This window comes from Paenibacillus sp. FSL L8-0638 (genome assembly GCF_038593075.1).
Classification (GTDB): domain Bacteria; phylum Bacillota; class Bacilli; order Paenibacillales; family Paenibacillaceae; genus Paenibacillus; species Paenibacillus polymyxa_D.
In genome coordinates, this window is record NZ_CP151960.1 from 4,326,721 (window position 1) to 4,384,391 (window position 57,671).

Consider the following 57,671-nt stretch of genomic DNA (forward strand, 5'->3'; position numbering starts at 1 on the left):
CCTGTTCCATATGCCCCAACCGAAATACCGGAAATAAGTCCTTTTTTCTCAGGAAACCATTTAATCAGATTCGAAAGTGATGTAATATATGCCGTTCCATCCGCAAAACCTACGACAATACCCGCCAAAATGTAAAGCAGGGACAGCGATGTTACCTGCGAACTGAGCATGAGACCTGCTCCTAACACGACACCTGCACACAAAATCAAACGACGTAGTCCCCATTTATCCTGTAGTTTGCCTGCGAATAACGTAGCAAACGCCAGTGCAAAACTGGTAATTGAAAATGTAATGGCAACCGAACTGAGGTTCCAGCCAAAGCGGTCCACCAACGGTTGATTAAATAAACTCCATGTGTAAATGGTTCCTAATCCCATCTGGACAATTATTGTTCCAAGTACGACAAGCCAACGATTTCCGCTGTTTGTTTTCATTTCAATCTCCTCTTTTCATTCCGGCTCTACAGCGTCAATTTGTTATTATGATAACCGGGAATCCAGTACGCTTTGCGCCTGTGGAGGAGCAAGTCTGTAAGGATTCTCTCTACACGGATTATTATAACCCTGCATGTTAGCCAGAAATCGTTTGAGGAATGAAATGCACATATAGCGGAATGAAATGCCTTTAAAGTCGCATAATTTGCCGAAATTCCTTGGCCTTGCTACGGCTTACCGGAATTTCAGCTTCTAGTCCACGCAAACGCAAGAGATACGTATGATTAAACCAAGGTACAATTTCACGGATCTGCGACAGATTCACCGTGTACGATCGGTGACAGCGGAAAAAGTCCTGCTGTGGTAGCCTGGCATGAAATTCCGAAATGCTCATCGGCATCGTATATTCTTCGTGCCTTGTAAAGACACGGGTCACCTTTTCCTGCGCACACGCATAGTAAATATCGTTCGCATCCGTTACAATAATTTTGTCATTTTTCAGCAGATTTATTCGACCCGGCGCAGCAACCGTACTGGCTTCAGCAGCTCGGGGTTGCGCCGTCTGGACAGGTTCCTGTATTGGAACGTTCTGCTGCTCATAAGCATTTTCCAGCTTACGCAGCATAGATGCCATCCGTTTTTCATCATAGGGTTTGAGGATGTAGTCGAACGCCTCCAGTTCAAAAGCCTGCGCCGCATGTTCTTTATAGGCGGTCGTAAAAATAATATAGGGCTTTTTGGCAAATTTGCTAATGTTCTGTGCCAGCAGCATCCCGTCCAATGAAGGAATATTAATGTCCAGAAAGATCGCATCCGTCTCCTGATCTTGCAGAAACCGAAACACATCTAGCCCATCCTCGAAACTATCGGTCACCTCAATGTTGCTATGAGTCTGAATAAGATACTCCAGCTCTTCACGCGCCGGAAGTTCGTCTTCTACAATTATGGCCTTCATAACTTCTCCTTTGGTATGTCAAAATAAACTTCGGTGCCCGGCTCATGCTTCAGAATAATAACTCCTTCGCCGTACATAAGCTTGAGTCGTCTATGCACATTGTACAAGCCGATCTGTTTAGCCGGAACCCGATCATGATACAGGTTATCCACAACATCATCGCGTATACCTACCCCGGTATCTGCCACAGAAATACGCACCTTTTCTCCACGATCCTTTACAGAAATAGTAACTGTACCTGACCCCTTTTTCTTGAGGATTCCGTGATTAATCGCATTCTCAACCAGGGGCTGGATAATAAGACTTGGAATACGCACAGACACCTCATCCATTACATACTCTACCTGAAGCCGGTTGCCGAAGCGTGCTTTTTCGATTTCCACGTAATCAGACACCTGCTGAAGCTCTTTATGAATTTCGATCAAATCATCATTCAGCTCCAAATTATAGCGCAGATAGCCCGATAAATTAATGATCAGCTCTCGTGCCTTATCCGGCTTGGTACGTGTCGTAGAGGCAATGGCGTTCAGCGCGTTAAACAGAAAATGGGGATTAATTTTCGTTTGGAGCGCCTTTAGCTCGGCTTTATTCGCCGCTTCCTTAATTTGCTCCACACGCGACACTTCCATTAACGTGGAAATGATTTGAGACAAGCCAATCGCCATCGTCTGCAACGGATACGTGATTTTATAAGCTTTGCGATAGTAAATCTTCAAGGTGCCAGTTACTTCTCCCCGCTCCTCTAACGGGATAATGAGCAGAGACTGGATTTGGGGTGTTTTATCATCTGCAATATGGTTGCGAATCGTGATTTTACCGCTGCGAATCGTCGATTTAGTCACATCGCTAATGATCTCATCTCCGATGTGATAACGCTCTTCGCCAAAACCGACATAGGCCAGCACATCTCTGGTATCGGTAATCGCTACCGCGTCTGCCTTGATATCTTCTTTTATGATCGAGCAAATGGTATGCAAGGATTCCGCATTAATGGAGCGAAAATAAGGCAACGTCTTATTGGCAATATCCAGTGCCAGCTTGGCCTGTCTGGCCGCGATATTCTCCTTTTCCCCCTCCACACTCTGGATCAACAGAACGATTAAACCGATACTGACTTCTCCGATAATCATCGGTAGACCAATCTTGGAAACGATGTCCACTCCAAGGCTATGGGGTTGTGCCATCACCATAATGAGCAGCATCGTCAACGCTTCGCAGACCATACCTGCGGCGATACCGACCAGCCATCTCTTGGAACGATTGACCCGGCGGCCGATGTATCCTGACACCACACCTGCCAGAATACTCGTAATCAGACACGGAATCGAGGTCACTCCCCCGATATCAATCAGATAACGATGGATACCCGATATAATACCTGTAACGATCCCAACCCAGGGTCCAAACAAAATACCGCCTGCCATAATTGCTATGATTCGAACGTTAACAAGCGAACCTTCAACTTCAATCCCGGTGTAGGTGCCAAACAGTGCAAACATGCAAAAAATCAATGTTAGTATGGCCAGCTCTGCCGGAGAATGACTGTTTTTTTGCAAGGTTTCCTTAAATCGGGGGATACGTGTAATAAAAAATAAACAAATCAGCAACAACGCTGCGCGCTCAAATAGCTGCATCAGCATTTCCAACAAGGCATTCACATGCGTTCCTCCCAAATAAAAACGGATATGCCTACATAGTTGTTATCGTGTACGTCGTTCATACACACCATACCCAAGTATCATCAAGCCACATACAAATAAAATAATAACAAATATATTGTCAGCAAAACCCGGCATATCAGGTTCCAGCATAGACATGCCAGAACCTTTCAATTTAACAGGGACGGAATCCGCAGCCCAATAAACGACGGACATAAAGCGCTCCATTGTATATATCACTCCACTACCTATTAGGCTCAACACGCCGACTAACAAATATTTAAGCTCCATAAGAATTTATCCCCCCTTAATTACAAAGCATTTAAACTGCCACAAATTATACCATCAACTTCCATCTAATTATAGCTTCTAGAAATACGATCTCCATCTCCCCTCCTTCATACATAGTAAAAGAACCGGGTATACCGCTTGATAGCGATAATCCCCGGATCTCTAGTCCGATGGTGAAGCTTGTCGGTTATTTGCTTTTGCTGATTTCGGTAGGACTGTTGTACTCCTTCTGATCATGTACCAGTTCTTTTAATTGGATAATCAACGCCTCCAGCTCACTAAACCCGGTCACCATATTGGAGGTTATATTTCGTTGTTCCTCTACTCCAGCCAAAATTTGTTCTGATGCTGCACTCGCCTGTTCCGTTACACTTGAAAATTCCGTCATCTCTTGAACAACCTGAGATGAGTAATGCTGCATGCTATTCGTGCTGTTTTCCACATCCACGGCCTGCATCAGCACTTTATTGGCATTTTGCAGGATATCCTCCAGTACAATTTCGGTTGAATGTGCCGATTCCATACTTTGCTGTAGCCTGTGCTGTCCCATGTCAAATTGGCTTACGACAGAATCCATCTGAGTTCTCAGTTGAGTCAAAATAGCTTCCATCGCCACCGAGGTGTTCCCTACCATTTCAGCCAAATTACGCACTTCGCCAGCTACGATGGCAAATCCTTTTCCATGCTCTCCCGCTCTGGCGGCCTCAATGGATGCATTTAAGGACAGCAAATTAGTTTGTTTCGAGATTTGAGTAATATCTTTAAGCATGGCAGACATGTTATCACTTTGTACTCTAAACTCGTCCAGTTCTTCTTTGGTACGACTCATGACCTGACCCAAATCCTTAATTTGAGACGTCAATGCAAGCAGTTGACTGCTCCCTCTGTCCCCGACATTTTTCGTATCTTCGGAAAGCTGCTTCAGTTCTCGGGAATGATCAGCTACCTCTCGCACGTGCTGGTCAGATTGGGCCAAGTTATCCGTAACCTCGGTGATATTCGAAGCTTGCATTTCTACCCCTTTGGCTACCTCCTGAAATCCGATAGCGACTTCATTTGTCACGCTGCCCGTCGCATCTACTTGATTTCTGAATCGTTCTGTAAAACTATGCAATCCAGCCACTGCTTGTCTAACTTGCTCAAACAGAAATTCAATTCGTTGCCTTGTAGCATCGATATCTTTATTTTGCTCTTCACTTTTCTTAAACTGCTTTTGATTTAACACCGATACCACTAACAGTAGTAAACCAATGAGTAAAACAATAATAAACTCATGCACATAGCGCAAAGAACCGGTAGCCGGGGGAATTGGGGGCGTACCGATTGTTATTTGCACAAATATATTACAGAGATTTAAGGTCATAGCTACCAGAAAATACCGGTAAGACGGATACAGCAAAAACAAAGAGCAAATTAATATGGTGGTCCCTACCTCGACGTTAGATAAGTTCAAAAATATACACATTAATACGCTAAAAAACGTAGTAATCCACGGAATAAGGCGGATTCCTTTCTTTTTCACATTCAGGATCGTTAAAACTGCCGCGACTACAAATCCTACACCATTAGATACCCACATCGAGGGATTAGATAATGCCGGGACGATGCCGCTCAAGGCCATAATCCAAAAAATAATGATCACCAATTTGTTTCTTTGCCACAACAATTCACTCGTTCTGTCCATGATTGTGTACGCGCTCCTTAGAATATATATTAGGTATTTATAAAATAAAAATGTAAATACCATACTTTATATATCGTCATATCAGAACACGTAGTGAATGAAAATCATGCAAACACTCCACATTCCCTTTAATCGTCAAATTACAACAGGACAACTCTTAAAGGGAAAGAGTATGTAATTGTAAATAAATGAATGCAAAGAATCGCCCCCCTGACAGGGAGCGATTTTGAATTCATTTTTGATGATCTTTGCAATTGGAAAAGGTTCATGTACCACTGATAATATTAGGATTCCTTGTTTTCAGAAGCCTCTTCAGCGCCTTTGGTTGCCGCTGCATCACCTTCCACAGCAGCATTTTCTACTTCAACTGCACGTGGAACGATAATAGAAGCAAGCAGTTCTTCTTCAGGGACGTGCAGTGTTACTCCTTTAGGGAGTTTCAAGTCGCTAGCGCTCAGCTTGTCGCCAACATCCAGCGCGGATACATCCACCTCAATGGTAGATGGCAAATCAGCCGGAAGACCTTCGACCTCAACTTCCGTTTCCTGAACTTGCAGAATACCGCCTGTTTTTGTACCTGCAGGTGTACCCTGATAATCAATAGAAACACGCACGCGAAGCGGTTTGTTTTTGGAGATTTTCAGAAAGTCGGCATGCAACCATTGGTTATCACGCTGTTGATAATCTTTAATAATAACTGGAATGGTTTCTCCACCCTCTACTGTGAGGTTAAACACCTCTGAACGTCCGGTTTTGACTACTTTATTAAATTCCTTGGCATCGACATGTACAGGGGTTCCTTCAAGCTCAGAGCCGTAAACCACAGCTGGAATCCGTCCTTTTAACCTCAATCCACGAATGGCCGAACCCTTCTTCTCTGTTCTCGGCTGGGCGGTCAGTTGAATACTTCCTCCATTAGAACTCATGATATACAACCTCCTTCAGGTTACCTTACAAATGATTTTCCTCCAAGAATCTTGCCTGTTTACCAGTCGTACTACAGGATGTAAGCCAGCTAGCTGGCAAAACTAAACAAGTCCATAATTCTATTTTACCCCTTTTTTCTGAAACTGACACACGTTTGCATAAAAAAATAGCATTTTTCGAAATGATCGAAAAATGCTATTTTTGTGTATATACAGCGACCAAGCACGCAAGTCTAACCGGCCCGATTATCATTTACCAGTAACAAATATTCTTCTCTGCCACTATGAATCAGTACCTGCATCACAGACTGGTTCTGGTCTATATCAATATATCGATCTGCCTCAACATCCTTGGCATCCCAGTGATTAAGCCGGACAATGTAGCCAATTCGCTGTATATCAGGAGCCACCTGAATACGCGCTACTGCACGACCATCATCTAAATCACGGAATTCAACATGTCCGTCGCGGTGCCCTGTTCCCCATACCCACACGTTCCAGCCAGTGTATTGTCGATCTGCACGCTCGTAGATCAGTTCAATCGTGCGAAATGGAGCGACTTCACTACCGTTTCCAAGCTGCACATCTGTCAACGTCATAGCCGTACCTGCAATTTCTTGATCTGTTCCCTCATCCAAGTCTTCTAATTCGTTCTCCGCCTGACGATTAGCCTGATCTTGTTCAGTCACAAAAGAGACTCGCGCAGGTTCTTCCTGATCATATAACACCATCATCGACCAGCGCGATACGGTCACACGATGTCCTACCACTTCATAACGTATCTCATTACCAGCCCCATGTGCGTCTACGACCACATGCCAACGATCCGATTCCGCAGGCAATACTATCGTCTGCTCCGTATCCGAGCCGTTATAAATCACCACAATATGATTCCAGGCATCGCCGTTAGCATGGTGCCTCAAAGCAAAGGCCACCACATGCCCACTGCTTTGCAGCACTTCCATGTGCTGCTCCACCAGCTCACGTTGGTCCATTCGGAATGCTGGGTGGCTGCGTCGCAAAGCAATTAAGCCTTGGTAGTAATCAAACACGGGGCGAAACCTCGCCTTGTTATCCCAATGAATGGCATTGACCACATCTGAGCTCCGGTAACTATTGTGGTCTCCATATTTGGAGCGCAACAGTTCATCCCCTGCATGAATAAAAGGAATACCTTGAGATGTGAGTACCATGCCGTTGGCCAACAGGGACTTGCGCACGGTTTCGTCCTCTAGCAGGTTATTTTCATCCAGTTCCCCATACGGATCTGCTTCGGCAACAGCATGTTCAGGTGTCCTCCCATCCTGTGGCTTCCCCTGCTCCCATTGTGGAAAACGACAGTGCTCCCGCAAATGTCTTACCGTCAAAATTTTATCCCACAGATTGAGATTATCGTGGGCAGTTACATAATTGACGGTCTCCGATGGCTGAGCTGTGAAATCATGAATAGCCCCAAAGGCACCTTTGAGCACCTGCTCCTCCTGATGTTCTGCCCCCGTGGCAAACCCGCTTCCAGTACCGTCGCTATCCCCCTTAATAGCAGAACGGTAGTTGTCGTTAAAAACAGCAAAGCCTTTGTCCCGTTGTGTTCCTTTTAGCGTAAGCAAGGGTTGCGGAGATTCTCCTCCCGTCCAAGGCTCACCATAGATCAGCAGATCCGGACGCACTTCAGAGCGAAGTTCTTGCGTAAGTTGCACCACGGTTGGTGTATCAATCAGACCCATCAGATCAAATCGAAAGCCGTCTATATGATATTCCTCTGCCCAATAGCGTAGTGAATCCTTGATATACTTGCGCACCATCGGACGTTCGGTTGCCACCTCATTGCCTACACCTGATCCATTGGTGAGCTGCCCTTGTTCATCCGTGCGGTAATAATATCCAGGTACAACAGGCTCAAATGGCCCCTGTTCCACCGAATACGTATGGTTGTATACAACGTCCATAATGACACCGATGCCGGCAGAATGCAAAGACTGTACCAGCAGTTTCAGCTCTCGTATACGTGCCTCCGGATCAGCCGGATTGGAAGAATAAGACCCCTCCGGCACATTATAATGCTGGGGATCATAGCCCCAGTTATATTCAGTATCTAATTCCGCAAAGTCATTCACCGTATGAAAATCAGCTACTGGAAGCAAATGAACATGTGTAATGCCCAATTCCAGCAGATGATCCAGCCCGATACTGTTCCCCTCAGGATCCTTCAATCCCGTATACGTAAAGGCCTCAAACCGTCCCTGAGCAGCAGATAAGCCTTTTTTCCCTGTATTAAAATGGGTATCCATCGAAAAATCACGCACATGAACCTCATAGAGAATGGCATCCGTCGGCCGCTTAAGGGTAGGCCCCGCATCCAATTCCCATCCATCCGGGTTGGTTTGAGCCAAATCAATGATCGCTGTACGTTGCCCGTTGGCTGATACCGCTGTGGCATATGGATCGGCAGCATAATGAACAGTGTTGTCCGCCCACTCCAGCCTGTACATGTAATAATATTTGTTCCAGTCACCTTCCAGCTCTATAGACCATACCCCTTGATCATCACGGATCATGAGAAATTCCTGACCCCCGCCGTGCTCCTGAACGTTCCCCTCCTGATCGTACGCCCCCGCATCGCTATACAACGCTATATGGACCTGCTTCGCAGTCGGGGCCCATACCTTGAACTTGCTGCCCGCAGGCGTATAAGTAAGACCCAAATCATAGCCTTTATATATGGGGTATTTTGTGTGCTCAAGCTCCTTAAGCTGATTGAAATCTGACATTTCTGTTCACCACCCATTTCTGTACATCGGCTTACAGCCTCTGTTCATCCATCATTTATGATGTTTATGACTTGTCAATATACCTTAGGATTTTATAAAATCTTCACCTAATAGGCTAACAAAATAAGACAAGCTTGAAAAGCTGGATGATTTAAATAAGGATGACGCTTCCATTTCAACACACACTCCATTTTATGACAATACCATGAACAGGCTACAACTTTTGCCCTCAAGGTATAACAATAATTTCCTAGATTTCATCACTTATCGCTAAAAAAAGTACGTTAAAAAACGTTAGAAAAGTCAGGACAGTCTTCGATTATCCATTTGAAAAATATCATCAGCAATCCGCATGGTAGAACTTCGGTGCGAAACAAGGACAATCGTTTTATCTTGCTGCTGTTCCTTTAACGATTTTAAAATAATGGCCTCGTTCAGGCTGTCCAAATTGCTGGTAGGCTCGTCGAGCAGTAAGAGAGGCGCATCATGGACAAAGGCTCTGGCCAGCCCCAAGCGTTGACGTTCTCCACCAGACAGCCTGTCCCCTAATTCTCCAACTCGGCTGTCATACCCTTGAGGCAAGGTCATAATAAAATCGTGCACGGATGCCTTACGTGCTGCTTCCACCACCTGCTCATGTGTAGCATCAGGCTTTCCGATTTTGATATTAGCTGCAATGGAATCATCAAACAGGAACGTATGCTGGTCTACATAGCTCTGTAAGCCTCTCAAATGTCGGGTCCCAATTTCCTTCAAATCGTGTCCGGATAGCAAAATTTCACCTTGCTGCGGGTCCCTAAATCGCATCAGCAACTTTAGCAGTGTAGACTTGCCAGAGCCGCTTTTACCCTGAATGCCTAAAATCCGCTTATGCGGTATCATGAGACTTACATCATTCAGCACCGTTTGACCATCGTATGCAAAAGTCACCTTGTCTACTCGTGCCCCAGTAAAGGCGACACTCATCCCGTCGATATTTTCCTCTACCTCCGGGGTTTCCTCCAATAGACTCAACACTCGTTCCCCGCTCGCCAGCGTTTGAAGCAAATTGTTAGACAGATTGCTCAGTGCGATGACCGGACCAAATGAACTAAACAGGGCAATGACAGAAATCAGCATACCTGTAAAGTCAACCTGACCATTAGACATACCGTACAATCCAGCCAGCAGCATCAAGAATGAGAATCCAACTACAGCCACATCTGTGATGGCTCTTGTGATGCCTTCATGATGCTTCAAGTCCTTCTGCTTGGCATCCAATTGATCCGTACGACGGTTAATCTCATTCAAACGTTGTTCTCCTTGTCCATATTGCACAATTTCCTTCATCCCCCGTAAGCTGTCCAAAAAATAACTGCTCAGCTTGCCAAAGCTGCTTCGGTATTCCATCCCCTGACGCTTGCCCATACGTGACGTGAGTAGAGGAATAAATAAACCGACAGTTAGGTAAGCAAGCGCAGCAAGCCAGCCTAGCAGAGGCTCATAAGAACCGATAAAAAACACCATGAGCAGTGAGGTGATGATGCCAATCATAACAGGAGCTATCGTATGTGCATAAAATACTTCCAGCAACTCAATATCACTTGTAATGAGTGAGATCAGATTTCCCTTGTCCTTGCCTTCCAATTTGGCTGGAGCGAGTCTTCGCAGGGCTTGAAGCACCTTGTCACGTAGTACAGCCAGCAGCTTGAAAGCGAGATAGTGACCACTCATTTGCTCGCCATAACGGAATACGCCGCGCAGTACGGCGCAAACCACGATCGTCGTCAGCAAAAACGATAGGGTGTAGCCTATCGTGATGCCCGTTGCTGTAAGCAGAGCCAGGGCTCCAAACACTATAATGCCAATAGCACAAACAAAACCAAGCACTCCTGTAACAATCGTGATGAGCAGCACAGGTAAAAGAGGTCCCGCCAATACCAATAATTGGCCCATGATCCGTAATCCGTGTCTACGCATATAGAGCCCCTCCTTTTACAAACTGCTCTACCCGGTGTTGACTGAGATACATCTCCGCATAATGCCCCTGCTGGCTCAACAGCTCATGGTGCGTTCCGAACTCTGCTACCAAACCGTTTTGCAGCACATAGATACAGTCGGATTGGACTACGTTTTCCAGTCTGTGAGAGATAAGAATCACTGTTTTTTGACCTGCCAGCGCATGTATTACCTCCATAATGCCTTCCTCACTTTCACTGTCAATGTTAGAGGTGGCCTCGTCAAAAATGTACACACGACTATCATGTAGCAATGCTCTGGCTAGTGCTAGCCGTTGGCGCTGTCCTCCTGACAGATTTGCTCCCTGCTCTTCCAGTTCTGCTTCCAGACCTCCTTCTGAGAGGATAAAATCATACAGCTTCACTTGTCGCAAAGCTTCCAGCATGTGTTGCTCATCCGCGTGCTCATTGCCCATTTTTAAATTTGCTTCCACGGTGCCTTTAAAAATATAGCTGTTAAAACCGATCCAGGTCATATGACGCATGCGGCTTTCTTCCGAAATATCGGTAAGCTCGGTTCCTCCAATCGTCAGGCTTCCTCGATACCCCTCGTGATGCCCAACAATCAATCCGGCTACCGTACTTTTACCAGAGCCTGATTCCCCAACAATGGATACAAAGCTGCCCTGGGGAATATCCATGGATATATTTCGTAAGGTATCTCTTTCGTCGTAGGCGAAACTCACCTGTTCCAGTCGAATATCTGTGGTTTCTATGCTTTTTTGTCCTTGGATAAGGTCCTCTGTACTCAACATTTGAAATATTTTGTCGCTTGCTGCCATTCCGTTCATGGCGATATGAAAGTAAGAACCCAGAAGACGCAGAGGAATGAAAAATTCTGCCGACAGCAAAACAATGATGATTGCTCCTGCCAAGCCAATTCGTCCAGAAGAATATTCGCTTACCGCGACCAGTACACCCGCAGCGGCACCACCAAATGCGATAAGATCCATAATGGCCACGGAGTTAAGCTGCATAGTCAGCACTTTCATCGTCATTTTGCGAAAATCTTCAGCTGCTGTGTTCATTTCCTGATGTTTATCCTGGTCTGTTCCGTACATTTTGAGTGTAGTCAGACCTTGTACATTCTCCAAAAAGCTGTGGCCCAAATTGACGTAACTACCCCAATATTTCCGAAAAAGCTTCTTAGCCATCCTCATAATGACAATGATCGACACTGGAATTAAGGGAACGCAGATCAATAGTATAATGGCTGCTTTGAAGCTGACAAAAGAGAGGGTAATGAATAACGTTACGGGGGCAAGCAGACTGTAAAATAGCTGAGGCATATATCTACCGAAATAGGTTTCAAGCTGCTCTACCCCTTCTACAGCAACCTGAATAACCCCCGAGGTGGAGGTATGATCTGTATATGCGGGTCCTATCTTCAGCAATTTGCTGTAAATTTGCGAGCGCAGCGTTTTTTTAGCATTTACCGAGGCACGATAGGATAACATACTGGCTGCATAATTGCTCAGGCAGCGAACTGCAATAGCAGCAATAACAATGACCGTCATAGATAGAATCAGCTTGCGAGTCACTTGTCCTTCCCATGCCTGCTGCATAACAAAGGCCATAGACAACACAGCGGCTATACTCCCCAAAAGACCGATCCACTGCACAAGCACACCCCATACGATATATTTTCGAGAATGTTCCACTAGACCGAGCAGACGGCTGTCGACCATTTTAGACTTTTTTTTTGGAGTAGGTGCAGGTGAAGATGAGGGCGTTATTTCTGCTGCAGCGTTTCTCACTGTTCCGATTCGGAATATAAAGTAATAATATTTAAAAAGGATGACCAAGACGATGAGCGTTTTGCCCCACACATTAGGGGTGAAAATAAAGCCTATAATCAGCATCGTTGACGCTAAGCCCAATGTCGTGATTTTCGTAGACAGCTTCAACGACCTTGTTTGAACAAAACTCTCTAGATGCTTTTGGTACAGAGAGGTATTCGAAAACCACTGGTGAATCCTTTCGGACCCCCGCATAAAGAAAAAGGTCGCTAGCAGCAGAAACGGTGTAGTCGGTAGCAACGGTAGCACTACACCAATAACTCCAAGCGCCAAAAATAAAAACCCTAAGGTAATATAGATCGGTTTCACTATAATCCTCCCTAATAGTTATAATAGTAATGATTTCATTTTGTAGATAATGATAATCATTATCAATATAAACAATTTAAGCAGATTGTTATGTGATGTAAATCACGCATATAAAAATCCTCTTGAAGCACATCTCTACAGAACACGCTAGTGTTGATGTGGATGCTTTGTCTTCAAGAGGATTATCGAAATTTAATGTTAGTAATACGTTGTTTTATGAATTTATAATATCATATTGCTCCAATATCTGCCGATGTAACGGGTGGTCTGCGGTTATGGAAGTATAACGCGTCAGCGCCACACCCAGCCCTTCGTTGCGGATCACCTGCTGAAGCTCGACTGCCTCGGGGTCTTCCGTAATATCAAATTTACAGGCAGCAGCCATTCCTAACGCCAGATGATCCGTCGGAATGCCATACTCCTGCGCTTGGAGCGCGGGACGTACAAGACGGTCATTGGGAGACAGCTTGCGTAATGGTGAACGTCCGACCCGAGTAACATCGTCTATTAGATTAGGGTTGCGGAAGCGATCCAAAATTTTAGAGATGTACTTCCTATGCTCCTCTTGATCCAAACCGAAGCGCTTCACAAGCACCGCTCCCGTTTCCTCCAGTGACCCTTGTATCGAATCCACCACCTTGCTATCCTTCATGGCCTCCTGAATGGTAGCATAACCTGCGGTATAACCAAGATAGGCTGCCACGCAATGTCCCGTATTTACCGTGAATAGCTTTCGTTCAATGTAAGGCTCTAGATCCTGCACGTACAGGATACCTTCGATTTCTTCATGCTCAGATGCCATTTGCGAACGATCCACCACCCACTCGTAAAAAGGCTCTACCTGCACATGTAACGGGTCCTCGTGTTGCTGGATCGGCACAATCCGGTCTACGGCAGCATTTGGAAAATACACCGAAGCCTCAGCCTTGGTACGGGTCGCCTCATCCAATAGCGCAAAAACATGCTCTTTCAGTTGGGCGCTGCCTCCGATTGCATTTTCACAGGCAATCACATGCAGCGGCCTTGCTCCTCGCTCTACCCGCCGCTTGATGCCCTCCGCAATGCCTGCTGCAATGTGCTTGAGGATGCTGACACCTACTGCGGTCGTTACCAGATCAGCATGGTCTACCGCATCGGCTACAGCCACTGCATCCTTGCCGTCAATCGCCGTCACATTCGTGACCAGCTCCGTATCCTTTGTATCATTGGCTAACTCTACGGTGTATTGTTTACGACGGCGTAACTCGGATACAAGGGTGTCGTTGACATCTGAAAAGACAACCTCATAGCCTGCACGCGATAGAATCAATCCGATAAAGCCGCGACCGATATTTCCTGCTCCAAAGTGGACGGCTCTCATAGCTCCAGCTCACTTTCGAACAGATCTATAATTTCCTGTGGGGTCACCGCGTTGCGAAGTTTCTCCATGTTTTCTTCCTCTGCACACACCACAGCAATACTCGTCAAAATCTCCATATGATCGCCGCCTTGTGCTGCAATGCCGATTACCATGTATGCTTTTTCTTCCCCAAAATCTACGCCTTGCGGAAACTGGACGATGGAAATGCCTGTGGATTGAATAAGCGTCTTGGATTCCTTGGTGCCATGTGGAATAGCCAGCCCGTTCCCGATATAGGTGGACACGATCTCCTCGCGTTCCAGCATCTTGTCAATGTACTCACTTGAAATATGTCCTGCATCCAGCAGGATTTGTCCAGCCATACGAATCGCCTCATATTTGTCTTTGGCGGTTGCATTCATTTTTACTTTGTCTATCGTCATAATACTCACGGTAGGTTCCTCCCTGTCCCTAATTTACTGTGGAAAAATTCAGCTAGCTCACTCGATATATAATTGACAATATGATCCCTGCTACCGTGTTCCAGTAGCGTAACCATGTCTTCCTGCAAGAGTAATGCACTAATCTCGCTCAATACCTCCAAGCTTTCTCTCGGCAGCTCACGAGGTCCCAACATGAGCAGCACGCATTCTACCTGTTCGCCTGTATCCGCCAACAGCGGCCCTGCCAGCTTATACAAGGTAAGCGAAGGCTTGCGAATATAGTGGCTACGCGTATGAACTAAAGCAATGGAGGTATCAGAGATCACCTGACTACCTTGGCGCTCTCTTTCCATGAGTTGTGCAGCAACCGCAGAAGGCTCTGTAACATTCCCCCGCCCCGCCTCCAACATGCATATAGCCTCTACGGTCGCCGCCATATCCATCTCCTGATTTTCCAGCGGGTACACTTGAAATTGCTGTACAATGTGTACAATTTCATCGAGACTTTTCCGCAGACCGGTAAGCCACTCCATGTCCTGACCGGGCTGAACGACCTGTTCCTGCTGATGGTCATCGGGATGATTGAGTGTAATATGCTGGATAAATTGACGCAGGCGATCACTCTCCTCCTGCGTCAGCAGCGGGCTGATCTTAAGATAGCGATCTGGTTCAAGCGGTAGCTCTACTGTCGAAATGATCAGATCATAATCCTCCTTGGGGATCCGCGCCGCCTCGTACCATGAGGCCCTATCCACAATTTTGATCTGTGGCAGCTCTTTGGCGAGCCTTGTTGCCAGAAGTCTGGATGAACCAATGCCGCTCGTGCAGACTACGATGGCCCGCACCTCCCGCCGCAATTGTCGCAGCCGCTCCAGCGAAGCGCCGAAATGCATGACGAGAAATCCGATCTCTTCATCAGGGACTTTCATTTCTGTCATGTCCGCCGCAGCCTTTTTCACTGAGTCGAATAAGCTGCTGTAATCCTTGCGGATTTGCTGAAGGAGGGGATTACGAATCGACTTGCCTTCCTTCAAACGTTTGAATACCGGAGCCATATGGGCAATCAGACCTTCACGCAGAACACGGTCCTCTTCCAATGGCGTGCCTGTTTCTTCCTCCACACGACGAATCAACTCATGAACCGACTCCAGCAGTACAAGATCATCGAGCGGCAGCAGCCGGGTAGAATGATCCTCGGCATCACGGAACAGCAGCCTGAAATAAGATCGTTCCGGGTCCGGAAAGTTAATATCCAGCGCCGCTGACAATTCTGCGCATATGCGTTCTACCATAGCTGTGCGCAGCATGATATTCTCATCCGAATCTGTTTTTAAATAGGAGAGAAGAGGATCCATAACATACCCGAGTCGTAGACGTGCCAGCGAAACGCAAATCTGAATCAGCAACTCCATATATTTGCTTTCCACCATGTTTTCCAGCCACTTTTCATGGGGCTGCCAGAGGGCCTTTTCCACGATCAGCAAGTTCCCTCTGCCAATCATCTCCAGCAATTTGTCGGAGACACGGGTCACAGAACGAACCGCTCCCTGGCTGGAAAACAGATCAGATTCATCCAAATGTTCGAGGGCCAGCTCGGAAATCGCCCGTCTTTTGTCTATCTCCCGTCCGGTAATCTCGACACCGTATCCCCGTCTGCGGACAAGCACGAGCCCTCGATCTCCGATCCAGTCTTGTAATTCGTCCAGATCATGACTGACCGTAGTTACCGTGACTTTCAGATCTGAAGCCAGCGCCAGCAGCTTGATCGGCTCCCGTGTATCCAGCAGCATGCAGAGAACCACGATCTTTCTCTCCTCAGCCGAATATTCGTCTGGATTCGTATGCAGCAATTGCTTTCGCAGGCATACAAGCTGAGCTGGGTCTGCATCTATACAGATACCAATCCCTGACTTTTTCTCCAGCTTCACCTCATGAGCTGCCAGCCAATGCTCGACTGCGCCCAGTTCCCGATGAACCGTCCTTGTGCTGACATTGATCTTCGTGGCAATTTCTCCGGCTGTAACCTCTTTGGACTGCTCCAGAAGATATTCCACGATGTCACGTTGTCGTTTCGTAATATTCATAAGCGCATACCGTTCCTTCCCAAGCTCATCCCTCCAGCAGGAGACGTACACTGCATACAGTCAGCCTGACTAAGACGGGGATTAAGAATCGGATTTCAGACGTTCAACCAGCGCTTCGTATTCAGGACTCTTCAAAAAATTGTCAATGGAAATGTGCTCAGCTTTCGGAGCTACTGTTTTAGCCCGGTCTGTCAACGTTTTTTGCGTAATGACAATATCCGCATCCTGTGGAATTTCACTGATTGCCGTATTCGTAACTGTTACGCCTACGCCCGCCTGCTTCATTTTTTTGCGTAAAATCGAGGCACCCATCGCGCTTGAACCCATACCTGCATCACAGGAAAAGACAATCTTGTTCACTTCGGATTTATCCTTGAGCGTTCGATCTGCGACAATCTCGGCAGCACGATCAGATTCGTGGTTATCTTCCATTACAGTGGCGTTAGCACTGGCACTCTTGCTTTGATTTTTCATATCTTTCAGGCGAGATGCAGCTTCCTCCAGCCCCTCTTCTTGTTGCTTACCTGTCTTGAGTAACACTGCTGCAACAGCAAAGGATACGACCGCAGCAGCGATCACCCCGCTCAGCATTGGCAAATATCCACCTTTTGGCGTCATTAGAAAATAGGCGATGATACTACCCGGTGAAGGGGCAGCAACCAGTCCGGCACCTGTCAACATGAAACAGAAGGTTCCCACAACACCGCCAGCTATAGCTGCAAGAATCAGAATCGGCTTCATCAAAATATAAGGGAAATAAATTTCATGAATCCCGCCGAAAAAATGAATGATGACTGCGCCAGGAGCTGACGACTTCGCAGAGCCTTTACCGAACAGACAGTAGGCCAGCAAAATACCAAGCCCCGGCCCAGGGTTGGATTCCAGCATGAACAGTACGGATTTGCCTGTTCTTGCAGCTTCCTCCAACGCAATCGGACTCAATACTCCGTGATTCAGCGCGTTGTTTAAAAATAATACTTTTCCGGGCTCAATAATGAGGTTGACAAGCGGCAATAGCCCCGCGTTCACGAGGAACTGTACCCCTGCCGACAACACTTGACTGATCATTTGTACAACCGGGCCGATCGCCACATGGGCAAGCAGTGCTAGAATGGCACCGATAATCCCGGCCGAAAAATTATTGACCAGCATTTCAAAGCCTGATCTGACTTTGCCTTCAATGGCCTTGTCGAACTTCTTCAATATCCACGCAGCCAGCGGACCAGCTACCATCGCGCCCAGGAACATCGGGATATCGGCTCCTACTATGACACCCATCGTCATGATGGCACCGATCACACCTCCACGCTGTCCGTGAATCATCGTGCCCCCTGTATAACCGATCAGCAGCGGCAACAAATAATTTTTCATCGGATCAACCAACTGTGCAAAACCTTCGTTCGGGAACCATCCGGTCGGAATAAAGAGTGCCGTAATCAACCCCCACGCAATAAAGGCTCCCATATTGGGCATAACCATACCGCTAAGAAAACGGCCAAAACGCTGTACGGCGACACGAGTGCCTCCTTTTGAACTTGGCTTTGCGTCCAATGTACTCATATTCAAATCCTCCTTGTAGGTAAGCATCACTACCTTTTCTTAAAATTCATACTAAATGACAGCGCTATCTTCATCAACGAAATGAAAACGTACTTTCGTCATGAACGTTGATGACAACATTTAAATTTAAATTATCCGGGAAGATATTATACCTGCATAATTCTTCTTAATATGACCTGTAGCTATAGAAATTAGTCGAAAAACCGCGCTGGATTATGTATGATTCCTATATGGGGACAACCCTCTATATCAGAACAACACACGTAATTACGTTTGCAAAAAAAAGACAAAAAAATAGCCGCTACGTCAAATCATAGCGACTATTTTATACAAAAATCGAGCAAACTAACGATGCTCTTATTCAATTAAAAATCAATATAAAATTCCGAATAACACGCTATTATTTCATGCTGCATTGCTCTATTTATTACTCCGAAATCAACTGCTCATACTGATCCGCCGACAGTAGTTTGCCCAATGCTTCCTCCACATCTTTATCCATCTCTACTTCGACCATCCAACCTTTGTCATAAGGAGATTCATTCACTAGCTCAGGTGTACCTTCCAGCGCTTCATTCACTTTTAATATGGTTCCCGTCACCGGAGCAAAAAGGTCGGATACCGTCTTCACCGATTCAATCGTACCGATCTCCGCTCCCTGCTCAATCGTTACTCCCGCCTCAGGTAATTCTACAAAAACAATATCACCCAGTTGATGCTGTGCAAAGTCTGTAATACCAATCCGCACCGTTCCATTCTCTGTCCGCTGAACCCACTCATGTTCGTCTGTATACCAAAGTTGCTGCTTCACTTCACCCATTCTGTTCCCCTCACTTCCATATGAATAAAATCACATTTGCTCACCTGTATTAGACAGGTTAAGATTATGACAATAAGAACACTCATGTCAATAATACTAACAAAAATACTTCATATCACCTCCTATAGCGCTCTATATAAAAATATAATAATTTATAACAAACGCTTACATATCCTTATTTATATATTAAATGTTTGTTCTATTGTTTTTGATGACATTTTTATTGACATTTTGAATGAATTTGCGTATTAATGGGTTATAGCAAATACTTTGGGAAACACCCCGACAACTGCAAACGCGGATGAACGCAGAGGGAGAGACTGCCAAAAAGATTCGCATAGCTGTTGCCGCTTGTGAGACAGTTGTGCACGCGAATCGGATCAAGTTGTTATCTGCAAAGCCAGGTAATATACTGCTGATCCCGAAGGTAGCGCCGAAGGAGTAAGCCTGCATTGCAGGTGAATCTCTCAGGCAAAAGGACCTCTGCCGGACGCATCTCTGGAGAGCATTCGCTATTGGAGCGGATCACCCAAGAGGAAACCCGGTACATACCGGGGTAACTTTCTGGTATCAAGGACAGAGCTGAAAAAAGAGTATAGACTGCTGTCTATACGTTTTTTTCGGCCTGTCTTTTTTGTTTAGCCGATTAAACCGGATAGGAGTGGAAACATGACTAATTTGCGAAAAACACCGCTATATTCGTCCTACGAGACGCAGTCTGGGGTTCGTTGTATTGACTTTGGAGGCTGGGAGCTCCCCGTTCAGTTTAGCGGCATTCAAAAGGAGCATGAGGCCGTCCGGCAACGTGCGGGTTTATTCGATGTATCGCATATGGGTGAGTTTTTGGTTGAAGGCAAAGAGGCCGAAGCTTTTCTACAAAGGGTGACCACGAATGATGTCAGCCAGTTGGAACCAGGTCAGGCACAATATTCACTCCTGTGTTACCCCGATGGAGGTGTAGTAGACGACCTGCTTGTTTACTGCAAAGGACCGGAGCGCTACATGCTCGTTGTGAACGCCTCCAACATTGATAAGGATTGGGATTGGTTACTTCGTCATGTGCCTGCATCCGTTCACATGGAGAATGTGTCTGATGCAATAGCATTGCTGGCATTGCAGGGACCGGAAGCAGCACGTATTGCCGCAGCCGTGGCAGATACGGATATTACGAATCTGGCATCTTTCCACTTTCATGAGAACGTGCCATTGTTCGGAGCAAAAGCACTCGTCTCACGAACCGGATATACGGGCGAAGACGGTTTTGAATTTTACGTACCTGCCGCGGAAGCACCCGCCGTATGGGAGGGTTTGCTTCGTTCCGGTGAGTCGTATGGGCTGATTCCCGCTGGACTTGGTGCTCGGGATACACTACGCTTTGAGGCACGGTTGCCGCTATACGGGCAGGAGTTATCTGCCACGATTTCACCACTCGAAGCCGGTCTAGGATTCTTCGTCAAGCTGAATAAAGGAGATTTTATCGGTAGAGAAGCACTTCAGCGTCAAAAAGAACAAGGGGTTCCTCGTAAATTGATCGGGCTAGAAATGATGGACCGCGGTATCCCACGCGCCCATTATCCGGTATTCGCAGAAGGACAACACATCGGTGAGGTCACAACGGGGACTCAGTCGCCCTCCTTGAAGCGTAATCTGGGCCTCGCCTTGGTGGACAGTCGTTTTAGCGCCCTCTCCACACCGCTGGAGGTTGAGATTCGTGGCAAACGCCTGCGTGCCGAGGTGGTGGCAGCCCCCTTTTATAAGCGCCCACGCTGATCTTAAACTCTTTTCATTTCTATAAAGCAAACATGTCAGATATGAACTTCCGGGTTTCTCATCTCACACTTTTTTATTAGCTCATTTACGGATTTAAAATTTTGCTTTTCGAAAGGAGTCAGAACCTATGAAGCAGCATCGTTATCTCCCTATGACTGAACAGGATCAAACCGAAATGCTGCGTGTGGTCGGTGTATCATCCATTGATGATTTGTTCAGTGACATTCCAGAGGCCATTCGATATCAAGGGGAACTCCCTCTTTCTTCTCGACTCGATGAGAAAGCCTTGACCCGCCACTTGGCCGATCTGGCCGGACACAACGCCAATACAGACACACATGCCAGCTTCCTTGGCGCAGGAATTTATGATCATCATATTCCGTCCGTCATCCAGCACATCATTTCACGCTCGGAATTCTATACAGCCTACACCCCCTATCAGCCGGAAGTAAGCCAAGGCGAGCTACAAGCCATTTTCGAATTTCAGTCGTATATTTGCGAATTGACGGGCATGGCTGTAGCTAATGCCAGCATGTACGACGGAGCGACTGCACTGGCGGAAGCAGGCTCACTGTCCGCCGCAGCTACCCGCCGTAAACAGCTTATCGTATCAAGGTCCGTCCATCCGGAGGCACGTCAGGTATTGGCAGCCTATGCACGCGGATTGGATTTGGACATCGTGGAGATCGGCTGTTCGGACGGCGTAACGGATGCTGATGCGTTAGCGGCGGCCGTATCGGAACAGACCGCGGCTGTTTTGGTCCAAAGCCCCAACTTTTTCGGAGCCGTGGAAAACCTGAAGCCGATGGCTGATCTCATCCATGCGTACAAAGGTCTTTTGGTCGTCAGTGCCAACCCACTGGCACTTGGCTTGCTGGAGACACCCGGCAAACAGGGCGCGGATATTGTGGTAGGAGACGCGCAGCCACTTGGCATCTCCTCTTCTCTCGGCGGTCCGACCTGTGGATACTTTGCCGTTTCTCAGGCACATATGCGCCGTATCCCCGGCCGTATTGTGGGTCAGACCACTGATCGCAATGGTAAACGCGGCTTCGTGCTGACCTTGCAAGCGCGGGAACAGCATATCCGCCGCGAAAAGGCCACGTCAAACATTTGTTCCAATCAAGCATTGCTAGCTTTATCTGCATCTGTATACTTATCTGTTATGGGTAGACAGGGGATCAAGGAAGTAGCCGAGCTAAATTTGCATAAAAGCCGGTATGCCTTAGAGCAATTGCTGAGCTTGAAGGGCGTAACTGCCTCGTTTAACGCACCAACCTTTAACGAGTTTGCCCTTAGACTGCCTGAGGGTACAGATATGAGCAGACTCCAGACCGAGCTGCTAGCTGCTGGATTTATCGCTGGCTACGATTTGGGCCGGGACTATGAGGAACTTGCTGGTCACATGTTGATTGCCGTGACGGAGCAAAGAACCAAAGAAGAGATTGACCAATTTGTGCACACCTTGGGGGGATTGCTATGACACATACCGGACAGGATCAGAAACAAGAGCTGTTAAAGGAACACGATCAAGCGCTCATTTTTGAATTGAGCCGTCCGGGTCGCATCGCCTATTCCCTTCCCGAGTGCGACGTTCCCCGTCGCCCGGTGGCAGAGCTTTTGCCAGACTATGCGCTGCGCAGCGAACCTGCAGCATTACCCGAGGTATACGAAGTAGACGTTATTCGGCATTATACCGCCTTGTCCCGGCGCAATTTTGGCGTGGACAATGGATTTTATCCGCTCGGCTCCTGTACGATGAAATACAATCCGAAGGTGAATGAGGATGTCGCCCGATATACAGGCTTCGCCAAAATCCATCCATATCAGCCCGAGGAGAGCATCCAGGGTGCCATGGAGTTGCTGCATACGCTCCAAAATGATTTGGCTGCGTTAACTGGCATGGATGCCGTCACGCTTCAGCCCGCCGCGGGCGCCCATGGCGAATGGACCGGGCTGATGATGATTCGCTCATACCACGAAGCACGTAGTGAGCGACGTACCAAGGTGCTCGTGCCGGATTCGTCGCACGGAACGAACCCCGCCAGTGCAACCGTCGCAGGCTTCGAAACAGTCACCCTTCCTTCCACCCCTGAGGGGCTAGTGGATCTGGATGCGCTGCGTCAAGCCGTAGGCAACGATACCGCTGCACTCATGCTGACCAACCCGAACACGCTTGGGCTGTTCGAGAAGCAAATCACTGACATTGCTGCCATCGTGCATGACGCGGGGGGTCTGCTCTACTATGACGGGGCGAACTCCAACGCCATCATGGGGATTACCCGTCCCGGAGATATGGGCTTCGATGTAGTGCATCTCAATTTGCACAAAACGATGAGTACCCCGCACGGTGGCGGTGGCCCCGGCGCTGGGCCTGTCGGCGTAATGCAACGGCTCATCCCTTATTTGCCCAAGCCGCTTGTCGTACGGGATCCACAGGGGGTGTACCACTGGGACCGGGAACTGGGAGATTCTATTGGACGGGTTAAAGCCTTTTACGGGAACTTCGGTATTCTCGTCCGTGCCTATGCCTATATCCGTAGCTACGGTCCTGATGGCTTAAAGCGTGTATCGGAATGCGCTGTACTCAATGCCAATTATATGATGCATCGGCTCGCTCCACATTTTGACCTGCCCTACCCTGGACATTGCAAACACGAATTCGTAATGTCGGGGCGAGGCTTGAAAAAATTTGGAGTGCGCACGCTTGATGTAGCCAAACGGCTGCTTGATTTCGGCTACCATCCACCTACAATTTACTTTCCGCTGAATGTAGAGGAGTGCATCATGATCGAGCCCACGGAAACGGAAAGTAAGGAAACACTTGATGCTTTTGTCGACACTATGATTCATATTGCGCGGGAAGCAGAAGAGAACCCTGAGCTGGTGCTCAATGCACCATATACTACTCCAGTCACACGATTGGACGAAACTACCGCAGCCCGCAAACCTGTACTGAATTGCTCATGCAGTTAAAACAAATTCTACTTAAAGCATGCAAAAAAGCCGGTATCTAATTAGATACCGGCTGCTGTATGTACACAGCAATTTTTTGTTGGAAAAAGATATAACCTTTGAAATGTAATACCCTTCCTTAGCCTTCGATGCTTTGAACCAATTCAACAACCTGTTCTGCTGTTTGCATGTCCAGAGCTTTTGTAGCCAGTTTTTCCATGTCCGCACGGGACAACTTGGAAATTTGACTACGTGCTGGCAGAATGGAAGTAGCGCTCATACTGAACTCATCAAGTCCGAGACCCAGCAGCAACGGAATTGCTGTTGTATCTCCTGCCATTTCGCCACACATACCAACCCAACGTCCTTCACGGTGAGCGGCATCAATAACCATTTTCACCAGGCGCAGAATGGATGGATTGTATGGTTGATACAGGTAAGAAACCCGCTCGTTCATGCGATCCGCTGCCATTGTGTATTGAATCAGATCGTTTGTACCGATACTGAAGAAATCTACTTCTTTTGCGAATTGGTCAGCCAATACCGCTGTAGAAGGAATTTCTACCATGATGCCCAGTTGAATTTCTTCGGATACGGATACACCCTCAGCTACCAACTTTTCCTTTTCTTCCAACAAAACAGCTTTAGCTTCACGGAATTCGTTCAGCGTAGCAATCATTGGGAACATGATGCGCAAGTTACCATGCACACTCGCACGCAACAAAGCACGCAATTGAGTGCGGAAAATATCCTGGCGATCCAGACACAGGCGAATAGCACGGAATCCGAGGAACGGATTCATTTCTTTCGGCAGGTCCAGATAAGGAAGTTCTTTGTCACCACCGATATCCAAAGTACGGACTACAACCGGTTTACCTTCCATTCTTTCCAGAACGGTTTTGTACGCTGTATACTGTACTTCTTCGGATGGAAGCTTATCGCGTCCCATGTACAAGAACTCCGTACGGTACAAGCCAACGCCTTCACCACCGTTGTCCAGGACACCAGCTACATCATTAGGCGTACCAATATTGGCTGCCAGTTCGACATGGACACCATCGACAGAAACCGTAGCTTCGCCGCGCAGCTTGCGCCACTCTTCGCGTTGCTTGTCGTATGCCACTTGTTTAGCACGGTATTCTGCAACAATCTCTTCGGTAGGGTTCACGAATACGTGACCATCCAAACCATCAACGATAATCAAATCGCCGCTTTTAGCTTGAGACAATATATTTTTCGTTCCCACAACTGCAGGAATTTCAAGTGAGCGAGCCATAATAGCCGAATGCGAAGTACGTCCGCCGATATTCGTTGCAAAACCTTTAACAAATTCACGGTTCAGCTGAGCTGTGTCGGAAGGTGTCAAATCTTCTGCAAGCACAATCGTTTCTTCGGCAATTTCTGCAGGACTAACAAAATGAACACCAAGCAGGTGATTCAGGATCCGCTTGGTTACATCACGCATGTCCGATGCGCGTTCTTGCAAATAGGCACTTTTCATGTTTTCAAACATGGAGATGAACTGTGTAGCTACTTCATTCAAAGCATAGTCAGCATTAAGCTGCTCGTCTCTGATTTTAGCTTTAACCGGATCGATCAATTCAGGATCATTCAAAATGAGCAGGTGAGATGCAAAAATTTCTGCTTTTTTCTCTCCCAGCTCCTTAAGTGTTTTCTCCTTAATCGATTCCAATTCGGTTTGAGATTGTGCCAAAGCCGCATCCAATCTTGCGATTTCAGCTTCAACATCACCAACCGCGCGTCTCTCTACAGCGTAATTCGGATGCTCCAAGATAAACGCCCGGGCAATGGCTATGCCTGCCGAAGCGGCAATCCCGGAAATCTTAAGCATGAACTTCGCCCAGCCCTTCGTTGACGATTACATTTTCAAGAGCTTTCAGTGCTTCGGCAGCTTCAGCGCCTTCGCAGATAATGTTAATAGTATCGCCTTGTTCCAGACCCAGAGACAATACACCCAGAATGGATTTCAAAGTTACTTTTTTACCGTTAGCTTCGGCAAAAGATTCAGCACCGCTGAATTTGTTAGCTGTATTTACCAGCGCAGTTGCAGGACGTGCATGGATACCGTCTTCATCCGTAATTCTAAAAGTTGTTTGCATAATTTGTTCCTCCCACTTTCCTAAAGATAATATTTGTTTACACGCAGTATACCGAATAATTGATCAGACGGCCTAAGCCGCCTAATCAACTAATCCGAAACACATAGAGTTTATTTTATCGTAATTATACCATCTTCGCCAGCCTTCAATACTCCAGTTTTGTTTAAAGTTACCGAAGAACCTTCAGGAAGGTTAGTAAAAATGACAGGTGAGATGATGGATTTAGCGTTTGCCTTCACGTATTCCAGGTCTACTTTCATAATAGGCTGGCCAGCTGACACAAGATCGCCTTCGTTCACCAAAACGTCAAATCCTTGACCTTTAAGCTTCACTGTATTCACCCCGATATGAACAAGCACTTCTTTACCGCCATCGGATTGGATACCAACCGCATGCTTGCTCGGGAATACATTGAATACTTTGCCGTAAACAGGGGACACAATCGTTCCATCATTCGGCACGACCGCAAAGCCGTCACCTGTCATACGTTCTGCAAATACCGGATCGGGAACCGTCGAGATATCAACCAATTCGCCGTTAACAGGCATTACAATATCTTCTACAATAATGGTTTGTTGTTCTTCTCCAGCTTCCTTCTCCTCTTGTGGAGCAGGTTGCGCCGGAGCTGGTGCAGGTGTACGTCCAGCCATGATATCAGCCATTTGAGTTTTAATGGTGTCGGAACGTGTACCGAAAATTGCCTGTACGTTGTTACCGACTTCAAGGACACCCGATGCGCCAAGTTGTTTCAGACGAGCTTTGTCAACGTTCGATTTCTCATTAACCTCGATCCGAAGACGTGTGATACAAGCATCCAGATGCTTGATATTCGATGAACCGCCGAAAGCTGCCAAAATGTTGTGTGGGAGCTCGTCACTACTACCAGTTGCTGCGCCATCCACATTTTCTGTGGCTTCTTCACGCCCTGGTGTTTTCAAGTTGAATTTCCGTATGATGAATCGGAATCCGAAGTAGTAAATAACTGCCAAAATCAGACCGACGATGATTACATACCACCAAGGCGTACGGGTTGGAATAATCCCGAAAATCAGGAAGTCAATAAATCCGCCTGAGAAGGTCATACCGATTTTGACATGTAAAATTTGCATGGTCATAAATGACAGACCTGCGAATATACAGTGTACTGCAAACAGCAGTGGAGCTACGAACAGGAAGGAAAATTCCAGTGGCTCCGTAATACCTGTCAAGAACGAAGTCAATGCTGCTGAACCCATAATACCTGCTACATATTTTTTGTGTTCTGGTCTTGCTTCATGGTACATCGCAAGCGCTGCTGCTGGCAAACCGAACATCATGAATGGGAATTTACCCACTTGGAACGTACTTGCTGTCAAAGCCACTCCGTCGCGAAGCTGGCTGAAGAAGATCTGCTGGTCACCGTGAACGGTTTGACCTGCTTTGTTAACATATTCACCAAACTCAAACCAGAACGGTGAATACCAAATGTGATGCAAACCAAATGGAATCAGCGCGCGTTCGATAACCCCGAACAGGAACGCCGACAAAGTCGGGTTGGAATACACCATAAAGTGAGATACTGCGTTAAGTCCTTGTTGAACTGGAGGCCAGATCAGAACCAGTGCTAGTCCGACAATAAGTGAGGATACCGCCGTTGCAATTGGAACGAAACGCTTACCCGCGAAAAAGCCCAGATACGAAGGAAGCTCAATTTTGAAAAAGCGGTTGTACATGGCTGCGGCCAGTATACCGATGATTATCCCGCCGAACACCCCGGTTTGAAGCGTTGGAATTCCCAACACGTTCGCATAACCCGGTATTTTTTGAGCAATCAGACCAGGTGTGACACCCACGGCTGTACCCAGAGTAATGTTCATAACGAGGTAACCGATGATGGCAGCCAAACCTGCTACACCTTCACCGCCCGCTAGACCGACGGCTACGCCGACTGCGAACAACAGTGCCAGATTATCAAAAACGATTTGTCCGGCATTCATCATGATCGTCGCAACCGATTGAACCCAGCCCGCATTTAATGCCGGAATGTACTGGAGAAAATCAGGATTGACCAGCATGTTACCGATACCCAATAAAAGCCCCGCAGCTGGCAAAATCGCTACAGGAAGCATTAATGCTTTACCGACACGCTGTAAAACGCCGAAAAGCTTTTTAAACATACCTTCCACATCCTTCTCTGAAATTTAGAACAGAGGCAAAACAACAAAAAAGGCATGAGCCGATTTAAGTATGTTTGAAAACAACCTTGGGATATAGCTTACCCCAGTAGGCTGTAAACAATCATAACTTAAAACAACTCATGCCTGATCGAATCAGTAACACGTTAAATGTTCAGTTGTTGTCTTCCTCATTGCAGAATTGATTATAGCACCCCGCTAAATGCGAGGCAATACTTTTTTATTCCGGTTTTATCACTTTTTGTTGCTACCCCTGCTCTTTGCGTTGAGACAACCGTTGCAGATGCATTGTCAAATAACTAACCTCAGCCGGATAAACAGGTTTACGTAGCCTTTTCTCCATAATCTTCGTCAGTTTCCAGGACAGCATATACATTTCTGGATATTCTTCATTCAAAAGCTTGTCCAATCGATAAATTTCCTGCACAATCTCTCCCCGGCGCACACGTTCAATCGCAAACCTCAGATGAGTCAGCAGTCGAGAATAATCAAGGGATTGGAGAGGAATTCGATAATCCAGTGTCGTCTCGACAACCTGAACCATATCAGCAATCAGACGAGAATCCTTCCTAACCTCGGAAATATGCTGGTTTGTCATGGCGCTATAAATATGCAGGGCCACGAATCCGATTTCATCTTCTCCCAGATCTACATTCATCTTATCCCTGATTAAAGCAACAGCCTGCTCAGCCATCTTGTATTCCTGAGGATATATTTCCCTAGTCTCATACAAAAACGGATTATGAATCGTAATTCCCTGTTTATGACGGTTGATGGAAAAAGCGATATGGTCAGTTAAAGCAATCAGAATGTGCTCATTTAGAGGCTTCTTTGCTTGAAGCTGAACAAGATGAAGCACCTCACCGATGACCTCGATGAGCTTTTCATCCAGCTCAGGAAGCAACCGTTTGTATTGCTCCTGTTCTTCATGGCTTTTTAATATAAATAATTTTTCAACTGAATCCAACGGCATAAGATCGCCGGGTCTGCGATTGAAACCGATTCCTTTTCCAATCACGACAACCTCATCATGCTCGGGGTGCATTCCTATAATCACATTGTTATTCAGCGCTTTGGCCACTTTTAGGCTGCTCACATCCGCACCTCTTTTATCAGAACCTTGATCCTAAGAATTATAGCATGAAGCTCAGAGGAATCCACGTTAAAGTACCAAATATTCGGCTAAAGGTCAATAAAAAGAAAACGCTTTTCATCACATTGCCGGAAAATGCTGTGATGAAAAGCGGTCTTTTGGTTAGGGATAGAAGCTCCCAAAGACTTATCGTTATTCTTTATCTGTTAGTGCTGCCTCCACCGAGGCTGGAAGAGGCTGCTTGTTCGCTTCACCGGAGGACGGCACGGAATGAAGGCCTTTTTTCCCAGTGGTCAGCCCCTTGATTAACTGTTCCACATCAATACCGGATACACTCTTCAGCATCTCGGGCGCCGTAGCCATCAGTTCGGTGACATAATTGCTGACACGCGCTGCTCCTTCTCCTTTTCCTGTATCAACTACGGTGAGTTTATCGATGGACGCAATCGGTTCGGCAATACGTCCAGCCAGCTCAGGCAGCATTTTTACGATAATATCGAGCACGGCAGCCTCTCCAAACTTCTGGAACGCCTCCGCCAGTTTTTCCTTGGCCTCCGCTTCTGCAAGTCCACGCAAACGGATGACATCTGCGTCTGCCGTACCTTTGGCGCGTTCGGCATCCGCTTCTGCTTGCCCGTTTAGACGTTTTTGTTCAGCTGACGCTTTAGCCTGTGTCTCAATCGAGTATTGCAGTGATTCAGCCTCACGCATTTTACGCGATTTATCTGCTTCCGCCGCTTGTTCGACCGCATACCGATCGGCTTCTGCCTTCTTTTTCACTTCCGCATCATATTGCTTTTCACGTACCTGTATTTCCTTGGATTGAAGGTCAATTTCCCGTTCTTTGCGCACCAGCTCGACCTTCATCTGCTCCTCGACGGCAGTCTGCTTGGCACGGGCCTCCTGGATGTGATAAGCCTGATCGGCTTCTGCCTTCGCTGTATCCTGTTCTTTTTTAAACGAAGCCACTTTCAGTTCTTTCTCTTTGGCTGCCTCGGCAATGTTGGTATCTCGCAGCAGTTCGGCCTTCTGGCCTTCCTGTTCCGCACGCGCCTTCTGAATCCGGGCATCCCGCACAGCTTCGGCTTCCGCAATCTCAGCATCCCGTTTCACAGCGGCAATTCTCGGCTTACCAAGCGCATCCAGATATCCGTGCTTATCACGCACATCTTTGATGGTGAATGAAACGATTTGCAAGCCCATTTTTTTTAGATCACGAGCAGCCACGCCCTGTACTTCCTGCGCAAACCGATCCCGATTACGATATACTTCCTCCACTGTCATCGAGCCGAGGATTGCGCGTAAATGCCCTTCCAGCACTTCCTGAGCCTCTCCCCTAAGAGCCTCCAGTGGCTTCCCGATGAACTGCTCGGCTGCTGTAGCCACATCTTCAATAGAACTGCCGACCTTGATGATCGCCACACCATCCGCAATCACGGGAACTCCTTGCTCCGTATACACTTCCGGTGTGGTTACGTCCAGTTTATGGGACAACAGAGAGATGAATTCGGACTGCTGGAAAATAGGCCAAATGAAGGCCCCCCCGCCGCGTACAATTTTAATTTTACGTCCAGAGTCATCCTCGGAAATATTTTTATTTCCCAGAAAAGAACCCGTCACGATCATCCCTTCATCCGGCCCTACTGTTTTGTAGCGGGCCCAAAAAGCGATCCCTAATATGACGATAACGATAACAACAATCCCAGGGACCAACACAATATCTTGCAAATTTGACACTCCCGATCACGCTCCCTTCAAGTTAAGCGAATGCGCCGTCTAGGTGTCCAGGTACGCTACGCGGACGACGCCCTCTGCGACCTCAACCACGACGATACGGGTTCCCGCAGCAAGCGGTTTGTGATCGAAGCTCGATGCTGTATGTATGGTGTTGCCTGCACCCAAGCGGATCATAACCTCCCCGTAACCAACCTCAGGTACAGGAATGGTAACCTCACCAATCCGGCCAGTCAGCTCACGCATGGAGAAGCCGCTGGATACCTCCGAATTCGCCATGGGTTTGATAAACGCAAAGAACACGAGTATTCCGATGACAAACGAAATCCCTAAAGCAAGCGCGACGACCCATCCCGTGCTCAGCCCGGTATACTTTGTCAGCAGTACTCCAGCTCCGCCAAAAGCGGTCATGGCTCCAAGTAAAACGACAGGTCTGAACCAATCAAGGCCCGGCAGCTCCAATGCACCATCCAGCCAACTACCGAGTACATCCCCGATCAGCACACTGACCACGGTAAAGATAGCGCCTCCTGCCAATAGCCACCAAAATATGGTTTCCATGCGACTCCTCCTTCCATGTACCTTTTCAGTCTGGTTTCCAGTCTATAACTATGTTTACGTATTCAACCTAAAAAAGTTTCAAAATTTTCCTCCATATCCCAAATCAAACCCAAAAAAGCACGTTCGTACGTCTAATGACGCACAAACGTGCTTTAAATGATACAAATGTCGTTTTACAGGGATGCTTTGTAAATTTCGACTACATCTTCGCGATTGAGCTTGTTAAAGCCACCAAAAGATCCGAATTTCACAGCTTTATCAGCCATAACATCGATTTTGGACGCATCAATCTCGTAATCAGCCAGACGGCTTGGTGCACCAATCGAGTTCCAGAAATCACGCAACGCCTGAATACCTTCCAGCGCCACTTCTTCATCACTCTTGCCTTCTGGGTTTACATGGAACACATTGACCGCCAGTTGTTTGAAGCGTTCAGGCTTCACATGCAGATTGTGTTTCATCCAGTTCGGGAACAGAATAGCCAGTCCTCCACCATGTGGAATATCATAAACAGCAGACACAGCATGTTCGATATTATGAGTAGCCCAGTCGCCTGTTAGCCCCATGTTCAGGAAGCCGTTCAGCGCCATCGTACCACAATACATAATTGTTTCACGCAGCTCGTAGTTTTCCAGATCGTTGACCAGACCTGGAGCCGCATCCATGACCGTACGCAAAATCGTTTCGCACCAGCCAAGTTGGACCGGAGTATTGGATTCCAGATGGAAATAATGCTCCAGCGTATGTGACATCATATCTACGATTCCGTAAACCGTTTGATTTTGCGGCAGTGAGTATGTGTTCACTGGATCAAGAATAGAAAACGCAGGGAACGCAAATACGCTGCCCCAGCCCAATTTTTCCTGTGTTTTTTCATTTGTAATAACAGAACCCGCATTCATTTCAGAACCAGTGGCTGCCATAGTTAAAACCGTACCTAATGGCAATGCTGCCTGTGGTGCCGCTTTACGCTCTGCAAAATCCCACATGTCGCCATCATATTTTGCACCAACAGCAATGGCTTTGGAACAATCCAGCACACTACCGCCTCCTACAGCCAGAACGAGGTCGATTTGATGTGTTTTACACAATTCCACGCCTTTATGTACTGTAGATAAGCGAGGATTCGGTTCCACACCAGCCAGTTCCGTTACCTCTGCACCGATTTCACCAAGCAAACCTATTACATTATCATACAAGCCGCTGCGCTTAATGCTGCCGCCGCCATATACAAGCAGTACACGTTTACCATATTTAGGAACTTCACGCTTGAGAGCCTCCAATTGTCCTTTACCGAAGATCAATTGTGTAGGATTATAAAATTCGAATGCTTTCATCGCAAACGCTCGCCTCCAATAGTTCTAAAGTTTAATATTAAGAAACTACTCTATTATAACCTTTTCGGTTACAGGAAACAAATCTGCTTTGTTTTCAGAAAAAAACCACACTCCTTGAGGAGCATGGTTCCATGTCATATCTTGGGAGGGTTCTCGTAGTATAGTATGTGCTTCGCAAGCAATTTTATTCTCCCAAAGTATATCCCAATTGTTTCATAAAACGACCAAAGGCCTGCTGTCCGGACGGATTCCGTTTATACACTCCTGCATGCTCTAAAATTTCACTGAATTTCAGTCCAACCTCATTTTGTATGGTACGAACAGCCGTCTCCTTGTCAGGCAAACGACCGAACCGAGTGTTTAACTGGTAAATCCAGTCTGCATGCTTAAACAGCGGATGTCCTTCTTGCTGTACAGCCACAGCCAGTTTGTCATCCCCACACAAAATATCTGCAATTCCATCCAGTTCATCCTTGAGCCGCCCCGGTAATATGGCAAGTCCCATAACTTCGATCAGACCGATATTTTCCTTCTTGATGTGATGCATCTCGCGGTGAGGATGGAAAATACCTTCCGGGTATTCTTCACTCGTTCGGTTGTTGCGCAGTACGAGATCCATCTGATACCTGCCTTCGGAATCACGGCGCACAATCGGCGTCACAGTATTATGCGGAATCGTTTCCCCCTCTTGCTCTGTATGAGAGAGGACATCAGCTACAGGATCACTATAAGCTTTCCAGGCTTCAAAAGCAGCATTTCCCGCTTCCAACAGCGCCTCGGCATCTGTTGACGTAAAACGGATGACCGACATCGGCCAATTTACAATCCCTGCTGTAACCTGCGGGAACGCTTCATTATGGTATACGCCGTCCACACCCGCTTTTTCAATTGGGAATGTATGACGACCACCCTGAAAATGATCATGGGTCAGAATCGATCCGCCGACAATCGGCAGATCCGCATTGGAGCCAATAAAATAATGCGGAAACGCTTTCGTAAAGGCCAGTAATCGGCGCAGTGTATCCTTCGTGAGCTTCATCGGTACATGATTATGATGGAACACGATGCAATGCTCGTTGTAATACACATAGGGTGAATATTGAAAAAACCACGGTTCCCCATTCAATTCCACCGGAATGATACGCAAATTTTGACGGGACGGATGATTTACTCTTCCTGCATATCCGACGTTTTCACGGCATAATTGACACTTGGGATAAACAGGCGGCGGCAAAAGCTTCGCCATCGCAATTTCCTTGGGACTTTTTTCTGGCTTGGACAAATTAATCGTAATTTCCATATCTCCGTAAGATGTCGACTGATTCCAGTACACATTGCTGGCAACCCGATCCATTCGGATGTAGTTCGAATCGATAGATAATTGATAAAAAGCATCAGTCGCCGCCTCTATGCCACGTTCAGCCTCCGTTTGATGAAAGTCACGGATGACTTCAGATGGTCTCGCCATCAGTAGTCCCATAATTTTGGAATCCAGCAAATCACGATACGTATCTGTGTTTTCGGGGATAAGGCCTATGGCAAAACCATAATCTATCAATACATTAAGCACAGGCTGGAGGGCTTCAGGGGCCATAATGCCCCCTACATCCCTACCTGAATAAGGCTCGGAAAAACCAAACTGATCCAATAACAAATTACGGCTGTAATCTGTGTCTTGCGGACCGATCAAGCCCTTATTTTGTGCGAATGCAACCAGTTGCTCCACCGCATATAGAGCCGACTGCTGTACAGTTTCGTCGATGTCATGGGCCAGATGCCGGGAATGTTCCCGGCCTTGGCCTTTATCTGCAGATTGGCGCTCGCTCATATGTCATCGTCTCCCGTCTATTCGTCGCCGTAGCCGTGAGGGTGCGACTGATGCCATCCCCATGCTCCGCTAATAATATCCTCCAGTTGGGTACGCGCTGGACTCCAGCCCAACACCGAACGAGCCTTGTCAGAAGATGCAACCAATATCGCTGGATCGCCTGCGCGGCGAGGTTCTGTCACAACTGGAATCTCGAGCCCGGTGACCTTGCGTGCTGTCTCAATTACTTCTTTCACAGAGAAGCCCTGTCCGTTGCCCAGATTGAACACGTTGCTGTCATTGCCTTCGCGCAAATAATTTACTGCACGCACATGAGCATCCGCCAGATCACTTACGTGAATGTAATCCCGAACACATGTGCCGTCAGGTGTCGCATAGTCCTCACCAAACACAGCGATGTGTGGACGCTGTTTCAAGGCTGTCTGGAGCACCAATGGGATCAGATGACTTTCTGGTCGGTGATCTTCGCCGATCTTGCCGCTCTCATGCGCACCAGCCGCATTAAAATACCGTAAAGACACATATTTGATGCCTAAAACTTTATCAAACCACGACATCATGCGCTCCATCATCAGCTTTGTTTCACCATACACGTTGGTTGGCTCTGTACGGTCACCCTCTTCAATCGGCACCTTCTCCGGTTCGCCGTAGGTAGCCGCAGTAGAGGAAAATACAATTCGGCGCACTCCGGCATCTTTCATCGCCTCCAACAAGCTCAGCGTGCCAAATACATTGTTGTCGTAATATTTACCAGGATTTTGCATACTTTCTCCAACCAGCGAGTTGGCTGCAAAATGGATAACTGCATCGATACTATTTTCAGAGAACAGTTTGGACAGTAATTCTTTATCCCTCAAATCCCCTTCATACAACTTGCCCCCAAGCAACGCTGCTTTGTGCCCTGTTTGCAAATTATCCAGCACCACAACTTCTTCTCCCAGATTCAACAATTCTGCTACGGTATGTGAACCGATATATCCTGCTCCACCTGTTACTAAAATGGCCATGTTATTCGTCCTCCTTCAGTTCTTTAACTCCGTCTCCTGCCTTGCATACATAAAAGCTGGCTTCCAGCCCTGTGCGGGTCTGATAAGCTTCGCCGACTTCCTTCACAAAACGTTCCACATCGTCCTCATGAACCAACGAAACCGTACAACCTCCAAATCCAGCTCCTGTCATACGAGCACCCAACGTGCCAGGAATGCGTCGGGCTTCTTCAACCATGACGTCCAGCTCCGTGCAGCTGACCTCATACAAATCGCGTAATGAATCATGAGAAGCATTCATTAACTGACCAAAAGCTGCAAGTTCATTCGCCGCGAGAGCATCGACAGAGGCCAATACACGAGCGTTTTCCTCCACCACATGCTGTGCCCGCCGACGCACTGTTTCATCCGTGATGTGGTGCTGAAGCTCTCCGAAACGCGTCTCATCCAGCTGAGCGAGGTATTCCAGTGACGGCTCCTGCTGCTGCAAAATGGACAGTGCTTCGGCACATTGGCTACGACGCTCGTTATAGGCCGAGTCCACCAAACCGCGACGCTTATTTGTATTGCCGATCACCAACTTATAATCTCCCGTACGGAATGGAACTTTGCGGTAATCCAACGTATCGCACATCAGTAGAATTGCATGATCAGCTGCTCCGTTCGCTACAGCGAACTGGTCCATAATGCCGCAATTGACACCAACGTAATTGTTTTCTGCTCGCTGGGACAACAAAGCGATTTCGACCGTATCTGTTTTCTGTTTTTCAATAGTGAGGAACGCGTATCCTGTAACAACCTCAATGGAGGCTGAAGAGGATAATCCAGCACCGTTCGGTATTTCTCCGTGATAGAGCAGGTCATATCCCTTAGACGGATAAACTCCCTTATCAGCTAGCTCTACCAACACGCCCACCGGATAGTCCACCCACTCATCCGTTTTGTTTTTACCTATTTCTCCGCGGGAGATAGATACTTCATACGACAGGTTTGTCGAAGCAAAATGAATCTTATCATCATTACGCGCACGAAGGATCAGCGTCGTTCCAAATTCCAGCGCAGCCGGGAGTACATAACCACCATTATAGTCGATATGCTCTCCAATCAGATTGACACGTCCAGGTGCATGAAATATCCGCAGTTCATTGCTGCTTTCACCATATTTTTTAATAAAATGTTTCTTTAATTCAGTAGAGTTCATATCCGCATCCACCTCGTATACCGTTAGTAAAGGCCACCTGATTTCCCTGTAACATCTTAATCAGGTTGACATCTCTTATGATTTCAGTATAAATGAAAGCGTCACACAATGTAATGCATCCATGTGTTTAAGCTATGGATAAATGTGACTTGGATATGTACAATGTAAGTATACCGCATACGCTAAACTATTCACAAATGCAGGAAGGATGACCCTATTTTGCAAGCGCATTCATATAGTTATGCTGTCGCCTCTAATCCAGTGTTTTATGAAAATAGCCCACTGCATGTGCTTTTTGCAGGAGAGAGCCAAACCAAATCCGGTCATGCCGTAGGGCCGAAAATCTATGATTACTATCTGCTTCACTTTGTAGAATCGGGCAAAGGCATCTTCCGAACGGAACAGCACACATATCAGCTTGAAGTAAACGATTTTTTCCTTATCCATCCTGGTCAGCTGGTGAGCTATACCTCTGATGAAGAGGAACCGTGGCGTTATCGTTGGTCTGCGTTTACTGGACACCATACTGAGCAGGTGGTGCAGGAGGCAGGGCTGCGTGTTCACCAGCCTGTCTTCCATGCTTCCGATCAAAGTCCCATCCCCGGTTATTTGAAGCAAATGCAATTGGCCTTTTATAGCAGAAAATCTAGTTCTCATTTATCAGCCTTGGGCTATTTGTATCTGATTATGGGGGAAGCAGGCAATTACCTGAGCGACTGGACTGATCCGTCCGGGGCGGATTCGCAAATTCAACGTACAGTCAAGCAGATGGTGCAATATATGTCCACTCAGTACGCACATCCCGTTTCCATTGAGCAAATGTCTGAAGGACTTGGTTATAACCGTGCGTATTTGTCCCGGATTTTCAAAAAGGAAACGGGCATCTCCCCCGTCACCTATCTGCTTAAGCTAAGAATTGACAAATCACGTCAACTGCTGCGTGAGCGTCCTGAACTGTCGGTAGAGCAAGTGGCCGCTTCGGTCGGACTAACTGATGCCTTATATTTCTCACGTCAATTCAAGCGCTTCTGTGGCCAGTCTCCAACCGAGTACCGAAGCAAGGTTAAGCAGTATCCACAGTCGTAAAACAGACTTAAACAGCCCGCATCCTTCAAACGGATACGGGCTGTTAATTTATATTGTATAAGAGAACACGAAATTAGGCCGATGACTACAAATTAACTTTCGCCATTAGGCTGTGCCGCCGTCCTGTCAGTTCCCGGCATTCAGAATCGAATCAATCCGATCCAGTTCCTCCTGAGAAAAGTCCAGATTGGATAAGGTAGCAACATTTTCTTCAATTTGGCTTACACGGCTTGCCCCAATCAAGACAGAGGTCAGACGTTCGCCGCGCAGAGCCCAGGCCAGCGAGAATTGAGCCAAACTTTGCCCGCGTGCAGCAGCCATCTGATTCAGGGCGCGTACCTTGCGAAGTGTCTCTGGCGTCACATGGTTCTCATTCAGGAAAACCGATGTACTCGCTGCACGTGAATCCTCAGGAATTCCGTTCAAATATTTATTGGTCAGCAATCCCTGCGCCAGCGGGCAAAAGGCAATGCTGCCTACCCCGTTTTCGTCCAGTACATCTTGTAATCCATTTTCAATCCAGCGGTCAAGCAAGGAGTATTTCGGCTGATGAATCAGAAGCGGTGTTCCCAGTTCCTTCAGAATGCGAGCTGCTTCCGCTGTTTGCTCCGCACTATAATTGGACACACCCACATACAGCGCTTTGCCAGAACGTACGATATGATCCAGTGCTCCCATCGTTTCTTCCAGCGGCGTATCAGGATCAAATCGGTGAGAGTAGAATATATCGACATAGTCCAGCCCCATCCGCTTCAGGCTCTGATCCAGACTAGATATCATATACTTGCGAGATCCCCAGTCTCCATAAGGCCCTGCCCACATATTGTAGCCCGCTTTGGTGGAGATGACCAACTCATCCCGGTACGGTTTCATATCACTGGCTAAAACTTGTCCAAAAAATTCCTCAGCTGATCCCGCAGGAGGGCCATAGTTATTAGCTAAATCAAAATGCGTAATTCCCAGATCAAAGGAGCGGGTAATCATGCTACGGCCATTCTCCGCGTTGTTAATCCCGCCAAAATTGTGCCACAAGCCCAGCGAAATAGCGGGCAGTTTTAGACCTGATCTCCCTGTACGGTTATATTTCATACTTTCATAACGATCTTCGCCAGCTAAATAAACCATGCTATCCCAGCCTCTCTCGAAACATTGTAATGTCCATCACAACATCATCATAGCGCTTTTATCCAGGCGTTGACAAGAAAACGATTACAAACCTAATTGATGAGCAAGTTTTTCCATAACTTTACCGATTGGATCAGTGATTAAAAGATCCGCCTTATGATCATACGAGGTCGGATCTGTATTCAACAGCACCGTATGTTTACCACGAAAATAAGTAATCAAGCCCGCAGCGGGATGTACTGTCAGCGACGTTCCTCCAATTAACAGCAGATCAGCCTGCGAAATAGCCTGAACGGATTGAATAATGGTATCCTGATTCAGCTCCTCCTCGTATAAAACGACATTCGGTTTAATAATTCCTCCATCTATCGGACATTTGGGTACAACCTCAGAGCTGTTCATCACTTCATCTAGACTGTAAAAGCGTCCGCATTCCATACAGTGGTTCCGATGCACTGAGCCGTGAAGTTCCAATACATTCACACTGCCGGCAGCCTGATGTAAACCGTCAATATTTTGGGTCACAACCGCTTTTAGACGGCCTTGTTTTTCCAATGACGCGAGGAAATGATGACAACCGTTCGGCTCCGCATCGGGATGCAGCATTTTGCTGCGATAGAAGTCGAAGAACACCTCAGGATGCTTCACAAAAAATGAACGGCTCAGCATAACCTCAGGGGAATAAGGCAATTTCTCCTCACTTTGATACAGGCCTGCTGCCGAACGAAAATCCGGAATACCGCTTTCCGTCGATGTGCCTGCTCCGCCGAAAAAAACAACATTCTGCGATTGCTGTATCCATTCCGCCAACGTATTAACTTTCATACCCTACGCACCTCCAGTTCTTCATATCTACGAACAACCTTATCCGCATCCAGTAAATGACCAGAACGTTCTGCTTCTGGCGCAAATCCAATAGCGAGCCGCACTCCGGCACGTTTGCCCATCTGCATGTCCCCATTACTGTCTCCGATGACTACCACGTCCGCCGGCGACAATCCTAGTAATGCGCAGGCTTTTTCAGCCATTTCCGGGTCAGGCTTACCGTATGTAACCCTATCGTGTCCGATGACCTCGTCAAAATAGGATGTCAGCCCCATCCACTCCAAATGCTCCTGTGCAGCCTCTGTACTGTCAGAGGTCACAACCGCTAGTTTCAGCCCGGCATGGCGGCTTTGCTCAAGCAACGTCCGCAACCCTGGAAACACCTTCGCTGCCCGATGTCGCCGAATATCAGCCATCGCCGTTTTATTAAAGTCGCGGACAAGCCGCACAGCCTCATTCCACGGTACACCAGCAGTATAAAGCTGCCAAGCCAGTACCCCTGTACTTTCGTCCACCGTCCCCATGGCCAGCGGGCCAGAAGGATCGTAACCGATCACACGCCCCTCCTGATCGTGAACAGTACCTAGAACGGTACCTTTTTCCACCGTAAAACCGGCACCCGCCACGGCAAGATGCTGCTCCATCATATCCAGTATAGAACGAGCCCAGGGGCCCCACAACTGAATAAAATCCAGCAACGTTCCATCTTTATCCAATAGAATACCACGGCATGGGTACCGCTCCCCCTGCACGATCAGCTCAGACATGCAGCATACCTCCTTTACTGATTCTTAGGAGCCACATCCACACTTTCTTTCATCCAGTCCTGTAAAGCCGTTACCGTCTGATTCCATTGCTCGACAGCGCTAATTTTTGCAGGATTATCCCCTTTTTGGGCACCATAACTGCCGAATTGAGCATGATTACCCCCTTCGACTGTAAAATACAGCGTGTTGGCTGGTAAATAAGTTCTACCACTTTGGACATTTTCCATCTGGACGACTCCATCATCACTTCCCAGTAGAGAAATAACAGGCAGATTTTTATCCTTTAAATTTCCTTTGTTATCCGGGTAGGAGGCAAGGAAAAATACACCTTTGACCTGATCAGGATGCGCAGCTGCATATCGAGCCGCCATCACTCCACCTAACGAATGACCTCCAATAACAAACGCTTCTTTCGGATATGCCTTTAGCACTTCATTCGCTAGATCCGGGGAGATCAATGCAAGGTTGAGTGGCATTTTTGCAATAATCACATGATGACCCTTTTCCGCCAGACGGCGTGCCAAAGGCGCATAGCTTTCGGGCTTCACCAACGCCCCTGGATACAAAATGACTCCAGCTCCGCTTCTTTTTACAGGCTCAAAACTAACCCAATGTTCTTGTTCATTTACTTTCACAGCATCCGCTACTTCGGCTAATGCAGCCGCCGCCGTCTCGTCAGGCTGATAAGGCGTAAATACCTTCCATGCTCCCCACCCTGCTATCAGTGCAATAATAATCAGGATGCCTAAGAGAACTTTCCATATTCTCCGAGGACCACGTGTCCCATATGAATTGTATGATCTTCTTGTTCTTCTTCTCATTGTAAAAGTCCCTTTCGCCTTTCGTACCTCGTAATTCGTAATTTGAATATAAAATGTGCCGCTGTATTCTCAGCGTAACTATAGCCTTGTTAGGGTAACATCGTTGCACACACAGGGTCAAATCAGCATACATTTCCAGGTATTAGCCCGTCTTTGTCCGGTGTTCAAGCTTTCGCCACACAATAAGGTTATGATAACGCTTACTATTGTGAATAAAATCACAATGATAAAGTCCAGAGTATCGTACCTTGTTCCTTGTAAAGAATTATTTTTTAAATAGTTTATTCGGCAGAAGCCGCTCGGAGGGAAACACATGACGACAAGCCATGATGTACAAGGGGAAAGCTTCTTTCTCAATTTGCGATTTCTGTTGATCATATGCGTATTTGCAGGAAATGCTCTGGAGCCTCTAGTCGGTTCATTTCATATTGCTCAACAATGGTTCAGCTGGATATTCATGTTTCATATGCCATTGTTTGTACTCGTTACAGGCTACTTTGCCCAAACATCTTTGACCGGATCTGCAGGCCGAAAAGTTCTGCTTCAGATCGGTATGCAATATCTTATTTTTCAATCGCTCTATTCGATCTTGGATGTTGCGCTCTTCCACGTTCCCCATATCCATCATTCGTTCTTTGCTCCTTATTTGCTACTCTGGTTCCTTGCCAGCCATATCTGTTGGAGACTGCTAATGCTGTCTTTTCAGAAAATACCACCTGTCCTCCAATTGGGTATATCCGTGCTGCTCGGTATCCTCGTCGGGTATCTCCCTGTGGATGGTATATGGCTGAGCGTATGCAGAACCTTTGTTTATTTGCCTTACTTTGTAGCAGGTTATCATTTGAATTATGCGGACGTTCGGCGGTTCTTCACAGCTCCAGTCCGCATAATCGCTGGCTTTATATCTCTTCTGCTTATGGTACTGGCGGGAACGTCGTATTTCGACATCCCGGCAGGCTGGCTGTATGGCAATATGACTTACGGTGAATTGGGCCATACCGAATGGTACGCAGGAATTTACCGCATCGGCATTTATGGAGTTCAATGGATAGCATCCATGGCGTTCCTAAGCTTTGTTCCAGCTGTCACAGGACGTATAACCGAGATGGGAAGACGGACACTATATGTCTTTTTACTGCATGGCTTGATCGTCCGTACCGTCGTTGCGAAGGGAGTCTACGAATATATAGACACTCCAGTGGAAGTCATGTTGATTGTAGTGTGTGCTGCTGGTCTGTGCTGTATGTTGACCATGCCTTGGGTTCGAACTGCAACACGACCTCTGATTGAGCCACAGGTAGAGTGGATGCTAAAGCCAGCTCCTTATCCCTTTAGACGGTCCGCGTAATTTTTTTATCCATTTTTTATTTAACATTGAACACGCCACAACCCACTTACAGATCAACATGTAAGCGAGTCTACCCCCTCTTTACTCCACTTGGAGCCTGTTTCATACAGGCGTGACGTGGTAAGTAAAGGATGCGCGCAACAAAAAACAACTTTTTTATTAAGGAGTGATTTGTAATGGCACGTAATCAAAATCAGGGGAAAATGAGTCGCGAAGAGGCAGGTCGTATGGGTGGAGAAGCTACTTCCAAGAAGCACAATAAGGAATTTTATCAGGAGATTGGTAAAAAAGGCGGGGAAGCAACCGCAAACTCTCACGATAAAGAATTTTATCAGGAAATCGGCAAAAAGGGTGGCGATGCTACAGCTGAGTCGCACGACAAAAATTTCTATAGAGACATCGGTCGTAAAGGTGGCAGAAATTAAGGTGTAATGTCCTCTTCCGCCCTCCTTTAACATATAAACAAGCTGAGCCCATCTGCTTTATTGCGGTATGGGCTCTTTCATATTTTCCCTGATACACAAACCTATCAGTATAGATATTTCTAATAGATTCAAATTAAAACCTCTTCTAAATGCAATATATAGAGAAATAAAACTGCTCATGTCTATATATTGTTGATTACAGAACACTTCTTGTATTTTTTCAATATCTTCATATATGTAGAAAAAAGCTCACATCTATGATAGACTCTTTAGAAAACATCTGCGCTATCACGGCGTCCATTGAACGCCATACTATTTTTATACTTTGGGGGGAAACCAGCATCATGACAGCTAAGACGAAAATGCGTTCCGATATGATTAAAAAAGGCTTTGATCGCGCTCCTCACCGCAGCTTGCTGCGCGCAGCGGGTGTCAAGGAAGAAGATTTTGACAAACCGTTTATTGCGGTATGTAACTCGTATATTGATATCGTACCGGGCCACGTCCATTTGCAGGAGTTTGGCAAAATTGTCAAGCAAGCCATTCGTGACGCAGGCGGTGTACCTTTTGAGTTTAACACCATTGGTGTAGATGACGGCATTGCCATGGGCCACATCGGTATGCGTTATTCTCTGCCCAGTCGCGAAATTATAGCTGACTCTCTAGAAACTGTCGTGTCCGCTCACTGGTTTGACGGCATGGTTTGTATTCCTAACTGTGATAAAATTACCCCTGGCATGATGATGGGCGCATTGCGCGTTAACATTCCAACTATTTTCGTCAGCGGCGGTCCTATGAAAGCTGGTAAAGACAAGAACGGACGCTCTATTTCCCTGACCTCCGTCTTCGAAGGCGTAGGTGCATATCAGGCTGGTAAAATCGACGATCAAAGCTTGCTTGAATTAGAACAATATGGCTGTCCGACATGTGGCTCCTGTTCAGGGATGTTCACAGCGAATTCCATGAACTGTCTCGCAGAAGCAATGGGTCTGGCTATGCCGGGTAACGGCACCATTCTCGCAGTAGCAGAAGAACGTAAAGAATTCGTTAAACAATCTGCACGCCAATTGATGGAATTGATTAAGCTGGATCTTAAACCACGTGATATCGTGACTAAAGAAGCTATTGATAATGCATTTGCATTGGATATGGCAATGGGCGGTTCCACAAATACAGTATTGCATACATTGGCACTTGCCCATGAAGCAGAAGTTGACTACCCTATCGAACGTATTAATGAAGTCGCAAACCGCGTACCTCATTTGTCCAAATTGGCACCTGCTTCCGACTATCATATTGAGGATGTTCATAATGCAGGCGGCGTAAGCGCAGTACTGAATGAATTGTTGAAGAAACCGGGCGCACTACATGGAGACTGTATAACTGTAACCGGAAAAACCATTCGTGAAAACGTAGAGGGTCAGGAAATTCTGGATACTAACGTCATCCACAAACTGGACAACCCTTATTCCGAACGTGGCGGTCTGGCTGTATTATTCGGTAATCTGGCACCACAAGGCTCCATCATTAAAGTCGGTGCAGTTGATCCTTCGGTTGGTGGTTATCACAAAGGTCCTGCTATCTGCTTTGATTCACAGGAAGATGCACTGGCAGGTATCGCCAACGGTAAAATTAATGAAGGACACGTGGTTGTTATCCGTTATGAAGGTCCAAAAGGCGGACCTGGTATGCCTGAAATGCTCGCTCCAACTTCACAAATCGTGGGTATGGGGCTTGGTGCTAAGGTTGGCCTGATTACAGACGGGCGCTTCTCAGGTGCTTCCCGTGGTATCTCCATCGGTCATATTTCCCCCGAAGCTGCAGAAGGCGGACCTATCGCTTTTGTTGAGGACGGCGATATCATCGAGCTGGACTTGAACAATCGTAAGATTGAGCTCCAGATTACGGACGAAGAATTTGAACGTCGTCGCGCCAACTGGAAAGGCTTTGAGCCGAAGGTGAAAACGGGTTACCTGGCGCGTTATTCCAAGCTGGTGACGAACGCAAGTAACGGCGGAATTATGAAAATCTAAATGCTTTGCTAAGATAGGACTACTTTATGAACGGCTAAAAAGCCTCTCGATCCCTAACAAAGGATCGAGAGGCTTTTTTATTAGGTCGTCAGGGTTAGCCTATTCAGTCAGCTCGCTGTTGAGTGCATGGACATCATCTCTCTGAGCTGTTTGCTCAAGAGCTTCGTTTGAGCGGTGTGAGTCTCCCTGATGAAAACGTTCAAACAAGGTATCCAGTGGCATCACAATTATTTTCGGTACCATTACATCTTTTTTTTCACTCAATTTCTCTAAGCCCGAAGGATGGATAACACGAAATAACAGCTTAAGATATACAGTGGACACATGCTTAAACAATCCTTTGGGAAGCTCTCGAATTTGAAATCCCAACTTCTCTGGTCCCCGATGAATCATACTTACTGCATAGATCGCCTTTACACCTTTCATTTCAGAATCATGTACAATGCGTTGGGTCAGATCAGGAAGTTGTTTTTTTACAATCCGAATTAATTGAATAGCTAGATGTACCATCGACTTTGCCGTCGAACCCAATTGGAACAACTTTTTATTATCAAAATGAAGTTCGATTACCGGGTCCCCTTTTTTTAGCCACCTGCTGTTCTCCATATTTACATTTGGCCCATGATAGATACGGCGACGATAATAAAAGATCGTATCCTCCTGACTTACGGGACGAAGACGAAACAAAACATGAAATAGACGCTCATACTGAAGCCATCCAAATACCAGCGTTCTTTTATACCAACCCGTACTGGACATCTCGGAGGCAGTAGGTTGATTGACAGACTGACGGCAAAACAATGTATCCACCCGCACGCTGCGTAATTGTCGTTCTTGGGCGACCCTCAGTAGCTTCTCCAGTGCGATTAGCATATTCTGTGGCGCTTCCGCGTCTGCCCCCAATGTCGTACCACAGTCATGGAGCAGCATTACCTCGCCACCCCTTAGCTTTTTAAGCATACTCTCTGCCAATTGTTTCGCTCCAATGCTTGCCTTCCAGTCCCCGAACATGGAAGACCATAATACGATTCGACGACCATTGGTGTTGGAAATATCAAAGAAGTTCACTATCCCCCAAGGTGGGCGATAAAAGGTCGTTCCCTCGCCAGTTACTCGACGAATGACTGACTCTGTCTGGGCAATTTGTCTTCTAACAGTAACAGGCCGCATAAGCCAATTCGATTTGTGCACATAATTATGAATACCGATTAGATGACCTTCATCATGCATGCGTTTCAGAAGCTCAGGGTGTTTTTCTGCATTTATCCCAACAACAAAAAAAGTAGCTTTGGCATCAAAACGCTTCAGTAAATCAAGCAGCTGCGATGTATACACTGGATCAGGGCCATCATCAAAGGTGAGCGCATATTCTTGTTCACTTTTGCCGCGCCTGAACACCCGGAAACCAAATATACGACTAACCAGCGCCGGAATAAAAGCATAAAAAGTTGAAATGTAAAACATCCATAACAGCAAAGTCTGCACGTTTTATCCCCACTTTTCTATTCTGAACTCCCCAAGCAGGCTTCCTGAGGAAAACTCACTTACTTATATGTTATCACAATGACGTAAACATGCCGAGATTTCGCTATTTCATATGGTCAGCATTGAGGTCCAATTTAGTGTACAATAAATAAAAATCTAAAAGGAGTCGTTGTATCCATATGCTTCCATTGTACAAAAAATATTGGCGTACCGTTTTTGATATCGGTTTGATCGTATTAACCGTGTATTTAATTATGTTCGTATCCAGCAAACTGTATCAACTTGCCGCACCTGTGTTCCTTTCGTTCGTCGTGTTCTGGTGCATTGAACCTGCTGCCCGTTATTTTCATCGAAAAGGAATGAAAAAACCTTTTGCCTCCGCACTCTCCGTATTGCTGTTTATCATCCTTTTACTTGCTATTTTTTTCGGATTGGGTCTGATTCTGGTTACGCAATTTACGAAAGTGGCGCAAAACCTCCCACAGTATACTCAGATTATCCAAGCGGAATTCACGCGGTATCTTCATCTTTCTCAAGATAAAATCGCTGCTTTACCTCCGGGTGTTACCGAACGTGTGAATGAATATTTTGCGACTGCCACCACCATTGCTACGAAATGGGCACAGCTAGGCTTATCCTTTTTCATACAGTTCCTCAGTTCTTTCACTGTTTTTATGGGCAACTTTGCCATTGCAATCATTTTAGCGTTCTTTTTAAGTATGGAAATTAATCTTTGGAAGAGCATTGCCCGTAGTAAAACACCCAAGACACTAAAAACTGCTTATCTTTTTCTGAAAAATCACGTACTTAAAGCTATCTCCGCTTTTCTCAAGGCTCAAGCTCTACTGGTAGGGATTACCTTTGTTCTCGTATTTATAGGTTTACTCATTTTGCAAGTGGATAATGCCCTCTCATTGGCGCTCGTGGCAGCTTTGTTTGATATCCTGCCCTTGTTGGGTGTGCCTGTTATTTTTATTCCGTGGGCAGTGTATCTGTTCATCACAGGCAATACCGGCCTGGCTGTAGGCCTGCTTATTGTCATGGCTGTCACGGTGATCGTCCGCCAGCTGGCAGAGCCTAAAATCACTGGTAATTCCATCGGTGTTTCATCTGCCTATCTGATGCTTTCCTTTGCCATTATATCGTTGTCCATCTTTGGACTAGCCGGCTTAATCCTGTCACCCATTCTGATCATTTTGCTCAAGGAATTGTGGCAGCAAGGCTATCTACAGAAATGGATTCGGTTTCCGACAGAGGAATTTGACGAGCCTCCGTTTATCGTAAAAATCCAGGAGGAGGATCGTGAAGCTACTCGTGGTACTCAAGAGGATTGAGCTAACAGATCCATCACTTGACCAAACAGTGCTGTAGCTTGATTTGTAGAATCTGTTGAAGCATTTTGCACAAGGACGGCGACCGCATAACGAGGCCGCTCTATCGGACCATAACCTATAAACCACTGGTGATTTATAGGTTGACCGTTCTTCAAAGCTTGGGCCGTACCTGATTTGCCGGCCAGATTCCATGATTTATTACGCAACGAGGCACCAGTCCCCTGTGTTACAACCTTTTCCATTGCTTCACGAAGCGTGCGAGCCGTCGATGTATGAATCAAGCGGCTACCCTCAGGTGAAGGTGCAGCGTGAGTAGGTAGTTCCAGTAAGGTGCTACCATCTGCATAACTGATGCGTTTGACGAGGCGTGGTGCATGTACTTGACCATCATGCAGCAAGGTGACGATGAGATTGGCAGCTTGGAGAGGCGTCACCAGCACATCACGTTGGCCGATAGCTGTCTGTACACGTACGCCCGGATCAGATGCATTCGTAAGGGAGCCGAATACGGCTCCCTTTTCTTCGTGATCTAGCGGTCTGAATTGAGGCAGCCCTGCAAGATTTTGCTCCTGCCAGCCCACAGTTCGACTCAATCCCAGTGCAGAGGCTGTGGCCTGAATTTGCCCAGGAGTAAGCCGTTCGCCGAGATGAGCGAACACACTATTACAGGACACGGCAAGCCCTTCCTCCAGGTTCAGGGTACCGTGTCCTTCTTTTTTCCAGCAAGCCAAACCGTACCTGCCATAAGTTCCATGACAATGGAATTGTTCCTGTGGTTGAACAACACCTGATTCAAGTGCAGCAGCAGCCGTAACCAGCTTAAAAATGGAACCGGGCGTTATCGCCTTGAGGGCACGATTAGACCAGTCTGTTTTTTGCTGCGGATCAACATGTCCGGGATTATAAAAAGGGCGAGACACCATCGCCAGTACGTCCGCGTTGCCTGCATCGAGCACTACCACCGCCCCTTCTGCCAAATGACTAGATTCCGTCAGCTTTTCAATCTGTTCCTGTATAGGTAGATCAATTGTAGTCTGCACTTGTAAAGGATAGTGACCATTGGATGGAGCACTGACACGCAGCGGTACATGAATCAATGGACGACGCTGTGCATCTACAAATCGGGAGACGAACGTTTCACCGATGCCGCTCAGCAACGGCTCCAGCGTTCTTTCCAGCCCGGCGGCCCCCATCGGCAGTTCACTCGCTCGGTCGGCACGTTCATACAAAAAGCCAAGCCATTGCCTGCCATTGGGCAAATCCCTGTAACGTTTCGCATAAGGTACAAGCTCAATAAGCGAAGGGGCTAACTTCAGCAGCTTGCCTGCTTCGTGCGGATTGATTTGTACGGGCTCTCCGCGCCCATCTCGCCATATGAGCGGGGATTGCAGCCCTTTCCATCGTGTCAGTAGTTGCTTCTTATTCGTACGCAGTAGCTCGGCCAGTTCTTCGCCATGTAAAGCCGCTTTGCCATCTACATCGGGAAAAAGTACTGGCGTCCATACAACTCCGCCAGTCAAGGGTCGCCCATGCCGGTCCGTAAACTGTCCACGTCCAGAGTCGATAGAAATGCCCTCCTGTCGCTGACGTGCTGACATTTCCTTAAGCGAATGCCCCCCATAAACGGACATATGAATGCCCGCTGTCCCCTGAAGCCAAGCCAGTCGGAATAATAAAATCAGCAGTAGCGCCATCACCCCCAAGGCCATATATGCAATTCGACGTTTTCGTATGAAACTGCTACCACGCCTCGGCACACCCATCCTTCTTTCATCTTTTTTCCAGTAGTATGTCCTGTAGTTGAAAAAGAAAACCCACTCAACTTTTAACGTTGAATGGGTTAACCACGGAGATCAGTGACAATCCTGATTCCCATGGTTTAGTTATATCTACACCGTAAACCGCGAAAGCTGTTCCTTCAAGTTCACTGATACTCCTTCCAGCTTATCCGACAAACCTACCAGTTGATTACCAATATTGGCCTGTTCAGTGCTGAGTGAAGCGACTTCCTGTGAAGTGGCCGAGGATTGCTCAGCTACCGCGCTTACATTGGTCATTGCCTCGGACAATGTGGTCTGTGATTCACTCAGATGATGAATGGAGGCGGTGACCGTTCCCAACCGAAGCGCGAACTCTCCCATTTGCTGCTGCACCGATTGGAAAATATCCGTCGTTTCCTGCACGGCTCCCATCTGCTCCCGGAACAGCGGGTACACCTCAGATAATGCCTGTACCGTTTCATTCATCTCATTGACGATGTTATTAGTAATACCCGTAGCTGTGCGAATAGCTTGACGTGATTGTTCAGCCAACTGCCGAACCTCATTGGCTACCACCATAAAACCACGCCCAGCCGTCCCCGCTCGTGCTGCTTCAATCGTCGCATTCAGTGATAGAATATTCGTTTGTTTAGCAATATCCTGTAATACGTCCAGCACCTTAAAGACATCGGAAGTTGTCTTCTTCAGTTCATCTACTTTGCCTACCAGAGCATGCGTAGTTTCTTCCGTAACCTTAGTCTTGCTCAATAGAGTTTTCAGTTGAACTGTCCCTTGTTCACTGGATTGTTCAACTTCTTGTGCGACCAGACTCATTTCATGATTGGAAGCCATAACCGTATCCATTTGCTGAGATATACTCCCGGTTAGTCCGCTGCCACGTTCAGCCTCTGTTGCCAAACTGGCGGCGCCATGAGCAATTTCTTCCGTTGCTGCTGCAATTTCTTTGGCTGAAATGGCTGTCTTCTTCGAGGCATCACCTAGTTCCGTCGCTGTTTTCAGAACCTCCTGAGCTGAGGCATTCGTCTGCTCTACCAGCAATGTAATTTGCTCCATCATGATATCAAAGCTTTCTGACAACTGCCCAATTTCATCCTGAGCCTTATAGTTCGTTCGAATTTGCAAGTTACCTTTGGCGCCTTCGACCATTAAATCCTTCAGGTGTGTCAATGGACGAGCCACGAGGCGCACGATCCACAGGCCAATGAACAATGCAATGAGTGCAGCCACTGCAGCAAATATCCAGGTCGTGGTTAGAATCCTCTTAGCGTCTCTCACCAGCTCAGATACAGGTACTACACCCACGAGAATCCATTTGGAAGTTCCCAGCGTATTATGAACCGTAAGCACATTTTGCTCTTTGCCATCTGCAACCTGCTCCATAATTTGATTTCCTTCAATTCCTTCAAGCTTGGAAACGTAATCCAGCTTTGTCTTTCCTCCTGCCAAGCTCTCATTGTTAGAACCTACAAACTCACCCTTGTCTGTCACAAGGCTAATCATACTGCCTGAGCCCAAATTAACACCTTTCAACTCGTCCTCCACCGCACTGGACTTTAGATCCATAACCAGAACGTAAGTCCCTCCCAACCCAGACATACTGTTCATGGAGCGTGCTAGGCGAAAGGTCTTGCTGCCATTGTCATTCACCTGCGTAGGTAACCAAACAATTCCCTTGTTTTTCAAAATATCCTTAAACCATGCTTCCTGCCGTACATCTTTTTGTGTTCCGGTGCCCATAGCAGCAAACTTGGTTTCTTCCGGGTACAAGTACAATGAATCAATCGCTTTATTCGTAAAAGCAATATTCGTTAATTTCTTGTTTACTTCGCCCATAGCAACAAAAGATGCAAAGGGATTTTTATCTTGCTTTACAGCCTTTTGCAACTGATCACTTAATTCAGTATCAAAAAATACCTGTGTCGATGTGTCTTGAAAGCGCTCTAGAATAATGTCAAGCTTTTCTGAAGTTTGCTGAACGGTCTGCTGATAAGCCGTAGCTGCGTTTTGCTCAATCGTACTTTTAGCCTTGTAGTATGAGAGCATCCCCAAGCTGACCACAAATAACATAATTGCCGCAAAAAAGATCAGAAACAACTTCATTCCAACCGAACGTATCGGATTATAGTTTTTGACCAAATGCATGAAATCTTTACTGTACCTTTCCGGCTTAAGTAAACGCTTTAAATTGTGTGTACCCTTACGAATCGCCTTAGCAAACCAGGGCGCAACCTTCGAAGACACCGCAACCGCTTGTTCCCCTTTATCCGTTGCTTTACTGTCTTTCAAACCCTGCATTTGATCCGTTTTCTTGGGTTGCCTTTTTACTGTATTCCCCTCTTTTTTCCGTAAACCCATTCCTCTCACCTACCACCATATAATTAGTTTCTAATTCCACGTCATCCATTATGTATCTATTATCTATATAACTTCTATCGGAACTATTCGACAAGGAATGTAGCTTTCCTTTGAGCATCAACTAAATTTTGTGAAACTTTTTTCCTAGAAAACTATTCAAAAAAAGGCCTCTCCAACCGATAGGAGAGGCTTTTGATTCTTTCATCTGTGACTTAAGGCTTATTTATTTCTTTTTACGCATCATATCAAAATACGATACGGGCTGATCTACCTTCATTCTAATTCGTTGAAGCGGGTGACGAGCAGCATCCAATTCGTTGCCTTCCTCATCCCAGATCGTTCCGACCGTTTGTTTGAAGAATGTTCCGTTCGGACCGAAAAATTCAATTTCATGACCGGGTTTAAAATGGTTCCGTTGTTGAATAGTTGCGATGCCACTCGCGGCATCGTAGTCCATGACTAGTCCAGCAAAATCATAAGGGACTGCTTTTTCTTCCGGCTCATAAATATGATCCTCATGATCCGGTGTATCGTAGAAAAACCCTGTATTCAGCGGACGATTAGCTGCCTTGTTAATTTCTTCAATCCATTCTGGTTTGAGCACATAATTTTCAGGATCAGCCATATAGGAATCAATCGCTTGACGATAGACATTCACGACCGTAGCCACATAGTGGATAGACTTCATACGTCCCTCTACTTTAAAACTGTCTACACCTACATCAATCAGATCAGGGACATTTTCAATCATACACAGATCCTTGGAACCCATAGAAAAGGCATTATCGCTCTCTTCGAACAGTGGAAGCTGGTTAACACCGAGCTGGAACTGTTTCAGTGCATTGCTCTCCTGTGCCTCTTCCTCAGATATCCAAACCTCACCTGGGCGGGCATCCTCAAACAAATCGTATTTCCAGCGGCAAGACTGACAACATCCCCCACGATTGGAATCACGGTCTGTAAAGTGATTGGACAACACACAGCGACCAGAAAATGAAGAGCACATTGCACCATGGACGAATGCTTCGATTTCGATGTCCACATGCTTTTTAATTTCTTCGATTTCCTCCAGACTGGTCTCACGACCCAGTACCACACGCGGTAGTCCTTCGTTTTTCCAAAACTTTACCGCTTGCCAGTTCAGCGTGGACTGCTGTGTACTCAAATGCACTTCCAATCCAGGAACAGCACGCAATGCCACGGATACAATAGCCGGGTCAGCGACAATAACGGCATGAATTCCTGCCTCGTACAGATTGCGCAAGTATTCCTCGATTCCGGCAATATCTTCATTGTGGGCATAGATATTGGTGGCCACAAGCACCTTAGCACCGTACTTGTTGGCAAATTCTACACCTTCGCGCATTTCTTCAAAACTGAAATTATCGGCGTTCGAACGCAGACCATATTTTTGTCCACCAATATATACAGCATCCGCGCCATAGTGAACGGCAAACTTCAGCTTTTCCAGATTTCCGGCAGGAGCCAACAGCTCCGGCTTATCCAGACGATTCCGTTTACCTATATATTTCCTCGTTTTGGTTATCGTCCCCATGACGTTCCCCCCTCTGTGAATTCAATTCATTTTAAAATTAATAAACCTGCTCTTTATAGAAAAATCCGAAGGAAAGTTCCCGTTCTGGATCTTGAAGACGGCGAACTTCATCCAGCCAGCTTTCATCATAAGCATAAGCATCCGGGTCAGCTGTATAAGTATCTATTGCTTTACGATAAGCACGAACAACCGCCTCATTGTAAGCCGTAGGTTTCAATAAGCCCTCGATCTTAAAGCTATGCACGCCCGCCTCCATTAGAATATGCAGGTCCTCCATGATGCAAAAATCATCTGAACTCATAATATGTGTCCCATTTATATCCTCGTAAATAGGGAACTTCTCTTCTTTCCGCTCTGCTTCAATCAGAAACAAGCCGCGTCCTCTACCCAAATCGCCTTCTACATTACGTCCCTGGTGCAGCATATAACTTTGGACAAGCTTACGCTTGGAGTGATAAATATTGGTCATGCCATGTACCTGAACCTGCGCTTCTATGTTCAACTTTGGTATCATTTCGGTAATTTCATCCATACTCAGCTCACGAGCCAAAATGACCCGGGAAGCCCCCTTTTCACCCCAATAGTTGGCGGTTGCGAAGTTGGTAGAGATCATCTCACCGTTCCAGAACAGCTTCAGATGCGGGGCATACTCCTTCACGGCCATAAGCACTGCGGGATCATTAAACTCAATGGCGTCTATGCCGCATCCAGCTAGGGTCTGCACATATTCGGGAAGGAGCGGCAATAGCTCGTTCGTCATCAAATTCGTCATGGATACATATACCTGTGCCGCATGCTTGCGTGCCTCTTGCACCACTTCACGGATTTGGTCCGGTGTAAAATGTCCCGGCAACCGCATTCCAAAGCGGTCATCTCCAATAAGCAATGCAGTAGCTCCAGCCTCCAGCATATGGCGGGCATCCTCTGGAGAGCTGGCAGTTGCCAGTAGTTCGGGTTTGTAAGCCATAGGCTCACCTCCTAATTTGTCTTACGGTTACTTACCTGAATGTTATGCAAATGTTCTTTATACGTTTTGGCAAACAAATGTTCATGTGTCCCGTCTTTTTTGGTCACATAAAATAAATAATCTGTAGCTTTCGGCTGTAAAGCCGCTATCACTGAGTTCAGACTGGGACTTGCAATCGGTCCTGGTGGAAGTCCCTGATGCAAATACGTATTATACGGACTTTCTACAGCCAGATCCTTGTAATACAGTCGTTCCTTTTGCTTGTCCAGCATATATTGAACCGTAGCATCAATTTCCAGCTTCTTATCCTGTTTTAACCGGTTATAAATGACGCCAGCTACTACAGACCGCTCATCTTCCACAACCACCTCGCGCTCTACCAAAGAAGCAACCGTCAGCAGTTGATGCAGCGTTTCACCCCGCTGTTTCAGCTTGGCATCCAGATCGGAAACAGTCTCCAACCGCTTTTGTGTCTGTTCTAGCATCACCTGTATAATATCTTTGGCCGTGCTGCCCTTTTTCAGCTCATAGGTTTCCGGGAAAAGGTAGCCCTCCAGCGCATAGCGAAGCCCCGCCTGCTTTGGAATGTCCCGCACCAGCGCGACGTCAAAAGCGGACGGATCGTTGGCCAGCTGCAAAAATTGCTGCCGGTCTGCCAGTCCTTCCTTTTGCAGCTTATCAGCCATCTGTCTAATCGTAAAACCTTCCGGGATTGTAAAACGAATCATTTCCTCTTTGACAACATCTCCAGCCGATAACTTAGTAATCAACTGATCAAAGGTTGCGCCAGGCTGCGCCTCATATTTTCCGGCCTGAAATGCGCTTCCTTGCTGTTTGAATTTTACATAAGCCTTAAACACGAGCGCATTACGTATAAGTCCCTTTTGCTCCAGCGTATCTGCGATTGCCGATGTTCCTGTTCCCTGCACCACCGTAAAAGCAACGGGTTGTGTTTGGGGCTGAACAGGCTGCATGGCATTCCAAATATAGAGGGCTACCCCTCCTGCTATAATGATAAGCAGTAGCAACAACGTAAACATCCTCGTCCTTCGCTTCACATCCACCCAACTCCTTCACAGCCAAAAAGGGCGGACTGGTCCGCCCTTTCAGGTTTGATCTCATCGTTATCCAGACTTACAGTTCTTCCGGCAACGTACATTCATCGTACAGTTCGGAAATATCTTCCCATTCATCATCATCTTCAATGGTGGTGATGGAGATTTCGCCGTTTGTGGATGAGCTTACATGGTAAAGTTCATGTTCGCCAACAGCAGCCCCGGGTCTACGCAATACGGCGTACCGTTGCTCCCCTACCTTGAACTCTGCCTCCAATTCCATGCGAATCGCATGGCCCTGTTCATCCTGCAGCTCTACATCGCCGTCGAACGTTTCCTTCAAATCAGAGGTCCAACTCAGGTCTTCACGTGAATAGCTCGTCATTTCCCGTCTTCCTCTTCCTCTTCTTCTACGAATGTATTAAAGGTCTCTTCGACGATTTCCCATTCGGCATCGTCTTGGATCACAAACAATTTAATATCATCGCCTTCTTCCTCGTAACGGAAGGCGTACACATCGGACTCATCAGCTTCAGGGTCCACTGGCGCAACCATCATGTACTTCGCTTCGGAACCATCTACCTCAAACTTCATAATGACCTCGAACTCTTCCTCGTTGCCCTCGTCATCGGCAATATAAATAATTTCCGGCTCTTCTTCCATACCCACTTGATTTTCAGCCATTACGAAATCCCCCTCACCTTGTACTGTGTGCGTCCAAATAGTTTTGCAAGATCAGGCTTGCGGCCAGTTTATCTACCACCTGCTTGCGTTTTTTTCGGCTGACGTCGGCCTCCAGAAGCGTACGCTCCGCCGAACGCGTCGTCAGCCGTTCATCCCAAAGGTGAACGGGTAAACCCAGTAACTCCTTGAGTCGGTTCGCAAACTCGATGCAAATCTCACCGCGTGGACCCACGGTTCCGTTCATGTTTTTCGGCAAGCCAACAACAACCTCGCCGACCTCATTGTCACGAACCAAATTTGCAATTTTACCGAACTCGCTGTCGTCACCGCGTCGTTCTATGACTTCCAATCCTTGGGCGGTCCAGCCGAAGGCATCACTTACGGCGACCCCAATTCGGCGATCCCCGTAATCCAATCCCATTACTTTCATGCCTGTCTCCTAACGATGCTTGGCAAGATAGAAACGAACCAACTCTTCAATCAACTCATCGCGTTCTTTTTTACGTACCAGGCTTCTGGCATTATTGTGCCGTGGCACATAAGCCGGATCACCGGATAGCAAATAGCCGACGATTTGATTGATCGGATTGTATTCTTTTTCTACCAACGCATCATATACGGTCAACAAAATCTCCTGAGCAGAAGCTTCCTTTTCATCTGCCTTGACATTAAATTTGACCGTTTTGTCCATGGAATCCATTGTTGACACCTCGCTTCCACAAAACATGTGTACATGTTTATGCCAGCTTATTCTTTTACATCATACCATAAGCAAAGCCCTACAAGGAAATATCTAAGCCCGTTTTTCCCCAAAAATCTGCAAAAAATATCGAACTTTATCCTTGTGAGGCTGCCGCCACCAGTTCATGCGCACGTTGAAGTGCTTCATCCAGCTTGCTGGCATCCTTACCACCGGCTTGCGCCATGTCAGGTCGTCCGCCACCGCCGCCACCGCATACGGCAGCAATTTCTTTCACGAGCTTGCCTGCATGAAGTCCGGCCTTGGTATGCTCTGCCGGAACTGCTACGACAAAATTAACTTTATCGTCCATTGCAGCGCCGAGCACCAGCACAGCAGCCGGAAGTTTCCCTTTCAGTTCATCAGCAATCGCACGCAACGCGTCCATGCTGGAAGCCTGCACGCGCGCAGCCAGCAGCTGCACCCCGCCTGCTTGCACGACCTGATCGGTCAGCTGGCC

General features: G+C 46.9%; 47 protein-coding genes and 1 riboswitch (2 of these 48 only partly in view). Of the genes, 8 read left to right on the plus strand and 39 right to left on the minus strand.

Features of this window, described 5'->3' with window-relative positions; genetic code table 11:
- From MKY35_RS19300 to gcvH, 14 genes are all read right to left on the minus strand, one after another.
- Positions 1 to 434: the 5' end (the start) of an OFA family MFS transporter gene (locus MKY35_RS19300; protein ID WP_322252130.1), read on the minus strand. The gene continues 820 nt to the left of window position 1, outside the view; only the first 434 of its 1,254 coding nucleotides appear in the window; its start codon is at positions 432 to 434; the stop codon falls past the left edge of the window.
- Positions 435 to 624: 190 nt separating this feature from the next.
- A complete protein-coding gene (locus MKY35_RS19305; protein WP_342444576.1) occupies positions 625 to 1,389 on the minus strand; it encodes a LytTR family DNA-binding domain-containing protein in 765 nt (254 codons plus the stop codon).
- On the minus strand, positions 1,386 to 3,047 hold the full coding sequence (locus MKY35_RS19310) for a sensor histidine kinase (protein ID WP_342444577.1): 1,662 nt from the start codon (positions 3,045 to 3,047) through the stop codon (positions 1,386 to 1,388). The genes MKY35_RS19305 and MKY35_RS19310 overlap by 4 nt, the downstream gene beginning before the upstream one ends.
- 42 nt (positions 3,048 to 3,089) lie before the next feature.
- A complete protein-coding gene (locus MKY35_RS19315) occupies positions 3,090 to 3,338 on the minus strand; it encodes a hypothetical protein (protein WP_342444578.1) in 249 nt (82 codons plus the stop codon).
- Between the two features lie 187 nt (positions 3,339 to 3,525).
- Entirely contained in the window at positions 3,526 to 5,022 is a 1,497-nt protein-coding gene (locus MKY35_RS19320) for a methyl-accepting chemotaxis protein (protein ID WP_342444579.1), read from the minus strand.
- A gap of 284 nt (positions 5,023 to 5,306) precedes the next feature.
- Positions 5,307 to 5,948 carry a 50S ribosomal protein L25 gene (locus tag MKY35_RS19325; protein WP_342444580.1) on the minus strand — a complete coding sequence of 214 codons (642 nt, stop codon included), beginning with the start codon at positions 5,946 to 5,948 and terminating at the stop codon, positions 5,307 to 5,309.
- A gap of 233 nt (positions 5,949 to 6,181) precedes the next feature.
- Positions 6,182 to 8,716 carry a type I pullulanase gene (pulA, locus tag MKY35_RS19330; RefSeq protein ID WP_342444581.1) on the minus strand — a complete coding sequence of 845 codons (2,535 nt, stop codon included), beginning with the start codon at positions 8,714 to 8,716 and terminating at the stop codon, positions 6,182 to 6,184.
- Positions 8,717 to 9,019: 303 nt separating this feature from the next.
- Positions 9,020 to 10,675 carry an ABC transporter ATP-binding protein gene (locus tag MKY35_RS19335; RefSeq protein ID WP_342444582.1) on the minus strand — a complete coding sequence of 552 codons (1,656 nt, stop codon included), beginning with the start codon at positions 10,673 to 10,675 and terminating at the stop codon, positions 9,020 to 9,022.
- Entirely contained in the window at positions 10,668 to 12,821 is a 2,154-nt protein-coding gene (locus MKY35_RS19340; protein WP_342444583.1) for a DUF454 family protein, read from the minus strand. The genes MKY35_RS19335 and MKY35_RS19340 overlap by 8 nt, the downstream gene beginning before the upstream one ends.
- Positions 12,822 to 13,035: 214 nt before the next feature.
- The gene (locus MKY35_RS19345; protein ID WP_342444584.1) at positions 13,036 to 14,181 is read right to left on the minus strand and encodes a mannitol-1-phosphate 5-dehydrogenase; all 1,146 of its coding nucleotides are present in this window, start codon (positions 14,179 to 14,181) and stop codon (positions 13,036 to 13,038) included.
- Positions 14,178 to 14,612: a PTS sugar transporter subunit IIA gene (locus MKY35_RS19350; protein WP_165149651.1), complete on the minus strand. Its 435-nt coding sequence runs from the start codon at positions 14,610 to 14,612 to the stop codon at positions 14,178 to 14,180. Before MKY35_RS19350 ends, MKY35_RS19345 begins: the two co-directional genes overlap by 4 nt.
- Positions 14,609 to 16,687: a BglG family transcription antiterminator gene (locus MKY35_RS19355; RefSeq protein ID WP_342444585.1), complete on the minus strand. Its 2,079-nt coding sequence runs from the start codon at positions 16,685 to 16,687 to the stop codon at positions 14,609 to 14,611. Before MKY35_RS19355 ends, MKY35_RS19350 begins: the two co-directional genes overlap by 4 nt.
- Before the next feature lie 81 nt (positions 16,688 to 16,768).
- Entirely contained in the window at positions 16,769 to 18,247 is a 1,479-nt protein-coding gene (locus MKY35_RS19360; protein WP_322252119.1) for a PTS mannitol transporter subunit IICB, read from the minus strand.
- A 427-nt stretch (positions 18,248 to 18,674) separates the two neighbouring features.
- Positions 18,675 to 19,067, minus strand: coding sequence for a glycine cleavage system protein GcvH (gcvH, locus tag MKY35_RS19365; protein WP_029515698.1), 393 nt, complete (start codon positions 19,065 to 19,067; stop codon positions 18,675 to 18,677).
- A 301-nt stretch (positions 19,068 to 19,368) separates the two neighbouring features.
- Positions 19,369 to 19,560, plus strand: a riboswitch (glycine riboswitch).
- Between the two features lie 176 nt (positions 19,561 to 19,736).
- Between gcvH and gcvT the strand changes: the two genes are divergently transcribed.
- The 3 genes from gcvT to gcvPB all read left to right on the plus strand — a co-directional run bounded on the left by gcvT (position 19,737) and on the right by gcvPB (position 23,813).
- Positions 19,737 to 20,837, plus strand: coding sequence for a glycine cleavage system aminomethyltransferase GcvT (gcvT, locus tag MKY35_RS19370; protein ID WP_342444586.1), 1,101 nt, complete (start codon positions 19,737 to 19,739; stop codon positions 20,835 to 20,837).
- Positions 20,838 to 20,964: 127 nt separating this feature from the next.
- The gene (gcvPA, locus tag MKY35_RS19375) at positions 20,965 to 22,320 is read left to right on the plus strand and encodes an aminomethyl-transferring glycine dehydrogenase subunit GcvPA (protein ID WP_342444587.1); all 1,356 of its coding nucleotides are present in this window, start codon (positions 20,965 to 20,967) and stop codon (positions 22,318 to 22,320) included.
- Positions 22,317 to 23,813, plus strand: coding sequence for an aminomethyl-transferring glycine dehydrogenase subunit GcvPB (gene gcvPB / locus MKY35_RS19380; protein WP_342444588.1), 1,497 nt, complete (start codon positions 22,317 to 22,319; stop codon positions 23,811 to 23,813). Before gcvPA ends, gcvPB begins: the two co-directional genes overlap by 4 nt.
- A 118-nt stretch (positions 23,814 to 23,931) precedes the next feature.
- On the opposite strand, the gene ptsP is transcribed toward gcvPB, so the two are convergent.
- From ptsP to MKY35_RS19430, 10 genes are all read right to left on the minus strand, one after another.
- A complete protein-coding gene (gene ptsP / locus MKY35_RS19385; RefSeq protein WP_029515702.1) occupies positions 23,932 to 25,644 on the minus strand; it encodes a phosphoenolpyruvate--protein phosphotransferase in 1,713 nt (570 codons plus the stop codon).
- Complete coding sequence (locus MKY35_RS19390; RefSeq protein WP_013372579.1) at positions 25,637 to 25,912, minus strand: HPr family phosphocarrier protein; 276 nt, start codon at positions 25,910 to 25,912, stop codon at positions 25,637 to 25,639. The genes ptsP and MKY35_RS19390 overlap by 8 nt, the downstream gene beginning before the upstream one ends.
- Positions 25,913 to 26,022: 110 nt before the next feature.
- Positions 26,023 to 28,068 carry a glucose-specific PTS transporter subunit IIBC gene (ptsG, locus tag MKY35_RS19395; protein WP_069012482.1) on the minus strand — a complete coding sequence of 682 codons (2,046 nt, stop codon included), beginning with the start codon at positions 28,066 to 28,068 and terminating at the stop codon, positions 26,023 to 26,025.
- A gap of 265 nt (positions 28,069 to 28,333) precedes the next feature.
- Positions 28,334 to 29,182 carry a PRD domain-containing protein gene (locus tag MKY35_RS19400; protein ID WP_311079420.1) on the minus strand — a complete coding sequence of 283 codons (849 nt, stop codon included), beginning with the start codon at positions 29,180 to 29,182 and terminating at the stop codon, positions 28,334 to 28,336.
- 189 nt (positions 29,183 to 29,371) lie between these two features.
- Positions 29,372 to 30,907, minus strand: a complete 1,536-nt coding sequence (locus MKY35_RS19405; protein ID WP_039272892.1) for a flotillin family protein — start codon at positions 30,905 to 30,907, stop codon at positions 29,372 to 29,374.
- Positions 30,908 to 30,955: 48 nt separating this feature from the next.
- Positions 30,956 to 31,474, minus strand: coding sequence for a protease (locus MKY35_RS19410; protein WP_342444589.1), 519 nt, complete (start codon positions 31,472 to 31,474; stop codon positions 30,956 to 30,958).
- A gap of 173 nt (positions 31,475 to 31,647) precedes the next feature.
- Positions 31,648 to 32,811 carry an iron-containing alcohol dehydrogenase gene (locus MKY35_RS19415; protein WP_069012479.1) on the minus strand — a complete coding sequence of 388 codons (1,164 nt, stop codon included), beginning with the start codon at positions 32,809 to 32,811 and terminating at the stop codon, positions 31,648 to 31,650.
- 184 nt (positions 32,812 to 32,995) lie between these two features.
- Positions 32,996 to 34,639, minus strand: coding sequence for a UDP-glucose--hexose-1-phosphate uridylyltransferase (locus MKY35_RS19420; RefSeq protein ID WP_342444590.1), 1,644 nt, complete (start codon positions 34,637 to 34,639; stop codon positions 32,996 to 32,998).
- A 17-nt stretch (positions 34,640 to 34,656) separates the two neighbouring features.
- Positions 34,657 to 35,646 carry a UDP-glucose 4-epimerase GalE gene (gene galE / locus MKY35_RS19425; protein ID WP_029515709.1) on the minus strand — a complete coding sequence of 330 codons (990 nt, stop codon included), beginning with the start codon at positions 35,644 to 35,646 and terminating at the stop codon, positions 34,657 to 34,659.
- A gap of 1 nt (position 35,647) precedes the next feature.
- A complete protein-coding gene (locus MKY35_RS19430; RefSeq protein WP_341071153.1) occupies positions 35,648 to 36,826 on the minus strand; it encodes a galactokinase in 1,179 nt (392 codons plus the stop codon).
- Positions 36,827 to 37,045: 219 nt separating this feature from the next.
- Between MKY35_RS19430 and MKY35_RS19435 the strand changes: the two genes are divergently transcribed.
- Positions 37,046 to 37,912: an AraC family transcriptional regulator gene (locus MKY35_RS19435; RefSeq protein ID WP_342444591.1), complete on the plus strand. Its 867-nt coding sequence runs from the start codon at positions 37,046 to 37,048 to the stop codon at positions 37,910 to 37,912.
- A gap of 126 nt (positions 37,913 to 38,038) precedes the next feature.
- Here the strand turns inward: MKY35_RS19435 and mgrA are convergent, their stop codons facing one another.
- The 4 genes from mgrA to MKY35_RS19455 all read right to left on the minus strand — a co-directional run bounded on the left by mgrA (position 38,039) and on the right by MKY35_RS19455 (position 41,450).
- Positions 38,039 to 39,037: an L-glyceraldehyde 3-phosphate reductase gene (gene mgrA / locus MKY35_RS19440; RefSeq protein ID WP_039272878.1), complete on the minus strand. Its 999-nt coding sequence runs from the start codon at positions 39,035 to 39,037 to the stop codon at positions 38,039 to 38,041.
- 84 nt (positions 39,038 to 39,121) lie between these two features.
- Complete coding sequence (locus MKY35_RS19445) at positions 39,122 to 39,862, minus strand: NAD-dependent protein deacylase (protein ID WP_342444592.1); 741 nt, start codon at positions 39,860 to 39,862, stop codon at positions 39,122 to 39,124.
- Entirely contained in the window at positions 39,859 to 40,629 is a 771-nt protein-coding gene (locus MKY35_RS19450; protein WP_342444593.1) for an HAD family hydrolase, read from the minus strand. The genes MKY35_RS19445 and MKY35_RS19450 overlap by 4 nt, the downstream gene beginning before the upstream one ends.
- 14 nt (positions 40,630 to 40,643) lie before the next feature.
- Positions 40,644 to 41,450, minus strand: a complete 807-nt coding sequence (locus MKY35_RS19455) for an alpha/beta fold hydrolase (RefSeq protein ID WP_342444594.1) — start codon at positions 41,448 to 41,450, stop codon at positions 40,644 to 40,646.
- A 313-nt stretch (positions 41,451 to 41,763) separates the two neighbouring features.
- Here MKY35_RS19455 and MKY35_RS19460 point away from each other — a divergent pair, with 313 nt between their 5' ends.
- From MKY35_RS19460 to ilvD, 3 genes are all read left to right on the plus strand, one after another.
- Positions 41,764 to 42,798, plus strand: a complete 1,035-nt coding sequence (locus tag MKY35_RS19460) for an acyltransferase family protein (RefSeq protein ID WP_039272871.1) — start codon at positions 41,764 to 41,766, stop codon at positions 42,796 to 42,798.
- Between the two features lie 176 nt (positions 42,799 to 42,974).
- Positions 42,975 to 43,223 carry a general stress protein gene (locus MKY35_RS19465; RefSeq protein WP_023989894.1) on the plus strand — a complete coding sequence of 83 codons (249 nt, stop codon included), beginning with the start codon at positions 42,975 to 42,977 and terminating at the stop codon, positions 43,221 to 43,223.
- A 344-nt stretch (positions 43,224 to 43,567) separates the two neighbouring features.
- Positions 43,568 to 45,256 (plus strand): dihydroxy-acid dehydratase, encoded by a 1,689-nt coding sequence (gene ilvD / locus MKY35_RS19470; protein WP_039272868.1) that lies wholly within the window; start codon positions 43,568 to 43,570, stop codon positions 45,254 to 45,256.
- 99 nt (positions 45,257 to 45,355) lie between these two features.
- On the opposite strand, the gene MKY35_RS19475 is transcribed toward ilvD, so the two are convergent.
- Entirely contained in the window at positions 45,356 to 46,741 is a 1,386-nt protein-coding gene (locus MKY35_RS19475) for a polysaccharide deacetylase family protein (RefSeq protein ID WP_342444595.1), read from the minus strand.
- Positions 46,742 to 46,920: 179 nt separating this feature from the next.
- Between MKY35_RS19475 and MKY35_RS19480 the strand changes: the two genes are divergently transcribed.
- Positions 46,921 to 48,075: an AI-2E family transporter gene (locus MKY35_RS19480; protein ID WP_342444596.1), complete on the plus strand. Its 1,155-nt coding sequence runs from the start codon at positions 46,921 to 46,923 to the stop codon at positions 48,073 to 48,075.
- On the opposite strand, the gene MKY35_RS19485 is transcribed toward MKY35_RS19480, so the two are convergent.
- From MKY35_RS19485 to alaS, 10 genes are all read right to left on the minus strand, one after another.
- Complete coding sequence (locus MKY35_RS19485; protein ID WP_342444597.1) at positions 48,063 to 49,838, minus strand: penicillin-binding transpeptidase domain-containing protein; 1,776 nt, start codon at positions 49,836 to 49,838, stop codon at positions 48,063 to 48,065. The genes MKY35_RS19480 and MKY35_RS19485 overlap by 13 nt on opposite strands.
- A gap of 126 nt (positions 49,839 to 49,964) precedes the next feature.
- Entirely contained in the window at positions 49,965 to 52,211 is a 2,247-nt protein-coding gene (locus MKY35_RS19490) for a methyl-accepting chemotaxis protein (protein ID WP_342444598.1), read from the minus strand.
- A gap of 223 nt (positions 52,212 to 52,434) precedes the next feature.
- Positions 52,435 to 53,766: a U32 family peptidase gene (locus MKY35_RS19495; RefSeq protein ID WP_013311519.1), complete on the minus strand. Its 1,332-nt coding sequence runs from the start codon at positions 53,764 to 53,766 to the stop codon at positions 52,435 to 52,437.
- 37 nt (positions 53,767 to 53,803) lie between these two features.
- Positions 53,804 to 54,733, minus strand: coding sequence for a peptidase U32 family protein (locus MKY35_RS19500; protein ID WP_342444599.1), 930 nt, complete (start codon positions 54,731 to 54,733; stop codon positions 53,804 to 53,806).
- An 11-nt stretch (positions 54,734 to 54,744) separates the two neighbouring features.
- Entirely contained in the window at positions 54,745 to 55,773 is a 1,029-nt protein-coding gene (mltG, locus tag MKY35_RS19505) for an endolytic transglycosylase MltG (RefSeq protein ID WP_342446674.1), read from the minus strand.
- A gap of 94 nt (positions 55,774 to 55,867) precedes the next feature.
- Positions 55,868 to 56,173 carry a DUF1292 domain-containing protein gene (locus MKY35_RS19510; RefSeq protein ID WP_342444600.1) on the minus strand — a complete coding sequence of 102 codons (306 nt, stop codon included), beginning with the start codon at positions 56,171 to 56,173 and terminating at the stop codon, positions 55,868 to 55,870.
- On the minus strand, positions 56,170 to 56,472 hold the full coding sequence (locus tag MKY35_RS19515; RefSeq protein WP_013311523.1) for a DUF1292 domain-containing protein: 303 nt from the start codon (positions 56,470 to 56,472) through the stop codon (positions 56,170 to 56,172). Before MKY35_RS19515 ends, MKY35_RS19510 begins: the two co-directional genes overlap by 4 nt.
- Before the next feature lie 13 nt (positions 56,473 to 56,485).
- Positions 56,486 to 56,902, minus strand: a complete 417-nt coding sequence (gene ruvX / locus MKY35_RS19520) for a Holliday junction resolvase RuvX (protein WP_014282932.1) — start codon at positions 56,900 to 56,902, stop codon at positions 56,486 to 56,488.
- A 9-nt stretch (positions 56,903 to 56,911) separates the two neighbouring features.
- Positions 56,912 to 57,172 (minus strand): IreB family regulatory phosphoprotein, encoded by a 261-nt coding sequence (locus MKY35_RS19525; protein WP_007431624.1) that lies wholly within the window; start codon positions 57,170 to 57,172, stop codon positions 56,912 to 56,914.
- A 136-nt stretch (positions 57,173 to 57,308) separates the two neighbouring features.
- Positions 57,309 to 57,671 carry the final stretch of an alanine--tRNA ligase gene (gene alaS / locus MKY35_RS19530; protein WP_342444601.1) on the minus strand. 2,271 nt of this gene lie beyond the right edge of the window, so only the last 363 of its 2,634 coding nucleotides appear in the window; its start codon lies off the right edge, out of view — the gene reads right to left on this strand; the stop codon is at positions 57,309 to 57,311.

What these genes read in the sequence shown, in the direction of transcription:
- MKY35_RS19305 (WP_342444576.1), bottom strand. Translation starts at nt 1,389, where the DNA reads ATGAAGGCCATAATTGTAGAAGACGAACTTCCGGCGCGTGAAGAGCTG.
- MKY35_RS19315 (WP_342444578.1), bottom strand. Translation starts at nt 3,338, where the DNA reads ATGGAGCTTAAATATTTGTTAGTCGGCGTGTTGAGCCTAATAGGTAGT.
- MKY35_RS19320 (WP_342444579.1), bottom strand. Translation starts at nt 5,022, where the DNA reads ATGGACAGAACGAGTGAATTGTTGTGGCAAAGAAACAAATTGGTGATC.
- MKY35_RS19325 (WP_342444580.1), bottom strand. Translation starts at nt 5,948, where the DNA reads ATGAGTTCTAATGGAGGAAGTATTCAACTGACCGCCCAGCCGAGAACA.
- pulA (WP_342444581.1), bottom strand. Translation starts at nt 8,716, where the DNA reads ATGTCAGATTTCAATCAGCTTAAGGAGCTTGAGCACACAAAATACCCC.
- MKY35_RS19335 (WP_342444582.1), bottom strand. Translation starts at nt 10,675, where the DNA reads ATGCGTAGACACGGATTACGGATCATGGGCCAATTATTGGTATTGGCG.
- MKY35_RS19345 (WP_342444584.1), bottom strand. Translation starts at nt 14,181, where the DNA reads ATGAGAGCCGTCCACTTTGGAGCAGGAAATATCGGTCGCGGCTTTATC.
- MKY35_RS19355 (WP_342444585.1), bottom strand. Translation starts at nt 16,687, where the DNA reads ATGAATATTACGAAACGACAACGTGACATCGTGGAATATCTTCTGGAG.
- MKY35_RS19360 (WP_322252119.1), bottom strand. Translation starts at nt 18,247, where the DNA reads ATGAGTACATTGGACGCAAAGCCAAGTTCAAAAGGAGGCACTCGTGTC.
- gcvH (WP_029515698.1), bottom strand. Translation starts at nt 19,067, where the DNA reads ATGGGTGAAGTGAAGCAGCAACTTTGGTATACAGACGAACATGAGTGG.
- gcvT (WP_342444586.1), top strand. Translation starts at nt 19,737, where the DNA reads ATGACTAATTTGCGAAAAACACCGCTATATTCGTCCTACGAGACGCAG.
- gcvPA (WP_342444587.1), top strand. Translation starts at nt 20,965, where the DNA reads ATGAAGCAGCATCGTTATCTCCCTATGACTGAACAGGATCAAACCGAA.
- gcvPB (WP_342444588.1), top strand. Translation starts at nt 22,317, where the DNA reads ATGACACATACCGGACAGGATCAGAAACAAGAGCTGTTAAAGGAACAC.
- ptsP (WP_029515702.1), bottom strand. Translation starts at nt 25,644, where the DNA reads ATGCTTAAGATTTCCGGGATTGCCGCTTCGGCAGGCATAGCCATTGCC.
- MKY35_RS19390 (WP_013372579.1), bottom strand. Translation starts at nt 25,912, where the DNA reads ATGCAAACAACTTTTAGAATTACGGATGAAGACGGTATCCATGCACGT.
- ptsG (WP_069012482.1), bottom strand. Translation starts at nt 28,068, where the DNA reads ATGTTTAAAAAGCTTTTCGGCGTTTTACAGCGTGTCGGTAAAGCATTA.
- MKY35_RS19410 (WP_342444589.1), bottom strand. Translation starts at nt 31,474, where the DNA reads ATGGAAACCATATTTTGGTGGCTATTGGCAGGAGGCGCTATCTTTACC.
- MKY35_RS19415 (WP_069012479.1), bottom strand. Translation starts at nt 32,811, where the DNA reads ATGAAAGCATTCGAATTTTATAATCCTACACAATTGATCTTCGGTAAA.
- MKY35_RS19420 (WP_342444590.1), bottom strand. Translation starts at nt 34,639, where the DNA reads ATGAGCGAGCGCCAATCTGCAGATAAAGGCCAAGGCCGGGAACATTCC.
- galE (WP_029515709.1), bottom strand. Translation starts at nt 35,646, where the DNA reads ATGGCCATTTTAGTAACAGGTGGAGCAGGATATATCGGTTCACATACC.
- MKY35_RS19430 (WP_341071153.1), bottom strand. Translation starts at nt 36,826, where the DNA reads ATGAACTCTACTGAATTAAAGAAACATTTTATTAAAAAATATGGTGAA.
- mgrA (WP_039272878.1), bottom strand. Translation starts at nt 39,037, where the DNA reads ATGGTTTATTTAGCTGGCGAAGATCGTTATGAAAGTATGAAATATAAC.
- MKY35_RS19445 (WP_342444592.1), bottom strand. Translation starts at nt 39,862, where the DNA reads ATGAAAGTTAATACGTTGGCGGAATGGATACAGCAATCGCAGAATGTT.
- MKY35_RS19450 (WP_342444593.1), bottom strand. Translation starts at nt 40,629, where the DNA reads ATGTCTGAGCTGATCGTGCAGGGGGAGCGGTACCCATGCCGTGGTATT.
- MKY35_RS19455 (WP_342444594.1), bottom strand. Translation starts at nt 41,450, where the DNA reads ATGAGAAGAAGAACAAGAAGATCATACAATTCATATGGGACACGTGGT.
- MKY35_RS19460 (WP_039272871.1), top strand. Translation starts at nt 41,764, where the DNA reads ATGACGACAAGCCATGATGTACAAGGGGAAAGCTTCTTTCTCAATTTG.
- MKY35_RS19465 (WP_023989894.1), top strand. Translation starts at nt 42,975, where the DNA reads ATGGCACGTAATCAAAATCAGGGGAAAATGAGTCGCGAAGAGGCAGGT.
- ilvD (WP_039272868.1), top strand. Translation starts at nt 43,568, where the DNA reads ATGACAGCTAAGACGAAAATGCGTTCCGATATGATTAAAAAAGGCTTT.
- MKY35_RS19480 (WP_342444596.1), top strand. Translation starts at nt 46,921, where the DNA reads ATGCTTCCATTGTACAAAAAATATTGGCGTACCGTTTTTGATATCGGT.
- MKY35_RS19485 (WP_342444597.1), bottom strand. Translation starts at nt 49,838, where the DNA reads ATGGGTGTGCCGAGGCGTGGTAGCAGTTTCATACGAAAACGTCGAATT.
- MKY35_RS19490 (WP_342444598.1), bottom strand. Translation starts at nt 52,211, where the DNA reads ATGGGTTTACGGAAAAAAGAGGGGAATACAGTAAAAAGGCAACCCAAG.
- MKY35_RS19495 (WP_013311519.1), bottom strand. Translation starts at nt 53,766, where the DNA reads ATGGGGACGATAACCAAAACGAGGAAATATATAGGTAAACGGAATCGT.
- MKY35_RS19500 (WP_342444599.1), bottom strand. Translation starts at nt 54,733, where the DNA reads ATGGCTTACAAACCCGAACTACTGGCAACTGCCAGCTCTCCAGAGGAT.
- mltG (WP_342446674.1), bottom strand. Translation starts at nt 55,773, where the DNA reads ATGTTTACGTTGTTGCTACTGCTTATCATTATAGCAGGAGGGGTAGCC.
- MKY35_RS19510 (WP_342444600.1), bottom strand. Translation starts at nt 56,173, where the DNA reads ATGACGAGCTATTCACGTGAAGACCTGAGTTGGACCTCTGATTTGAAG.
- MKY35_RS19515 (WP_013311523.1), bottom strand. Translation starts at nt 56,472, where the DNA reads ATGGCTGAAAATCAAGTGGGTATGGAAGAAGAGCCGGAAATTATTTAT.
- ruvX (WP_014282932.1), bottom strand. Translation starts at nt 56,902, where the DNA reads ATGAAAGTAATGGGATTGGATTACGGGGATCGCCGAATTGGGGTCGCC.
- MKY35_RS19525 (WP_007431624.1), bottom strand. Translation starts at nt 57,172, where the DNA reads ATGGATTCCATGGACAAAACGGTCAAATTTAATGTCAAGGCAGATGAA.